Raw genomic sequence first — 54894 nt, 5'->3', positions numbered from 1 at the left:
CCCGCGGAGCGGGTCCCATATCGCTGCGCGATATGAAAGCGAACCCCCGCGCTGCGCGCGGGGGTTGGGCTCACGCTTCGCGTGAGCGTCAGCTTCCTTGCTTCGCAAGGAAGCTGACGCTCCGTTCGCTGCGCTCTCGGAGCTGCGGGGGCTGCGCCCCCGCAGGGGGCCTTCGCTGCGCTTCGGCCCTAGTGGCGCTGTGCGCCACTAGGGCCGGCCCCGCGGTGCGGGGCCGGCGCGGCGGGCCTGCGGCCCGAGAGCGCAGCAGGCGAGGGTGGGTGCTGGCCCCTCCGGCTTCCTTCTTTTGATGCCGAGTCAGCGTCTGCGGGACCAGGTGCTGCCGATTCCCGCAACGTGCAGGGCAAGGGCAGTCAGACCCAGGAGCATGACGTTGACTGACGAGAACGTGTGGTTGGTGCTGATGACAGCTGCGTTGATCAGGAACGATGCGAAGAACAGCACTGCTGCGACTATGCCGAGCATGGTGGGGCTCCTTTCGAAGGCTGAAGCCCGTATGCCCCGCTCTCGCAGGCGTAGGCGGCTCCGTTGGAATCTCGTAGCGCGCCCGCCAGGAGCTGGCCGACAGTACCGATGCGTTGACTGGTCCCCTCAGGCGTGGGCGTGACGGGTGCGTGCCTGCTTGTTTGGGGCGGCGTGGTGTGCGGGCTGGTCTGTTGCGGGTGTGGGGAGGTGTCGCAGTGACAGGCTGGCGGTGGTGAAGAGTGCGGTGAAGACGGTCAGGAGGAGGACGGAGACCCACATCTGTCGACTTCCGGGTGTCTGCCATCCGGTCCAGGCGGCGGATGCTGCCCACAGTAGGGCGCCTATGGCGTAGAGGGAGCGGACGCGGTGCAGTTGTCGTACGGCCCGCAGGAGCGTGATGTGATCAGTCTTCGGTGCCATGAGGGGGCGGGTACCCCGAATGTGTCGTGACCATCAAGGTCTGAGCCGGCTTGTGGGGAGAGTCTGCAGGGGGCGAGGGGTTCGGTGGGGGGGGTGGCGTGTCTGCATCTTGATGTGATGCAGCATGTAGCATTGGCGTAATGGGCTGATACCCGGGAGAGGCGGTGTGTGTGGTTGTCTACGAGTATCTTCCGCATGAGCTTGTCCGTCTCGGAGTGGCTGCGAAAGCCGCTGGGCTCGATCGCAGTCGAGTCGGTGCTGAAGTGCGGCTGACTCTCGAGCGGGTGGGGAGGGCGCGGGTGGCTGCGCCTGAACCGCATAGTTTGAGTGAGCTGTGTATCGCGCTGTGGCGGTGTCGTCAGTGGGAGCCGATCGCGAGTGTGACGGGCGACGGGCAGATGCCGGTGTACGTGCCGTCTCGTGACTCGCGTGTTGTCCGCTATGAACATCAGCGGGTACAGCGGCTTGTGAGGGATGTCGCGGAGGCCGAGCGGTCAGGAGCTGACGTGGTGGCGATCGCGCGGTATCGGGTCTACCGGATCGACGCTCAATCCGTTTCCGGTTCCTCTGCCGGCCTGCCGGTCCTCAGGCTCCATCTGATGTCTCCATCTCCTGAGCGGGCCGTCGAGCAGGCTTGGGCGGTCCACGGAAGAGACGGTGGCCTCTACCAGCGTGGTGGATACCGGATTATTTCTGTGGAGCAAGCACTTCCTGGACCCGGAGAACTCTTTTGATTCAGCTCCGAGAACATCAAGTGGAACAGAAAAAGAGATTCCGGAACTGGGTCGGATTCCCTGCAAGGTCTTCCGTGCCTCCGGAGGGGGTACGGGGCACGATCGTGTCAGCGACCGGGTCGGGGAAGACGATCACCGCGGCCGCGTGTGCGCTGGAGTCGTTCGCGGACGGACGGGTCCTTGTCACCGTGCCGACTCTGGACCTGCTCGTGCAGACCGCGCAGGCATGGCGGATGGTGGGGCATCGGGCGCCGATGGTCGCGGTGTGCTCGCTGGACAACGACGCGGTCCTCGACTCGCTGGGAGTGCGGACCACCACCAACCCGATCCAGCTCGCCCTGTGGGCGGGGACAGGGCCCGTGGTCGTGTTCGCCACGTACGCCTCTCTCGTGGACCGTGAGGATCCGGAGGACCTGTTCGGTCAGGGGCGTGTCCGCGGGCCGCTGGAGGCCGCTCTGGCGGGTGGAGAGCGGCTGTACGGGCAGCGAATGAGCGGCTTCGACCTCGCCATCGTGGACGAGGCCCACTCGACTGCCGGTGATCTTGGTCGTTCCTGGGCGGCGGTCCATGACAACCAGCGGATCCCCGCCGGCTTCCGGCTCTACCTGACCGCGACCCCGCGCATCCTCGCCGCTCCCCGTCCTCAGAAGGGCGCGGAGGGCCAGGAGACGGAGATCGCGTCCATGGCCGACGATCCGAACGGGACGTACGGTGCGTGGCTCGCGGAGCTCAGTCTGTCGGAAGCTATCGAGCGGGAGATCCTGGCCGGGTTCGAGATCGATGTGCTGGAGATCCGCGATCCCTCCCCCGTGATCGGGGAGTCAGAGGCGGCCCGGCGCGGGCGGCGCCTGGCTCTGTTGCAGACGGCGCTCCTGGAGCACGCTGCGGCATACAACCTGCGGACCGTCATGACGTTCCACCAGAAGGTTGAGGAGGCGGCCGCGTTCGCGGAGAGGCTGCCGGAGACCGCGGCGGAACTGTATGTCAGCGGTGTCCGTGATGAGGATCTGGCCGCTGCGGACAAGCTGCCGGGGTCTTCCATCGGTGCGGGGTTCTATGAGCTTGAGGCAGGCCGTCACGTCCCGTCGGACCGGGTGTGGTCGGCGTGGCTGTGTGGCGACCACCTCGTGTCTGAGCGGCGTGAGGTGTTGCGGCAGTTCGCGAACGGTGTCGACGTGGCCGGGCGGCGGGTGCACCGGGCGTTCCTGGCGAGTTGTCGTGTGCTCGGGGAGGGCGTGGACATCACCGGCGAGCGCGGTGTCGATGCGGTCTGTTTCGCGGACACCCGTGGCTCGCAGGTGGAGATCGTGCAGAACATCGGCCGGGCGCTGCGACTCAACAAGGACGGCAGCACGAAGGTCGCGCGGATCATCGTGCCGGTGTTCCTGGAGCCCGGCGAGGACCCTGCCGACATGGTCGCCTCCGCGAGCTTCAGGCCGCTCGTGGCGGTGCTCCAGGGGCTGCGCAGTCATGATGAGCGGCTGGTCGAGCAGCTCGCCTCCCGCGCGCTCACCAGTGGCAGGCGCACCGTCCATGTGCAGCGGGATGAGGACGGGCGGATCGTCGGGGCCGGCGGCGGGAGCGAGGGTGAAGACCATGAGTGTGACGGCGCTGGCACAGGTGCTGTTGCCGAGTCGGCCCTGCTGCACTTCTCCGGCCCGCGGGACGCGGCGACCATCGCGGCGTTCCTGCGGACCCGGGTCTACCGGCCGGAGTCCCTGGTGTGGCTGGAGGGCTATCAGGCTCTGGTGCGCTGGCGGAAGGTGAACGGGATCACCGGCGTCCACGCCGTCCCGTACGACGTGGAGGTCGAGGTCGGGGTCACGAAGGACTTCCCGCTGGGGCGGTGGGTGCATCAGCAGAGGAAGGCGCTGCGGGCGGGTGAGCTGGAGGAGCGACGCAAGACGCTGCTCGACCTGCCGGAGGCCGGGATGGTGTGGGAGCCGGGCGAGGAAGCGTGGGAGGCGAAGCTGGCCGCGCTGCGGTCGTTCCGGCGGGTGACGGGGCACCTCGCGCCACGGCAGGACGCGGTGTGGGGCGAGAGCGAAGTCGAGGGCCTGGTGCCCATCGGGCAGTACATGGCCAACCTCCGCCGCAAAGGCGGCCTCGGGAAGGATCCGGAGCGGGCGCAGGGGCGCGCGGAGCAGTTGGCGGCGATCGATGCGGACTGGGACTGTGTGTGGTCGTTGAACTGGCAACGCCATTATCGGGTCCTTGCCGACTTGGTCGATGCCGACGGTCTCCTGCCGGTGATTGCGCCGGGTGTCGTCTTCGAGGGGGACGACCTGGGTACGTGGCTCCAGCGGCAGAAGAGTTCAGGTAGTTGGGCGCGGCTCCTTCCCGGGCAGCGGGAGCGGCTGACTGGGTTGGGTGTCCAGCCCGACCCGGTGTCGGCTCCCACTCTGGCCGCCGGTCGTGCGGCGAAGGGGCCGGAGAAGGCGCAACACGCGTTCCAGCGTGGCCTGGTGGCACTCAGGCAGTGGGTCGAACGTGAGGGTGTCCATCGGCCGGTGCCGCGCGGCCATGTTGAAGAGGTCGTAGTGGAAGGCGCGGCTGGGCCGGTGGTCGTGAGGTTGGGCGTGTGGGTTTCGAACACCAGAACCCGGTGGGGGAAGCTCTCGGATGCGCAGCGTGCCGACCTTGCCGAACTCGGTGTCGAATGGGCCAAGGTGTAGCCGGACGGGCCAGGGGGACCATCCCCGCACCCGCCGAAGACACGGGGTGGGACAGGCTGCGGTGTTCGTCGGCCGGGGACCATCCCTGTGCGGGTGGGGAGCAGCTGTGCGCGTTGGTCTGGGCGGCCGGCTGCGGGAAGTCGTCCCCGCGCATCTCGATGAAGGCGGCCACGACCACGGTCTTCAACGCTGTCACCCTGCTGTCACCGGGAAGCGGCTCGTCGGCATCGGGGTCGACGGAAACGATGACCAGGGCGGGGAGCTCGGCTTCGCTGGTGATGGCGTCCGACGCTTGGCGGCGGAATCGCAGAACGCGGGCCGGACGCGGTGCGGGCCGTACGGTGCGGGCATCGGATGACGGCGGGACGCTGGGCGGCGGCCGGGTGCTGGGCGGCGAGCCGGGTGGGGTGGGCGAGGGGGGCCTTCGGTCGGGGTATGGTGGTCCTACCGACGCGGGGTGGAGCAGCTCGGTAGCTCGCTGGGCTCATAACCCAGAGGTCGCAGGTTCAAATCCTGTCCCCGCTACGAAGCGCAGGGGCCCGGTCTCATGAGACCGGGCCCCTGTTATGTGCTGGTACGGGCGTCGTGTCGCACCGAGCCCGCATCGCGGTCTCTATCAAGTGGATCGGCCGGTCATTCGGCTGTCTCGTGTACGGAATCCAGTCCGGCCTGTTCGTCCTTGCCCCAGCACAGCGAACCTGCTGTCGCGCTGTGGTCGAAGTGGGCGAGGCCGGCGGTGCCGGGGGTAGCCGCCCGGCCGCTTCAGCTGGCGCCGCAGGATCTCGGTCGCTTCCCGCACCCGCTGCACCGCGTCGGCGGACGGGCCCGGGTCCACCGGACCGGCGGGCCCGGACGCCGTCGCCGGGGCGCCGCGCTGACCGTCGGCCACGGGTGCCCCACCAGCGGGGCTCTCGGAAATCGGTGCCCTGAAAGGGGTGTTCCGGGGTACCCGCGCAACGAAGCGAACGGCATCGGAGATACGGAGCTGCGCGCGGGCGCCCCTCGCCGCGTGCGCGCCGTACTGAAGAGAACGAATCACAGGAGGTGATCTCCATGTCGGCCACGCGGCCGCAGCAGGACGCGGTCCGGCCGTCGCCGGAACCGGAGCCGGTGGGCGAGCTGGTGCAGCGCGCCTCGCAGCAGCTCACCGAGCTGGTGCGCAGCGAAATGCGCCTGGCCCAGGCGGAGATGAAGGAGAAGGGCAGGCGGTACGGCAAGGGCGGCGGCCTGTTCGGCGGCGCCGGCGTCGTCGGATTCCTGACGTTGGAGGCGCTGGTCGCCACCGCGATCGCCGCGCTCGCGCTGGTCCTCTCGGTGTGGGCGTCAGCTCTGGTCGTGACCGCGGTGCTCGGCGCGACCGCCGCCTTGATGGCGGCCACCGGAAAGAAGGAGATCACCCGGGCCGCGCCGCCCGCGCCCCGGGAGACGATCGAGAACGTGAAGGCCGACGTGGCCGAGATCAAGGAGAGTGCGCAGCGATGACCCAGCCGCCCCACGACGAACCGACCGCGAACTCCCCCGAAGAGCTGCGCGAGCAGGTCGAACACACCCGGCAGGAACTGGGCCGGACCGTGGAGGCCCTCGCGGCCAAGGCCGATGTCAAGGCCCGCGCCCAGGAGAAGGCCACCGAGGTCAGGCAGCAGGCCGGAGCCAAGGCGGCCGTCGCCAGGGATCAGGCAGCCGCGAAGGCGGCCGAGGCGAAGGTCCAGGCGAGCGCGAAGGCCGCGGTGGTCAAGGAACAGGCGACGGTCAAGGCCGCGGAGGTGAAGGAGCAGGCCGTGGTCAAAGCCGGGGAACTCAAGGTCAAGGCTGCCGAGGTCGCCGCCCGCGTGGAGGAGCGGCTTCCCCAGCCGGTGAAGGAGAAGGCCGCCCTCGCTGCCGGGGAGACGGCCCGGCTCTGGCAGGAGAAGGCACCTGAGCCGATACGGACGACAGCGGCGCAGGGGGCCCGGTTCACCCGTGACCGGCGCGGTCTGCTTCTCGGCCTCACCGGCGTGGCGGCCCTGACGTGGCTCGTCGTCCGCCGCCGCAGGGCGTGACCCGCCGCGCCCGGTCCCGCTGTCGAAGACCTTGCGGGACCACCTCACGCGCCCGCCCGGCGCCTCGCCGGGCGGGCGCGGGCATGTCCGCGGGCTTCAGGTCTGCGCGGGCCTCAGGTCCGCCTCTGCGCGCGGGGGGAGGCGGGCGTAGGGGCGTTGGGCCGGCGGGGGGCGACTCGTGCGTCGGTGGTCGTACGTCGTCGGGGTGCGGACCATCTCCGTAGGCGCGGGGGCGACCGGGTGTCGCCCTTGAGGGTGGGCACCGCGGGAGGGGTTGCGGTGCCTCACCGGGGTGTCGTTCTCAGCTGACGCGGATCGACTCGATGACAACGTCGTCGACGGGCCGGTCTCCTGTCCCGACGGTCGTGGTGGCGATGGAGTCCACGACTTTGCGCGAGTCTTCGTCGGCGACTTCGCCGAAGATCGTGTGCTTGAAGTTCAGCCAGGTCGTCGGGGCGACGGTGATGAAGAACTGCGAGCCGTTCGTGCTGGGGCCGCTGTTCGCCATGGCCAGCAGGTAGGGGCGGTCGAACTGCAGTTCCGGGTGGAACTCGTCCGCGAACTTGTAGCCGGGGCCGCCCCGGCCGGTGCCGGTGGGGTCTCCCCCTTGGAGCATGAAGCCGTCGATGACGCGGTGAAACACCGATCCGTCGTAGAAGGGGCCCGAGGTCTCGCCCTTGGCGTTCTTCTCGGTGTACTCGCGTGACCCGTCGGAGAGCCCCACGAAGTTCGCGACCGTCTTGGGCGCGTGGTTGGGGAAGAGATTCACGCGGATCTCTCCATGGGACGTCTGGATGCTGGCGATCGGGTTGCCCGTCTGCTCGGCCACTTGCAGTCCTTAGCTCGTTACTTTCTGTGCCCGCTCAGTGTGCCGCGCGATTGATCCGTCCGGCCAGTCCGTTCGACTCCCGCGTGGCAAATGCCGTACACGGACGCGTCCTCGGCGTTCAAGGCCGTCCCGTGTGCGGTGGTTTCCCTCTTCCCAGTGCTGGTCGGTGATTCGCCCTGCACCGCTTGTACACCGGCCGCTGTGCCTCCTGCTCAGCGGCACAGCGCCGCTCTCCCTCCTCGCGAAAGAGGACGTCGCCGACAGGGCGCCCGGCACGGCCGCGGACGAGGTCCACGGCGTGTTTGTCCGCGTCCTCGGTTCGGCGGTCGGTCTCCTGCAGCAGCCCGGTGCATCGGCCGCCGGGTCCGCACCGCGAGATCCGCCCGCTGCACGCAGCCGTTGTCGAGCCGGTGGCCGATGCCTGATCGAGGGTGCTCTCGCCGCTGAGTCATAGGTGTTCTCGTAACTCACCATCAAAGCAACGGGCCCTGCCCGCGCTCGTACGATCCGGTGGCTGGAGCAGCGGACTCCCGGCCCTCCCGTCTCTGGCAGGGAGACGGGTATCTCCTAGCTCACAGGCGGGCTCGGTGGCTCATGGCGCATGGGAAGCATCGGTGGCGCGTTCTGTGGCGGCCGCCGCCTCGGCGAGTGTACGGACGACCAGCAGGGCTGTTTCCGTGTCTCGGATCCCGGTCGACTCCGCCTGCTCCACGACCATCTGCGCCGCTGCGTGAGCCGTGGTGAGCGCCAGCGAGTACTCCTTCAGGAGCAGGTCCCTGCCGATGATCTCGATGAAGGTGCCGAGGTGGGGTACGGCGTCGTACAAGTTCCTGCCATCAGCCCATACGGCTTCCTGGGTCCTCCGTCATGACAGAGATCATCTCAGGATCGCGTGGCCGGCCGTACGGCCTGGGGCGTCGGTCGGCTGGGGTGAGGGCTTGGTCGAAGAGGGTGTGGTGGTGGGGGGGCCGTTGTTGTGTTGTCGGACCATGCGGTCTGTTTTCGTGGTGCCTTTGAGATGGGTGGCGGGTGGAGCGTCTTGTGTTCTGAAGGTGCTATGGGTGGTATCTACCGTAAACTCTGTTTTAGTTCCTGCGTGGTACCCAACGCACCGAAATGCAACTGCCATTTGATCCCCAACGCCATGACGGGGGACACTACCCGGCGGATGCGTGTTCCCGGCCGAGCCGGACTCGTCTCTTCGGCTTCCCGTGCAGGTTCGCTCGAAGTCAATTACCCAACGATTACTGAGCAGTTGACCTCAGGTTTTCGTGGTAATGTCCTTGTTCTGAGGGATAGAGCAACCTGAAAGGGAAATCGTGAACACGGAGAAGATAGCCGCCCGCCGCCTCTCTCTGGAAGAGGTGACGGAGCTCGACACGAAGGACAGGATCTTCGTTTCCGCCGACACGGAAGAACTCAAGCTTCCCGGCTGCTATGTCCCTGCCTTTCTGACCAAGTCCGGTGAGAATTTCGAGGGTGGCTCGATCACGGCGCGGACCGTATTCCAGGAAGAGGTGTCCTGCCTTCCTGACGACGAGAACGAAGCCGGAATCTACCTGGCCGACGAGAACGGCTCGGTGACCATCGAGGTCCTCCAGTCCGCCGGTGTCGTGCTGGACCTGGCGCTGTTCGTCCCCAGCGGGGACAAGGGGGCCCTCTCGGCCCTTTACGCCGCGGCCCGGCAGGCGTTCGGCGCCGATGTCGTGCAGATCTGGCGCCAGGGCCTCAAGGAGGTTCCCGACGTCAAGGTCGACATCTTCGAGGAGCAGGTTCCCCGGGGGCGCAAGGGGGGCGACAGCCCCAAGCGTGACCGTCGCGCGATCGACACCTACCCCACCCGTGCGGACTTCATCGAGTTCACCTCGGGGTGGAAGCCGGTCATCGAGGTTCACAAGCCGGCTGTTGACGACACGCCGACCATCTGAGGCGACGTCATCTCTCGTTCTCGGCGCCTGAGAGAAGGCCGGGAGTGCGTGCGTCGCACCTGGTCGAGCTCTGCATGGTCCGGGGAGCGGTCGGGAATTGCCCGCGGGCGTCGAAGCGGTGTTCCGCTCGATGGCCTCGCGGGGCGGCCCGTCTGATCGAAGCCGAAGTCCTGAAAGTTGTTCTGCGACAGCTTTCAGGGCTTCGGCTTTTCTCGCGGCCGGTCGTCTGCCGGCAGTCCGGGCGTACGGCCCGGCCGCTCGTCCCAGGTGTAGGGCAACGTGCCGGAGCGCCGGGTGGCCCGTGGTGCCGGCCGCCGCTCATTCCTCGGCGACGCGGATGATCGTCTTGCCCGGGGTGCGCTTGTCCGGTGAGAAGGCGGAGGCCGCGTCGGCGAGTGGCCGGACGGCGCCGATGACCGGCTTCAGGCGGCCGTCCCTCAGGCGCTGGGCGAGGTCGGCCAGGCGGATGCGGTCGGGTTCGACGACGAAGAAGACGGCGCGGCCGTCGCGGGGGCGGACGGTGACCGGTTCGGCGATGGTGACCAGGGTGCCGCCGGGACGTACCAGCGCGGCGGAGCGTGCGAGGATCTCGCCACCGATCACGTCGAGGACGACGTCCACCTCGCCGGCGTCCTCCGGTTTCCCGGCCTGGAGGTCGACGAACGCGTGCGCGCCCAGGCCCAGTACGGTGGCGCGGTCGCCGGAGCGGCCGGTGCCGATGACGCGGGCGCCTGCCTCGCGGGCCAGCTGCACGGCGAGGGAGCCGACACCGCCCGCGGCACCGTGGATGAGCACGCTCTGGCCGGTGAGGAGGCGGGCGTGGTCGAACAGGGCCTGGTAGGCGGTGAGCCCCGAGATCGGCAGCGCGGCGGCCGTGATGTGGTCGACGTCGGCCGGGAGCGGGGCGAGGTTGCGGGCCTCCACCGCCGTGTACTGGGCGAGTGAGCCGTCGCGGGTCCAGTCGGTCAGTCCGAACACGCGCTGGCCGACCGTCAGGCCCGTGGTGCCGTAGCCGAGTTCCGTGACCACGCCGGACAGCTCGTGGCCCGGCACGCTCGGGGTCCGGTCGTGGCCGGCCCGGTCGGTCCAGGTGCCGGGCCAGGCCAGCTCGCCCGGGGTGAATCCGGCGGCGTGGACCTTCACGATCACGTCGTTCTCGGCGGCGTGCGGGTGAGGCAGCTCGGAGAGGGTCAGACCGCTGACACCGGCATCGCGGTCCCGGACGGTGATGGCTTGCATGAGAGGTTCCACTTCTGGGCGGGGAAGGCGGTGGCGGCGGTGGCTGCCCTGCCGGGCCGGGTCTGCCGCTGCCGGGCGTCGGGTGTCCGACGGAAGAGAGGTGACCGGGCCGGTCGCGTTCCAAGCCTACGAACGGTGAAGCCTCAGCCTCTGGGCCAATCGCGACTGGTGCCGGTGGGCCATTGCCCGCACTCCGGCTGTCCACTCCGGGCGGCCTGGGCCGGCGGGGCAGCCCGGGCAGCGTAGAGCCGGCCGGGGCTCGTAGAGCCGACCCGGGCGGCGGGTTCAGCGGAAGTCGTCGGTGTGGTCGGCGGCCCACTGGGCGTAGGTGTGTGCCGGGGTGCCGGTGATCTTCTCGGTGATGGCGGAGGTCGCGGCCGCGACGCCGTCGGCGGCGGCCCACTGGCTCACGATCGCGTCGGCCACGACCGGGTGCATGGTGGCGGCGATCTCCGCGCGGGCCTGCTCCTCGGAGACGTGCTCGACGCGGATGCGGCGGCCGACGGCCTCGCCGATGTGCTCGACCTGGCGTCGCAGGGTCAGGGACTCGGCCCCGTGGACGGTGTAGGCCTGGTGCGCGTGGCCCGGTTCGGTCAGGGCGGTCACCGCCAGTGCCGCGAGGTCCTTCTCGTGCACCGGTGCCGACTGGGCGAGCGGGTAGGGCAGGCGGACGGTGTCGTGGTCGCGGATCGATCCGGCCCACCAGGTGCGGGTGTTGGCCGCGAACGTCCCCGGTCTGAGGAACGTCCAGTCCATGCCGGAGCGTTGGAGGGCCTGCTCGATCGTGCGGTTCAGGCGGGTGACCGGGTGGTGGGCGTCGGGGTCCAGGACGACCGACACCGACGAGAGCAGGACCACGTGCCGGATCCCCGCGGCGACGGCCGCCGCGGCGACCTTCTCGATGTCGTAGGGCCGGTGGGGGTCGAGCATGCCGTACAGGAACATCCGGTCGGCGCCGTCGAGCGCCGCGGGCAGCGTCTCGGGGCGGTCCAGGTCGGCGACGACCGTTTCGCACCCGGGGGCCGGGTCCGCGGCGGGGGTCCTGTTGACCGCTCTGACCTGTTCGCCGGCGGCCAGCAGGCCATCGGCCACGTGACGAGCGACGTTGCCGCGAGCGCCTAGGACGACTGCCACCATGAGGGAACCTCCTGCTTGTCGTGGACGTGAGTTGCCGCGTGGGCGCGGGTGGTGCGGGGGGGTACGAAGGGTGCGGGGGGCCGCTGTCGGTGCGAGTGCCGGCGGCGGGTGCGCCCGGGGCGCAGGGTGCCGGGCGTCGGGCGCAGGGCGCAGGGCGTCGGGCGCCGGGCGCAGGGCGCAGGGCGTCGGTCAGGGCCGGATGTTCTCCAGGTCTGCGAGGAGGCCGGGGTGCTCCGGCTCCCAGCCGAGTGCCTGCCGGGTGCGGGTGCTGGACGAGGGCTGGTCGGTGGTGAAGATCGGGCCGAGCGGGCCGTAGGTCTCCTCCGGCACCGGCCCGACCGGCAGGCCCAGCCGTCGGCCGATGACGGCCGCGATGTCCCGTACCCGGTCGCCCTCGTCGGCCACGGCGTGCCAGGCGGTTCCGGCTTCGGCCTTCTCCAGGGCGAGGCGGAAGAGGACAGCCGCGTCGAGTGCGTGGACGGCGGGCCAGCGCTGTGTGCCGTCGCCGGGGTAGCCGGAGGTCCCGCTCCGGCGCGCGATGCCGGTCAGCAGGCCGGCGAAGCCGCCCGTGCCGTCGTGGTGCACCGTGCGCGGCAGGCGTACGGACGTTGCCCGGACCCCGTGTGAGGCCAGGCCCAGGATCGCTGTGACGGTGCGGCCGCGGCCGCCGACCGGTCCGTCGGTCGGTACCGGGTCGGTCTCGGTGGAGGGGCGGCCCGGTGTCCAGGGCGTGCCGGAGACGGTGACCAGGGGGCGGTCGCTGCCGAGGAGTTCCTCGCCGAGGGCGGTGAGGGCGGCGGTCTCCTCGGCGACGTTGCGGGCGAGGGCCTCGGGGCTGCTGAAGTCGTTGCCGAAGGCCAGGTGGATCACCCCGTCGGCCCGGGCGGCGCCGGAGCGCAGTACGTCCAGGTCGGCGAGGCTTCCGCGCAGCGGCTCGGCGCCGGCTGCCCCGGCGGTCTGTGCGGAGGCGTCGGAGCGGGCCAGTGCGAGGACGGTGTGGCCCTTGCCGATGAGTTCGGCGACGACGGCGGAGCCGATCAGGCCGGTGCCGCCGGTGACGAAGACGCGCATGGAACCCTCCCAGAAGTGATGGGACTCTTGTCCCGTCACAGTAGCAGGGTGATGGGACAGGAGTCCCATCACTTATGCTGGCCCCATGGGTCGATGGGAACCAGGTGCGCGTGAACGCCTCGTCGTGGCCGCGGTGGACCTGTTCACGGAGCAGGGGTACGACGCGACGACGGTCGCGCAGATCGCCGAGCGTGCGGGGGTCACCAAGAGCACCTTCTTCCGGCACTTCCCCGACAAGCGCGAGCTGCTGGTCGCCGGGCAGGAGACGCTGAGCCGGCTGCTGGCCGAGGGGATCGCCGACGCGCCCGGTGACGCCGGCCCGCTCCAGGCGGTCGCCGCCGGTCTCGAGCGCGCCTCGACCGCGATGGGCCCCGGGAGCCGCGAGCTCGCCCCCCGCCTGAAGGCGGCCGTCGCCGCCAGCACCGAGCTCCAGGAGCGTGACGCCCTCAAGACCGTGAGTCTCGCGGCCGCGATGACGACCGCTCTGCTCGCCCGCGGCGTACCCGGTCCGACCGCGGCTCTCGCGGGCGAGCTGGGCGTCCTCGCGTTCAAGCGGGGGTACGCCGCATGGGCCGAGGACGAGCGTGGAGCCGGGAACGGGCTCGCCGGGTACATCCTGGCGGCCCTGGACGAACTGCGTGCGGCGAGCGCCTCGTTGGGCTGACGGGTGGCCTCCGGTGCCGGTGCGGAGGAGGGGCGGCCGCAGCGGCGCGTCCGGGGCTGTCACCGTCGCCGTCGCGCCGCCCGCCGCGGCCGTGCCGCCTCGGTTTGCCGAGTCGGTTTGCCGAGTCGGCAAAGGTGTTCGCGCCGCGCGGTGGCCGCGCCGCATGATCGGTGGGTCACCGCGGCCGCCCGTGAACCGAGGAGAAGCGATGCACCAGCCCGAGCCGTCCGCCGGCCTGCGCCACCGCACCATCGAGGCACCCGCCGGGCGTCTGCACCTGGTCGAGCAGGGCACCGGACCGCTGGTGCTGCTCGTCCACGGCTTCCCCGAGAGCTGGTACTCCTGGCGCCGTCAGCTCCCGGCCCTCGCGGCGGCGGGGTACCGGGCCGTGGCGCTCGATGTGCGCGGCTACGGCCGCTCCTCCAAGCCGGCCGCGACGGACGCCTACCGGATGCTCGACCTGGTGGAGGACAACGTCGCCCTGGTGCGCGCCCTGGGTGAGGAGCGGGCGGTGGTCGTCGGGCACGACTGGGGCTCCGGCATCGCGGCGGTCTCCGCCCTGCTCCGCCCCGAGGTCTTCCGCGCCGTCGCACTGCTGAGCGTCCCCTACGCGCCGCCCGGCGGCCCCCGCCCCAGCGACGTCTTCGCGCGGATGGGCGGCGACCAGGAGTTCTACGTCTCGTACTTCCAGGAGCCCGGCCGGGCCGAAGCGGAGATGGAGCCCGACCTGCGGGGCTGGCTCGCGGGCTTCTACGCGGCCATGTCCGCCGACACCATGCCCGGCCGGGGCGAGCCCGACCCGCACTTCGTGGCCCGCGCCGGCGGCCGGCTGCGCGACCGCTTCCCCGGCGGCAGGCTGCCCGCCTGGCTGACCGAGGACGACCTCGACGTGTACGCCGGGGAGTTCGAGCGCACCGGGATGACCGGGGCCCTCAACCGCTACCGCAACATGGACCGCGACTGGGAGGACCTCGCCCCGTACGGCGGAGCCCCGATCGAGCAGCCGTCCCTGTTCATCGGCGGCGCCCTGGACGCTTCCACGACCTGGATGGCCGACGCGATCGACGCCTACCCGGTCACCCTCCCCGCCCTGCACTCCGCCCACATCCTGGACGGCTGCGGGCACTGGGTCCAGCAGGAGCGTCCCGAGGAGGTCAACCGCCTGCTGATCGCGTGGCTCGCCTCTCTCCAGGACTGAGGCGCGGGGTCGCCCGCTCCTCCCGGCGGCGGGAGGAGCAGGCCCGGCGGTGGTGGTGACGCGCCGGGAAGCGGAACCCGGCTCGGCCGAGGGCGGGGTTCGGTTCAGTGGGGAGTCAGCGGTGGTGGGGAGGATCGGCGGCAGGACGCATCACCGACGCTGGCCATCACATCGAAGAGAGGCCTCTCTTGGACACCGCCACTGACCGCGACCGCATGCAGAGCAACCAGGAAGGCTGGAACCGGCGAGCCCTGGCACACATCGACTCGTCCTACTACGATCTGGACACCTTCCGGGCCGGGAAGAGCAGTCTGCGCTCGCTGGAGCTGGAGGCGCTCGGTGACGTATCCGGCAAGGACTTCCTGCACCTGCAGTGCCACATCGGGCTGAACGCGATCTCCTGGGCCCGGCGCGGCGCCAACGTCACCGCGGTGGACTTCGCCGACCAGGCTCTCGAGATCGGCCGGGACCTGGCCAGGGGCCTGAACGTGGACATCGACTTCGTCCACTCCAACATCTACGACCTGCCCGAGGTGCTGAAGAGCTCCTTCGACATCGTCTACACCGACTACGGGGTGCTCAACCTCCTGCCGGACCTGGCCGGCTGGGCGAAGATCATCGCGCACTTCCTCAAGCCCGGCGGTGTCTTCCACATCGTGGAGATCCACCCGATCCTCGGCGCGTTCGCCGAGGTCGACGGTGAACTGCGGCTGCGCTCGGAGCTGTTCGAGAAGGGGGTGCGGGAGTACGAGGTCAACCTCACCTACGGGGACGCGTACGAGGAGGCCAAGGAGATCGATCCGTACCAGCAGTTCGCCTGGCCGTGGAACCTGTCCACCGTGTTCACGGCGCTGCTGCAGGCGGGTCTGCAGATCGAGACGTTCACCGAGGTGCCGGTGGACTGCCGGCAGCGTCTGTCCTCCATGGTCCGTGACCCGCAGGACGAGGGGTTCTGGCGTCTGCCCGGCGACCCGATCCCGCTGACGTGGACCCTCTCGGCGCGCAAGCCGCTGTAGCCGCCCCGGTGGTGGTGCGGGCCGGTCACGAGCCGTGACCGGCCCGCACGGCTATCCGACGCCGACGGCCTCGGCCACCAGTTGTTCCGCCCGCACGCCGCGCAGGAGGGCCAGTTCCAGCGAGTTGATCTGTTCGCCCGCTTCGATGCCCAGTTCGTCGACGAGCAGGCGGCGGGCCCCGCGGCACGCGGACAGGGCCTGGGCGGTGCGTTCGCAGCAGTACAGGGCGAGGATGCGACGGCGCTGGAAGCCCTGGTGGAGCGGGTCGGCGGCGACGAGTCCGGCCAGTTCCGCCAGGGCTTCGGCGTGTCTGCCCATGGCCAGGTCGAGGTCGAGGCGGCGTTCGAGGATCATCTGCCGGCGTTCCTGCAGCCGTGCGGATTCCGAGAGGGCGAACACGCCGTCCAGGCCGTCCAGGGGCGCTCCGTGCCACAGGTCGAGCGCGGCGCACAGGATGAGGTGGGCCTCGGCCAGGCGGCCGGCCGCCGAGGCGCGTTCGCTCCTGGCCACGGCCTGCTCGAACGCGTGGACGTCGATGCCGGCGGGCGGGGCGTTGAGCACGTATCCGTCGTGCCTGGTCTCCAGGCATTCCTGTCCGCCGGTGATCTCCGCCAGGGCCCGGCGCAGGGCGCAGATGTGGACGTGGACCTGGTTGCGGGCGCCGGCGGGCGCGTCCGTGGGCCACAGGACGCTGACGATGCGTGAGAAGGGGACAGGCCTGTTGGGTTCTAACGCGAGTAATGCCAGCAGGAGGCGCTGCTTGCGCCGGGGCAGGGGGATCGGTACATCTCCGGCAAGGATGCCAACCTGACCGAGAATGCGGACATAATTACCCGAAAGAATGCCGACACCGTGGGGGGCCATGTTCTGAAAGCATACATGCGGTTGGCATATTTTTACTTTAAAGGGAACGGAATTTGAGGTGCGTGCGGGCGGTATTCCAAATCCCGCAAACTTATCGGGCGTTCACCTCTTCCCGGAATGGTCCGTTCCGTATCGCTCCGCAGAACTCGGCGCCCTGGTCACGGTAGTAGAAGTGGCCCCCGGGCAGGGTCCGGTACCCGAAACCGGCGGTCGTCCAGGCCCGCCAGCCCGCGAGATGGCCGTCGCTCACCCATGGGTCGTCCGCCCCGCCGAGCGCGAGAAGCGGAACCGAAAGAGGGCCATGCCGGGGCCGGTAGCGGGCGAGCATCAGGTAGTCGGCCCGCATGACCGGAATCACCATGTCGGCGAATTCGTCCGCGCCGGCCGGTGCTCCCGCCGCGGCCGCGCCCTCGGCCATCTCGGCGAGCCATTCCCCGCGTCCCATCGCGAGCACCTTCTCCGCGTCCAGGCGCTGGCGGTCCGGAGGGCGGGCGGCCGAGACGGCCACCCACGCCGGCGGCCGGCCCATCTCCGTGAGCAGCGCGGCGATCTCGTAGCACAGCACACCGCCCATGCTGTGGCCGGCCAGGACCAGCGGGCCGTCGCCGGCGTGCCGGACGATGTCCCGGGCGGCCTCCTGCGCCAGCCCGGACAGGCCGGAGGCGTGCGGCTCGCCGATGCGGGGCCCGCGACCCGGGTACTGGATCACCAGCGCGGTGTCGCCCGGCCGCAGCAGCCGGGGCGGCAGATCGGCGAGCGAGTACGCGCTGCCGCCGGCGAACGGGGCGAGCACGAACGTCACGCCCCCCTCCTCACCGGCGCCGCCGAACCGCCACAGCAGCGGGGTGAGCGGCCTGCGGCCCGCCATCAGCGCTCCACCGCCCGCACCGCGACCGTCCGCCCGCCGCCGTCCTGCCACGTGCGGTCCTCGGCCTCGGCGGCGAACTCGAGCGCGACGCCGTTGCGCCCGGTGGGGGTCAGGACGAGCTCGACCGCAGCGCAGCCGCGGCGCCCCGCGATCTCCACGATCTCGCCGAGGACGAGCGGCTCGACACCGCGGCCCATCACCGGGCACGACACCGAGAACACCTCGACCCGGCAGACCCCGGCGGAGAACTCCAGCGCGGCCACCGCCCCCAGCCCGTAGTCGCCGAACCGGTCGCGGACGTCGGCCGTGAGCAGCAGCCGGCCGTCGCCGGCGAAGCGGGCGGGGTCGAACCCGTCGGGCACGGGGCCGAGCACGAAGTCCTTGGCCCGCGCGAGCAGTTCGACCGCCTTGGGGTGGACGGCCTCCACGGCCTCCCCCGGCTCGCCGAACGTGACCGAGACGTCCAGGCCGGCCACGAAGTCCGCCAGCGACAGCGTCCCCGCGGACTCCCCCGGCGGCACCGGCGGGGCCGCGCCGTCCGGGCCGGGCCGCCCGCCCAGCGGCCGGTCGAAGACGCCGGCCTCCTGCAGCTGCGCCGGCCAGGACTCGGGGGCCGGGCCGAGGAGCACCGCCTCCAGTCCGTCCACTCCCCCGGCCTCGCCCGCCAGCAGGGGGTCCGCGGTCAGCAGCAGGCTCGGTCCGAGATCCGCGGCCACCGCGCGCAGCGGCCCGGTGTCCGCCGGCGCCGGCCAGGCGCCGGCGAGGTACGGCGCCAGCGGCGCCCAGTCGCCGGCCAGTGCCTCCAGGAACGGCTCCCGGTGCTCCGGCGCGGCCACGGCGAGGCGCATTCCGGCCTCCCCCAGCCGCAGCAGCGGGTCGCGCAGGACCTCCGCGTACGCCGGGGTCACGAGGTCGCCGCCGAGGACCATGGCGCGGGGGACGCCGCCGAAGCGGGTCCGCAGCAGCCGGGCGATGCCCAGCCCGAGCCGCCAGAACACCTCCTCGGTGTAGGGGATGCGGGCGAACGCGTAGAGGGCCGGGTGGTGGGCGCGCAGTGCCCCGACGTCGCGCACGGCCTCCTCCGCGTCGGCGACCAGCACATGGGGGTGGCCCGCGAGGCGGTCCCGCAGCCGCTGTCTGGCGGCCGTGGCGGCCGCGGCGATGCCGTCGGGGCGGCCGGCGTCGGCGGCTCCGCCCCTGAGGTGGGGCAGGGCGGGGAGCACGAACACCAGGCACGTGCCCCTGCGGTCGGCCGCCGCCCGCGCGGCGTCCGCGAGCCGCAGCAGTTCGGCCTCCTCCTCGCCGTCCGGCATCTCCTCCCAGCGCGGGGCGACGACCAGCACGTCGGGGTCGAGCCGGGCCGTCTGCCCGCGGTCGTCGAGGCACTCGGGCATGATCTGGTTGTACGGGCCGACGACGATCTCGGGGACCAGGTCCGCGTCGGCGAGCGGCACCTGCAGGTACGGCTCGACCGGGTCGATCGTGTAGGTGGCGAGCAGCCCCACGGTCAGGACGGGCGGGGCCGCCGGCAGGCCGCGGCGGCGGGTCCGTACGGCGGCGGCCGCGGCGGCCGGGGTGTCCCGTTCAGCGGCCGTCTGCATCCGGGCCCGCCTCCCCGTCGCGGGCGCCGAGCGCGGCGGGCGACTCCAGTGCCTGCTTGACCGCCTTCAGGAACTCCACCGCGGTGCTGCCGTTGACGAACCGGTGGTCGTAGGCGAGCCCGACGACGGCGACCGAGCGCGGGGTGACGGTGCCGTCGTCGGCGAACACGGCCTCGCGGCGGACGCCGGCCAGCGACACCGCGCACGTCTGGCCGGGGAAGACGATGGGCTGGGCGAGCAGGACGTCCTCGTCGCCGTTCAGGGACAGCAGGATGTTGGCGCCGTCCAGGTCGTCCGTGTGGAAGGCCTCCCGCATGGCCTTGATGCGGTAGTCCATGAGCAGGCCGGAGATGTCGGCGAGGGTCCGTGCGCCCGCGTCCTTGACGACCGGCGCGGACAGGCCCCGCCCGACGTCGACGGTGACGCCGACGTGTGCCGCCTCGGGCAGCAGCAGCGTGTTCTCGTCGGTGGGGGTGCCGTAGCAGAGGGGGAACCGCCCGTGCAGGCCGCCGAGTACGGCCACGAGCAGTTCGGGGAGTCCGATGAGCGCTCCCGTGCGCTCCGACAGTTCCCTGGCGGCGGCGAGGGCCGGGTCGACGGCGACGACGACGGCGGTGAAGGCGGCCGGGATCTCGCGGTGGGAGCGGGAGACCGCGGCGGCCACCGCGCGCTGCACCCGGTTCGGGGTGTGCGTGGTCGCCGTGCCGGCCTGCGGGGCCTCGCTCAGCAGCCGGCGTACGTCGGACTCGCGGACGACCTTGAGGCCGAGCCGGGCCAGGGCGGCCGGTTCGACGCCGTGCTGTGCGGCGAGCAGCCGCGCGGGTTCGGTGAGCGTGGGCAGCCGTTCGGCGGGCTCGTCCGGGGCCGTGGGCGCGCCGGTGCGGCCGGCCAGGAACTCCTGCCGGTCCGCCTCGGTCGCGAAGAGGCGGGCGATGACGTCTCCCTGGGCGCAGTCGGCCGGGGCGGCGGCCAGCCGCTGCAGGATGCCGTCGTGCTCGCAGCACAGTTCGTCGGCGGCCTTGGAGGTCTCGATCACGGCGACGGGGTCGCCCTCCTTGAGCTGCTGGCCGTCCTCCGCGAGCCATTCGACGAGCACGTACGCGGTGTCGTTGCTGTTGAACTTCGGCACCTCGATGTCGGTCACACCGGGCTCCTTTCCCCCCGCAGGTCCGCGAGTACGGCGTCGCGGATGGTGTCGGCCTGGACCAGTACCTGGCGTTCCAGATGGACGGCGGCCGGGATGACGCTGTCGGCCGAGTGGACGAGCCGGACGGGCCGGTCGAGCCGCCCCCACAGCCGCTCGTGCAGGACGTGCGCGACCTCCGCGCCCCAGGTGCCGCCCGCGGTGCTCTCTTCGACGACGCAGACGTAGGAGGCGCGCCGGGCCGCGTTCACCAGCGGCTCGGTCTCCACCGGGTAGAGCCGGGAGGGGACGACGAGCCGGCAGCTGATCTCGTGGCGCAGCAGCAGGTCGCGCATGGCGCTCAGGGCGCGCTCCGCCATGCCGCCGGGTGCGATGAGGAGGCAGTCCGTGTCGCCGTCGGCGTCGGCGTACACCTGGGCGGGGGCGGTGTCGCGGGCGCCGAGGAAGTCGTAGTCGAACAGGTCGTCCACCCGGCCGTCGGCGGCCGTCCGGCGGGTGTAGAGGACCTTGTCCTCGATGAACACGCAGGGTTCGCGCAGTGCCAGCATGCGTTCCAGGACGGTCCGGTTGTCGTGGAACGGGGACAGCTCGAACAGGGACAGTCCCGGGATCCCGATGAAGTGCTTGAGCAGGCTCTGGCTGTGGGTGGGGCCGTAGCCGCGGCCGCCGCCGGACGGGCAGCGCACGATCAGGCGCATGGGGTGCGGCCGTCCGTACATGGACACGGACTTGCTGGCGAAGTTGAGGATCTGGTCGAAGGCGAGGGCGGCGAAGTCGCCGAACATGATCTCGACGATCGCCGCGTCGCCGGTCATGGCGAGTCCGGCGGCGACGCCGACGATGCCGTTCTCGCTGATCGGGGTGGTGATGACCCGGTCCGGGTGGGCGTCGGACAGTCCGCGGGTCACCTTGAAGGCTCCGCCGTAGGGGTCGGCGATGTCCTCGCCGAGCACGTAGAGCCGGGAGTCGGCGCGCAGGTGTTCGTGCAGCGCGCTGTTGAGGTTCTCCACCACGCGTACCGGTCGCGGGTTCACGCGGCGCTCCAGACCGACGAGGGCCTCGCGGCCACGTCGTCCACGAGCCGGGCGATCTGTGCCGCGGCGGCCGCGTCGGCCTGTGCGAACCGTTCGCCGAGCGCTTCGCGGTAGCGGGTGTGCCAGTCGGCCGCGCGGACGCGGCGCAGTTCCGTTTCGGTGCGGGTGTCGTCGCCCTTGCTGTGCGGGCCGAGCCGGTGTGTGACGAACTCCAGGACCAGCGGGGCGCCGTCGCGGACCCGTTCGAGGCGGGGTGCGGCGGCGGCGCGTATCTCGGCGGGGCTGGTGCTCTCGACGCGCAGGTGGGCGATGCCGAACGCGGCGGCGCGGGCCTGGATCGTGCCGGCCATCTGGGCTCCGGTGGGGGTCGACTGGGCGATGCCGTTGTTCTCGACGACGACGAGGAGCGGCAGGCGCCACAGGGCCGCGAGGTTGAGGGCCTCGTAGACGGAGCCCTCGCCCCAGGTGCCGTCGCCGACGTAGGCGAGGGCGAGTGCTCCCGGCTCGTGCCGCTTGAGGTGGAGGGCGGTGCCGGCGGCGACCGGGAGGCTCTCCCCCTGTACGCCGGTGGACAGGTAGCGGTCGCGCAGGACGTGCTGGCTGCCGCCGACGCCGTTGCAGACGGCGCCTTCGCGGCCCATGATCTCCGCGAGCAGGCCGGCGGGGTCGCCGGACCGGGCGATGTAGTGGCCGTGGCCGCGGTGGTTGCTGAAGACGTAGTCGCGCTCGTCGAGCAGGGGGTCGAGTGCGACGGGGACGTACTCCTGTCCCAGGCAGGTGTGTGTCGTGCCGTGCAGCTCGCCCCGCGCGAACAGGTCGAGGAGGGCGAGCTCGAAGTGGCGGATCAGCAGCATCGTCGCCAGATCGGCGTCCGCCGGTGTCCGGAGGCGGGCGCCGTCGGGCGGCGTTGCGACGGCTGTCGTCGCCAGGTCGTCGGTCATGTACTCGTTCTCTCCCGGTGTCTGCGGTGGGCGAGCCGGACGCGTGCGGTCAGGCGAGCACGTTCTTGGCCCGCAGCGTGTCCCGGATCGCGGCGACGGAGGTCAGGTCGCGGATCTCGGCCTGCGACAGCGCTATGCCGAAGGTGTGTTCCAGGGCGATGACGAGCTGGACGTGCTTGAGGCTCGTCCAGGCGCCGGACCTGCCCGGTCCGGCCTCGTCGTCGATCTCCGCGGGGTCGGTCTCCAGGACCTCGGCGATGAGCCGGACCAGCGGGGTGGCGTCGGGCGCTGGGTCGCGGACGGACCGTGGGCGCATGTCCGTCCACACCTCCTCGATGTAGGCGAGGCACTCCTCCTTGCCGGCCGTCTTGCCGGCGTCGTGCCAGCCGGGGGGGTTCTCCTTGTGGTCCGGCCAGACGGAGTGCTGGCCCTCGTCGTTGACGACCACCCGGTAGGCGGGGGCGGCCGAGCCGGTGTCGGTCATGGGGGTCTCCTTCCAGGTGGTGGTTCAGGCGGTGGTTGAGGCGGTGGTTCAGGTGGCGTGCGCGGTGGACGTCTGCGCGGGGGGTACGGTCTCGCCGCCGCCGTCCGGCAGGAGGGCCTCGGCGTTGCGGATGGTGGGGGTGAGGAAGCCGATGACGGCGAGGACGACGGCGGCCAGGCCGGACACGATGAACAGGACGGCGATGCCGCTTCCCGGTCCGGTGCCGGTGACGGGGCCGAAGACGGAGGCGAGCCAGCCGTGGGAGCGCATGGCCGGTTCGAAGACCTGGTCGGCGAGGACGCCGGCCGAGAGGTAGGCGAGGGGGCTGGCGATGTTCTCGGTCATCTGGACCGCGGCGAAGATGCGTCCCTGGAGGTGGGGCGGGGTCTTCTCCTGCCAGATGCTCTGGTTGTAGCCGTCGATGAAGGGGAGGGCTCCCCAGCCGAGGAACAGGGCGATCGACCAGATCCAGATGCCGTCGAAGCCGAAGAAGATCCGTCCCGGTACGGCCAGGACGAGGATCGCGACGAGCATGCGGAAGATCTTCTTGTCGGTGGGTTTGAGCATGGCCAGCCAGATGCCCGCGCCGGTGCCGCCGATCGCTCCGACGGCCTGGACGACGCCGAGGGCGCTGGCGGAGTCGTCGGTGCGGGCGAGGACCAGTGGCGGGAAGAGGACCCAGCCGAACGCGGACAGGAAGCTGATCGAGAGCATGATGGTCAGGAGTCCGACCAGGGGTGGCCGGCGGGCGATGTAGGAGAAGGCCGTGCCGATCTCGCGCCGGAATCCGGCCGCGGGTTCCGTGGTGTGGTCGCGGGCGGGGGTGGGCGGCAGGACGACGGCGAACACCGCGGCGACCGCCAGGGCGCACGAGGCCGCGTCGACGGCGAGGACCGGGGCGATCCCGATCGCCGCGACCAGGGGTGCGGCCAGGGCGGGGGCGACGACGTAGGGGGCGGCCCGCAGCATCGTCATCATCGCGTTGGCCCGGGTGTAGCCGCCCTTCTCGATCATCAGGGTGATCGTGGCGCCGTAGGCGGGGGCCTGGAAGGCGAGGAACGCTCCGGTCAGGAAGTTCACCGCGTACAGCTGCCACAGCTGTGGGTCCCCGAACAGGTAGACGAGGAGCAGCAGCAGGGTCACGACTCCCGCGCCGACGTCGGAGGCGATGATCGTGACGCGGCGGTTCCACCGGTCGATCAGTGCCCCGGCGAAGGGGGAGAAGAGAACGGTCGCACCGAAGGCGACGAACGAGAGCAGCGTCACGTTCAGGGCCGAGTGCGTGTCTTCGTAGACACGGACGCCGATGGCGAAGTTGGTCATCCGGGTACCGACGGACGACAGGATCTGGCCGGCCCACATCACAGTGAACCCGGTGAAACCAGAGGCGCGTTTCACTGGTGAATCATGCCTTTCCCTCTGTGGGTTGTTCTTCGGTCGTGCCGGCGGCGGGCCGGCGGTGACGATCGGCCTGTGCGGCGATCGTCGGCCGGGCGGTGAACTGCCCGGGGGTGATGGGGAGACCGGCCCGGCGGGCCTGGTGGGCGGCCTGGATGGCGAGCATCGAGTCGCCGCCGAGGGCGAAGAAGTCGTCGTGCACGCCGATCCGGGCGACGTCCAGGTGCAGCAGGCCGGCCCAGATGCGGGCCAGTGTCCGTTCCCGTTCGTCGCGGGGGGCTCGGCCCGTCTGTTCCTTCAGGGTCAGCGGCGCGGCCGGTGCCCGGTCGGGGGCCGTCATCGGCGGGTCCAGTTCCCACCGCTCCTGCACGCCGGCCCAGGGGTCGTCCCCTTCGGGGAGGAGCAGCGTGTACTCGGCTGTTCCCGTCCCGTCCATGGCGGTGAGCGTAGCCAGCGCCGTGTCCACGTCACCATTGATCATTCGGACAGCTTGGCCGTCGCCGATCCGGTCCGGTGCGGGGGTGCCGGGCGGTACGCAGACGGCGAGGCGCCGGCCGCGGGCGTGCTGGAGTGCGGCCAGCCGGAGCAGGTCGGCCCGCGTCCAGCCGGCCGCCGTGGTGACCACCCACCGCACCGGGGGGACGCGGAAGGCCTGGTGCAGCCGTCGTACGGCCGTCTCGGCGGCCGGCTGCGGTGAGGGGCCGGTCAGTACCTCGGTCGCCGGGACGGCGGCGAGTTCCACGTGGAGGCGGGCGTCGAGGCGGGCTTCCAGCCGGGGCGGGAGCAGGCCCTGCGAGGGGCGGGTCAGTACCACCAGCGGGCGGCTCGATCCGGACCGGTGGGTCCTGACCGCGGCCACGAGGTCGCTCACCGCGTCGTCCAGGCGGCGCACGAGGGTGCCCAGCCGTCCGGGCGGCGGTGATCCGGCCAGGTCGGCCCAGCGCAGCACGACCACGTCGATGCCGTCGGGGCCGGCGCAGAAGGGGCCGGCGGGGTCGAGGAGGGTGGCGAAGACGCGGGGGGTGACGGTGAGGCCGGGCGGGGAGTCGAACCGGGTCAGCAGCCGCTGGGTCTCCTGGCGGATCGGTCCGGCCGGGCGGGTCGTGGCGATGGCGAGCCTGGGCACGGTGGTGGGCGGGCCGGTGCGGGCGGGTTCCGGCAGGGGTGGTCCGGGGACGGCGCCGTCGGGTGCGTCGCTCATCCGGGAGAGGACCGACTCGAAGCGGGAGAGGAGGTCGTCCACCACGTCGCCGTCGAGTCGGGCGGTGTCGTACTCGACGTCCGCCTCCAGTGCTCCGTCCCGCCTTCGGCGCAGGTGGAGGAAGAGTTCGAACGCGGTGGGCGTCGCGGGTACGTCGTGCGTCTCCACGGTGATCCGCGGCAGGTCGAGGCCGAGGGAGGGTTCGTCGACCACGTTGAGGGCGTGCTGGAAGACGGGGTGGTGCGAGGGGGTGCGTGGGGGGCGGACCTCCTCGACGATGCGGGCGAAGGGCACGCCGCGGTGCCGTTGCGCGCTCAGCACGGTCTCGTGGACGCGGCGCAGCAGGGCCCGTGCGGTCGGGGCGCCCGACAGGTCCAGGCGCAGGGGCAGCAGGTTGGCGAAGCGGCCGATCAGGCCCTGCAGTTCGGGGCGGTCCCGGCCGCCCGAGGGCACGCCGAGCACGATGTCTCCCCGCCGGCTCTCCTCGCCCAGCACCAGCGCGTAGGCGGTGAGCAGGACGACGAACGTGCTGACGCCGCACAGGCGGGCGAGTTCCTCGGCGCGGGCGCCCAGGTCGCCGCGCAGCGGCCGGGTGGAGGTGCCGGCGGCCCGGGCCGGGACTGCGTCGTGGGGGTCGTGGGGGTCGTGGGGGTCGTGGGGGTCGTGGGCGCGGGCCAGTTCGAGCCGTGGCGGGGCGTCGCGCAGGCGGTCGGCCCAGTAGGCGGAGTCGGCGCGGGCGGTCTCGCCGGCCAGCCGGTCGTTCTCCCACACCGCGTAGTCGGTCATCTGGACGGGCAGCGGGGGCAGCGGCTCGGCCAGGCCGAGCCGGGCCCGGTAGGCGGCGGAGAGGTCGGTGAGGAGGAGGTGCCAGGATCCGTCGTCGCAGGCGATGTGGTGCATGCCGATCAGCAGGTGGTGGCGCTCGGGGCCGTCCTTGAGGAGCCGTACCCGCAGCAGCGGTCCCGTCCGCAGGTCGTAGGGGTGTGCGGCGTGCGCGCGGATCGCGGCGGCCGGTTCGTCCGGGCGGCCGGTGAGGTCGTCGGTGCGGGCGGTGGGCCACCAGCAGTCGAGCCGGTCGTGGACGGTGAGGACGGGGCGGTCCTGTTCGGTGCCGAAGGTGGTGCGCAGGCCCTCGTGCCGCCCGACGACGTCGTCCACGGCCGCGCGCAGCGCCGCCTCGTCGAGCGGTCCGGTCAGGGTCGCCGCGAAGGTGACCGCCGCGGAGGTGGTGCCGAGCTGGGCGAGCGCCCACATCCGCCGCTGGGTCGGGGTCGGCTCGACGGGCCGGTCGCGGGGTGCCGGGACGACCGCCGGGTGGCCGCCGGGCTGCGGCGCGGCCTCGTCCTGGGAGGAGCGGGCCCGGTCGATGGCGCGGGCCTGCGTCGTGATCACGGGGTCGGCGTAGAACTCGTGGAAGGGCACGGTCACGCCGAACTCCCGCTGCACCTGGGCCAGTACGCGGGTGGCCAGCAGTGAGTGCCCGCCGAGGGCGAAGAAGTTGCTGTGGGTGCCGACGGCGTCGGTGTCGAGCTGGTCGGCCCACAGGGCCGCCAGCCGCTTCTCGGTCTCCGTGCGCGGTGGCACGTACTGCTCCGGGTCCGCTTCCGCGGCGGGCTCCGCGGGGCGTCTCACCGAGGTGAGGATCTGCGCGGCGGTGGCGAGCCGGGCCGCGGTGTGGGCGGCGCGTCCGGGCCCGGGCGGCGCGGTGCGCCAGGCGGCGTGCAGCCGCCGGACGGCGAGCGTCGCGAGCGCGGCGAAGAACTCCTCGGTGTAGGGGACGTGTCCGAACGCGTCGGCGGCGGGGTCGGCGGTCTCGGTGACGCCGAGCCCGGCGGCGAACTCCTCGGGCCAGGTCACTTCGACGCCGGGCACGGTGGCCAGGCCCCGGGCGAGGCGTTCGTCGGCCGCGTCGGAGCCGGTGCCCTCGCGGGACGGGCAGACCATGATCAGCAGGGGTGTGGCGGTGCGGGAGCGGAAGGAGGCGACGGCGGTGAGCAGTTCGTCGGCGACCTGGGTGAGGTGGTCCTGCGGGGGGATGTCGTGCCGGTGGCGGGACCAGTCCTCCCAGCGCAGCAGGACGATCTGGCCGTCGCCGGCGTCGCCGCCGAGGAGTTGCTGGAGGAGCTGGCCGTAGGGGGCGAAGCGGGTGTGGAACGGCACGCGGGAGTACCCGGACCAGAACCGCATGGTCTCGCCCATGGGTTCGGCCGTGAACGAGGCGGCGACGTGGACGGTGCGGCGGCGCACCGGGACCAGTTCGGCGATCGGCCTGTCCGGGGTCCGGGCGAGCGCGGTCAGTACGGTGGCCAGGTCGTCGGCGATGTGCCGGGCGGTCTCGGCCAGGTAGAGGTCGGTGCTGTATCCGAGGTGGCCGGTCAGTCCGCCGGCCGTGCGGCGCAGGGTGAGGAACATGTCGAAGTCGGTGGTGCCGGTCTCGACGCGTTCGGGTGTGAAGGTGACGCCGGCCGCCTCGCGGGGTGCGGCCGAGCCGATCTCGCTGACGCTGAGCATGATCTGGAACAGCGGGTTGTAGGCGGGGCGCCGGGTGGGGGCGAGTTCGCGCACGAGTTGGGAGAAGGGGACGTCCTGGTGTGCCGCGGCGGCGGCGGCCGATCGCTGGACGCGGCGCATCAGTTCGTCGCCGGAGGGGTTGCCGGAGAGGTCGACCCGGGTCACGAGCGTGTCGGCGAAGCAGCCGACGAGCGGTTCGAGTTCGGTGCGGCTCCGTCGTGCGACCGGGGTGCCGAAGAGGATGTCGTCCTGTCCGGTGGCCTGTTGGAGCAGGGCCGCGAAGGCCGCGTTGACGACGTTGTTGAGGGTGACTCCGGCCCGCCGGGCCACCGTCGCGAGGCGGTCGGTGACGTCGGCGGCGAGGGCGAACGGGGTGTGGGCGCCCCGTCCGCTCGGCAGGGCGGGGCGGGGGTGGTCCTCGGGGACGGTCGAGAGGGCCGGGGCGCCGGCCAGCCGCTCGCGCCAGTAGGCGAACTGCGGGGCGAGGCGTCCGTCGGTGGCGGCCTCCCGTTCGGCCGCGGCGTGGTCGGCGAACCGCAGCCGGAGTGCGGGGAGTCCGGCGTCCTTGCCGTTGCGGCGGGCGTAGCAGGCGACGAGGTCGCCGAGGAGGACCTCGGTGGACCAGCCGTCGGTGACGATGTGGTGGGCGCAGACCAGCAGCAGGTGCTCGTCGGGGCGCAGGCGGAACAGGGTGAGGGCCAGCGGAGGGGCGGCGGCGAGGTCGAACACCGGCCGGGTCCGTTCGGCGATCAGCCGTGCGAGGGCCGGGGAGTGCGCTGCGGCCGGCTCTCCCGTCGCCGCTTCCACGGCGATCACGGGCAGGGGTGGCAGGAACGTGTCGAGGACGCTCTGGCGGGGTCCGTCGGGTGTCCTGCGGAAGACGGTGCGCAGCGCGGACTGGCGGGTGACGACGTCCCCGACGGCCGCGTGCAGGACGGAGGGGTCCAGCGGGCCGGTGAGCCGGACCGCGAACGTGACGGGTACCGACCGGCCGGGTGAGAGCTGGTCGGCCAGCCACAGCCGTTCCTGTGCGGGTGACAGGGGCAGTGCTTGTGTGCCGCCGGTCCCGGGGGCGGGCGCGGCGTCCGCCGGCGCGGGGGCTGCGGATGCAGGGGCGGCCGGCGCGGGGGCGGCCGTCGCGGGGGTGGTGGCGCCCTGCTGGGCGAGTCGGGCTTGGAGCAGTCTGCGCTGCTGCGGGGTGAGCCCGTCGAGCAGTTCGCCGAGGTCCTTGGTCATCGCAGCGTCCGTCCTTCGAGGTCCGCGACGCCGTCGGCGACAGCCGCGAGCATGAGATCGGCCATGCGGCCGGCGAGCCCGTCGCGGGCGAGGTCCGGCCGCACCCGGACCATCAGCTCCCGTCGCTCCGAGAGCGGCCGCCGCGCGACGGTGACGGTCATGGGGAAGTCGTTGCGGTCCGAGTACCAGAACTCCAGCGGCCGGACGTGCCGGAGGCCGGCGAGGGGGTCGTAGGCGTGGAAGTCGGCGTAGTTGAACAGGACGTCGAACGGCGCGGAGCCGAGGGCGCCCCGCAGGGCGGCCAGCGGGAACCTCCGGTAGGGGGTGATGCCGCGTTCCGCGGCCCAGGCCGCGGCGACCACCTCGCCGAAGCCCGCCGCGTGCGTGGTGTCCACGCGCAGCGGCACGCTGTTGACGAACATGCCGATCATCCGGTCCGCGCCGTCCTTCTCGGCGCGGCCGTTGACGGTCAGACCGGTCACGACGTCGCCGGAGCCGGTCAGTTCGGCCAGGGCCCGCAGGTGCGCGGCGAGGAAGACGCTCTTGACCGGCACGGCCAGTCGCGCGGCGGCCGCCCGGGCGCGTTGCAGCATGGCGGGGTCGAGGGCGCGCCGGACGTCGACGTCGGGGCCGGCCGGCGGGGTCCGCACGGACGGCTCCTCCCCCACGGGTGCCGCCGGGGCGGCCGGTGCGGGCCGGTGTCCCTTCAGCATCGTCTTGAAGAACTCGGCGGCGCCGGGATCGGTCGCGGTCCGCTGTTCGAGGGCCACGAAGTCGCGGTAGCCGCCGGTCGGCGACGGCTGCGCGGTGCCCGCGTCCGTCCCGGACGAGCGGAGGTCGTAGGCCCGTACGACCTCGGTGAGGAAGACGGCGAGGCTCCATCCGTCCATCACCGCGTGGTGGACGGACAGGGCCAGCGTCCATGAGCCGTCGCCGTGGTCCAGCGCGTGGCACCGGGCCAGCGGAGGCCGGCTCAGGTCGAACCACGCGTGCCAGTTCGGCGTCCACCACTCGCGCACGGCCGCCGCGTGATCGCCCGCCGGCCCGACCGGTGCCTGGACCACGGTCAGCGGGACGGGTGCCTCCTGGTGCACCCGCAGGAGCGGCCCGTCGTCGTGCAGCAGGTCGAACGAGGCGCGCAGCAGGTCGTGCCGGGCCGAGACGTCGTCCAGTGCGTCGCCGAGTGCCGCGGGGTCGAGCGGCCCGGCGAGGCGGACGGTGCTCAGGTCGTGGTAGAGGGTGGGGTCGTCGCGGATCTCGTACTCGTAGATGATCCCGGTCTGCAGCGTCGCGGCGGGGTAGGTGTCGGTCAGGCCGTCCTCCGGGCCGCCGGCCGGGTGGCCCGCCGATGGGTCGGCGGGGCGGCCGGACGGCTCCTCGTCCGCGCCGGCCGCGCCGGTCTCGGGGCGGGCGGGGTCGCCCGCGCCGAGGACGGTGCCCACCAGTGCGGCGATCGTCGGATGGGTGAAGAGGTCCGCGACCGTCATCGGCAGCCCGGCGGCCCGTGAAGCGGCCACGACCTGGACGGCGTGCATGGAGTCGCCGCCGAGCACGAAGAAGTCGGCGTCCTCGCCGACCTGTTCGACGCCGAGCACGTCGGCCCAGATGGCGGACAGGGTGGCGGTGGCGGAGGCGTCCGTCCGCACGGGCGCCTGCCGCCCGGTGTCCGGGGCGGGGAGCGCGTCCCGGTCGAGTTTGCCGTTCACGGTGAGCGGCAGCCTGTCCAGGACGACCAGCGCGGCGGGCACCATGTGCGCGGGCAGCCGCCCGGCGAGGCGCCGGCGCAGCGCGGCGGCGTCCGGCCGGGTGCCGGGCGCGGGGACGACGTAGCCGACGAGCCGTTGTGTCCCGTCCCGGTCGGCGTGCACCACGACGGCGGCCGAGCGGACCTCCGGCTCGGCGAGCAGGGTCGCCTCGATCTCGCCGGGTTCGATCCGGAAGCCGCGCAGTTGCACCTGCTGGTCGGCGCGGCCGCAGAACACGAGTTCGCCGTCGGGGCGGAGCACCGCGAGGTCGCCGGTGCGGTACATGCGGGCGCCGGTGCCGGTGAAGGGGTCGGGCAGGAACCGCTGCGCGGTGAGCGCGGGGCGGCCCAGGTAGCCGCGGGAGACGCCGGCGCCGCTGACGTACAGCTCGCCCTGGACTCCGACCGGGACGGGCTGGAGGTCGGCGTCGAGGAGGGCCAGTCCGAGGTCGGCGAGCGGGCGGCCGATGGGGCTGGCGGCCGCCTCGGCGTCCGCGGCGGTCAGGGGCCGGGAGGTCACGTGGACGGTCGTCTCGGTGATTCCGTACATGTTGACGAGGCGGGGGGTGTGCTCGCCGTAGTGGGCCAGCCAGTCGCGCAGTGCGGCGGGTTCGAGTGCTTCGCCGCCGAAGACGACCAGGCGCAGGTCCGTCGGCGGGTGGCCGCGGTCGGCGGCGGCCGCGGCGAGTTGCCGGAAGGCCGACGGGGTCTGGCTGAGGACGGTGACGCGCTCGTTCCTGAGCAGGTCCCAGAAGGCTTCGGGGTCCCTGCTCAGGGCGTAGGGGACGACGACGGCGCGGCCGCCGTGCAGCAGGGCTCCCCACAGTTCCCACACGGAGAAGTCGAAGGCGAAGGAGTGGAACACCGACCAGGTGTCGTGGGGGCCGAAGGCGAGGTCCGCGGCGGTGGCGGTGAAGAGCCGGGACACGTTGGCGTGCGTCACCATGACGCCCTTGGGGCGTCCGGTGGAGCCGGAGGTGTAGATGACGTAGGCGGTGTTGTGGGGGCCGGCGCCGCCGTCGGGCGGGGTGTCCGGCGCGGTGGTGTCGTGGGCGTCGGTGACGTCGACGAAGTCCGCTCCCGGTATCAGGTCCGTGTGGCGGCGGTGTCCGACGACGGTGCGGCAGCCGGAGTCCTCGACGGTGAGCGCGAGGCGGTCCGGGGGGTAGCCGGGGTCGAGCGGCAGGTAGCCGGCGCCCGACTTGAGCACGGCGAGGATCGCGACGGCGGTGTCGGTCCCGCGGTCCAGGCAGATGCCGACCAGGGTCTCCGGCCGTGCGCCGCGGGCGCGCAGGCGGTGGGCCAGCCGGTTGGACGCCAGGTCCAGCTCGCGGTAGGTGAGGCGGGTCCGGTCGTCGCTGACGGCGACCCGGTCGGGGGTGCGGGCGGCCTGGGCGGAGAAGAGTTCGTGCAGGCAGGCGTCGGGGCCGGGCGGGCCGGCGGGGAGGATCACCGCGTGTTCGGCGTCGGTGGCGGGCCGCAGGGTGCCCAGTGGGGCGCCGGGGTCGGCGAGGGCCGCGTCCAGGAGGCGGGTGTACCAGTCCAGGAGGCGCTGGGCGGTGTCGCGTTCGAAGAGGTCGGCGCTGTATTCGGCGGTGACGCGGATGCCCTGGGGCAGTTCGTCGATCTCGAGGGTGAGGTCGAATTTCGCGGTGCCGTTGTCGAGGGCGACGGGTTCGGCGTCGAGTCCCGGCAGTGCGGCCTGCGGCCGCAGGGGTCCCTGGTAGGCGAGGGCCACCTGGGCGATCGGCTGCCGGGACAGGTCGCGGTCGGGTGCGATCCGGGCGACGACGGCGTCGAGGGGGACGTACTGGTGCTCGTGGGCGTCCATCGTGAGGTCTCTGGCCTCGCGGAGGAAGGAGCGGAAGGTCCGCCGGGCGTCGGGGCGCAGGCGCAGCGGCACGGTGTTGGTGAAGAAGCCGGCCAGGTCCTCGGTCTCCAGGGCCGGCCGGCCGGCCGTGGGCGTGGCTATCACCATGTCGTCGCCGGCGCCGGCGAAGCGCAGCAGTGCGCCGAACGCGGCGAGGTGGACGGCGAACGGGGTGGCGTTCTCGGCGGCGGCCAGGGCGGCGACGGCGGCTGCCCGGTCCGCGGGCAGTGTCGTGGTGACCCGGCCGCCGGTGTGGGTCTGGACGGGTGGCCGGGGCCGGTCCGCGGGCAGGTCGATGCGGGTGGGGGCGCCGCTGAGTGTCTCGCTCCAGTAGGCGAGGCCGGACTCCAGTGCGCCGGAGCGGGTGAGGGTGTGGTGCCAGTGTGCGAAGTCGGCGTACCGCAGGGCGGGCGCGGGGAGGTCGGGGCCGGTTCCGGTCTCCCGGGCGTAGAGCAGGGCGAGATCGCGGTCGAGGACGTTCTGCGACCATCCGTCGGTGACGAGGTGGTGCATGACCGTCACGAGCAGGTGGTCGTCCGGTGCGCACGCGTAGAGGGTGGCCCGCACGAGCGGGGTGCCGCGGGTGAGGTCGAAGGGGCGTGCGCTCTCGGCCGCGGCCTGGGCGAGCACCTCTTCGGGTGGGCGTCCGGTGGCGTCGACGAGGTGCAGTGCGGTGCGGTCCGGGGTGGCCCGGGACACGGTCAGGTCGCCGTCGGTGAGGGTGAAGGCGGAGCGCAGTGCGTCGTGGCGGTCGGCGAGGGCGGCGAGGGCGCGGTCGAGGGCGGCCGTGTCGAGGGGGCCGTGCAGCCGCAGTGCGGAGGGCACGTTGTAGGCGGGGGCGGCGGCGGGGTTGAGGTGGGACAGGAACCAGAGCCGGCGCTGTCCGGGTGCGGGGACGGGGGGTGTGTCCGTGGGGGTGATTTCGGGGAGGGAGGTGGGTGCGGGGTCTCCGGCGCGGACGAGGCGGGCGACATCGGCGAGTGACTCGGCCGCGTGGAATGCGCGCAGGGTCGGGCGGGCTCCGAGGTCGGCGGCGATCCTCGTGAGGACGCGGGCGGCCTGCAGGGAGCTGCCGCCCAGCCGGGTGAAGCCGTCGGCCCGGCCGACGGGGCGGACGCCGAGGACGTCCTCCCAGATGGCGGCCAGGGTGCGTTCGAGGTCGTCCGCGGGTTCTTCGTAGGGGGTGCTGTCGGGGCGGGGGCTGAGTTCCAGGGTGCGCAGCACGGCGCGGTCGACCTTGCCGCCGTGTGTCTGCATGGGCAGTGCCGCGAGCGGTACGAACAGGGAGGGGACCATGGTCGGCGGCAGCGCGGTGGCGGCTTCGCGGCGGAGCCGGGCGGCGGAGAGGCCGGTGCCGCAGACGAAGGCGACGAGCCGGGCGTCGGCGCCGTCGCCGCGGGCGGTGACGGCGCACTGGCGGACGCCGGGGAGGGCGGAGATCACCCGTTCCACCTCGGCGGGTTCGATCCGGACGCCGCGGATCTTGACCTGGTCGTCGGTCCGGCCGGCGAACTCGAGCTGGCCGTCGGGCAGTACGCGTGCGAGGTCGCCGGTGCGGTAGAGGCGGGCGCCGGGCTGTTCGGCGAAGGGGTGCGGGACGAAGAGGTCGGCGGTCAGCGCGGGCTGGCCCAGGTAGCCGCGGCTCACGGTCGGGCCGCCCAGGTAGAGCTCTCCCACGGTTCCGGGTGCGACCGGCCAGAGGTCGGTGTCGAGGACGTGGGCCTGGACGCCGGGGAGCGGGTGGCCGATGGGCGGCGGCCGGTCGGGGAGCCGGCGGTCGCTGGTGGTGGCGATCAGGGTGGTCTCGGTGGGGCCGTAGGCGACGTGGAGGTCGCGTCCCCGTCCCCAGCGTTCGGCGACGTCGGTGGGGACGGCTTCGCCGCCGACCACCAGGGTGCGCAGGTCGGGCAGTTCGGTGTCCGGGAGTACGGCGAGGACCGAGGGCGGCAGGAACGCGGTGGTGATCCGCTGCTGTTCGAGCAGGCGGGCCAGTCCGGGGCCGACCAGGTCGGCGTCCGGTGGCAGGAGGACCACCGTGCCTCCGTTGGCCAGTGGTCCGAAGATCTCTCCGATGGTCGCGTCGAAGGTGATCCCGGCGAACTGCAGGGTGCGGGTGCGCGGGCCGAGGCGGACGCGGCTGCCGATCCCGGCGAGGAAGGCGGTCACGCACCGGTGTTCGACCATGACGCCCTTGGGGCGTCCGGTCGATCCGGAGGTGTACATGATGTAGGCCAGGTCGGCGGGGCGTACGGGCGTGGGGTGGGGGGTGCCGGCGGGCGGGTGGCCGGTGTGGTCGTCGACCAGTACCGCCGGGCAGGCGTCGGCGGGCAGCCGGCCGGCGAGGTCGGTGCGGGTGACGACGAGGGCGGCGCCGGCGTCGTCGAGCATGACGCCGAGCCGGCGGGGCGGGTGGGCCGTCTCCAGTCCGATGTAGGCGGCGCCGGACTTGAGCACCGCGAGCAGGGCGACGACGAGTTCGGGAGAGCGGTCGAGGAGGATGCCGACGCCGGCGCCCCGGCGGGCGCCGTGCGCGCGCAGCCGTGCGGCGAGGCGGCGGGCCGCCTCGTCGAGTTCGGCGTAGGTGAGGACGGTGCCTTCCTGGACGACCGCGGCCGCCTCCGGGGTCGCCGCGGCCTGGCGTTCGAACAGGCCGTGCAGGGTGTCCATGCCGTTCGGGTGGTCATGGGCGCTGGTCATGGCTGGCGGGTCCACCTCCCTGCGGCCCGGCAGCGGACCGCGGTGCCCAGCCTGGTCGGCGGCTCTGGCGCGGCGCTGACGGCCCGCTGGTGCGGCGTTGACGCGTTCACGCTCCGTCGGTGCCGGCTGCGGGCAGCCGTCTCACGGTTCCGGGTTCGGGGGTCAGTTCGGCCGCGACGAGGCGGACCAGGGTGGGCATCCGGTAGCGGCCGTCCCGTTGTGCCAGCAGGAGGTGGACGTCGGCGAGGGTGTGGAGGGCGGCGCGTACCCGGGCGGGGGTGAGTCCGGTGCGTGCGGCGATCATGGGGGCGGCGGCGCCGGTGGAGTCGACCTGGGGCCAGTCGCCGAGTGTGCGGAACATCGTTCTGGCGTCCGCGGGCAGCAGCCGGTCGTAGGCCGCGCGGATGCGGGCGCGCAGGGTCAGTCCGCCGAAGGCGAGTTCGTCGAGGCGCCGTTGTTCGTCGGAGAGCTGGCCGGCCATGCTCTTGAGGGAGAGTTCGGGCCGGGCGGCCAGTCGTGCCGCCACGATGCGAATGGCGAGCGGCAGGTTCTCGCAGAGGTGGACGACGGTGCGTGCGGCCATGAGTTCCGCGTCGATCCGTTCGGGTCCGGCGGTGCGGCGCAGCAGGTCCAGGGCTTCCTCGTCGTCCGGGACGCGCAGGGTGAGGTGCGTGGAGCCGTCGATCATGGTGAGGGCGCGTCTGCCGGTGACCAGTGCGGCGGAGTTGCCGGCTCCGGGCAGCAGCGGGCTGACGTGGCCGAGGCCGGCCGCGCCGTCGACGACGACCAGCACGCGGCGGGTGGCCAGGGCGGAGCGGAACAGGGCGGCCGATTCCTCGATGCCGCGGGGTACCGCGGTGACGCCCAGCATGGGGAGCCAGCGGCGGAGGATCTCGGCCGGTCCCGTCGTGGTGTCCTCGTCCTCGTGCAGGTTGGCGTAGAACTGGCCGTCGGGGAAGCGGGGGGCGAGCCGGTGTGCCGCGTGCACGGCGAGGGTCGTCTTGCCGGCTCCGGCCGAGCCGCTGATCATTCCGACCCGTCCTGTCCATTCTTCGGCGAACCAGCCGCAGACTTCGGCCAGTTCGGTGCGGCGGCCGACGAACGTGGAGGTGTCGCGGGGCAGTTCGGCGGCCAGTCGTGCCGGTTCCTGGCCGGTGCCGGGGCGGGTCCGTGCGGTGGCGGCCCCCACGAACCAGAAGCCGTCGGCGTCTCCCGTCCTGCCGACGGCGCGCGCGGACAGGATGTCCCTTTGCAGCTGGCGTAGTTGGGGTCCCGGTTCGATGCCGAGGTCTTCGCGCAGGCGGGCCCGCAGGCGTCCGTACGCGGCGAGTGCGTCGGCTCTGCGGCCGGTGCCGCAGAGTGCCACCATCAGCAGTGCCCAGAGGCGTTCGCGGTAGGGGTGGGAGGCGACCAGGGTCTCCAGCCGCTGCACCATGGTGGCCTGCCGTCCGAGTGCGAGTGCGGCCTCGGCGGCGTCCTCGGCGACCGCGATGCGCTGGTCCTCCAGGCGCTGGATGTCGGCCTGGAGGGCGGTGGCGGACACGTCGGCGAAGGCGGGGCCCCGCCACTGGTCGAGGGCTGCCTGGAGGGCGGTGAATCCTTCGTCGAGGCGTCCGGCCTTGATGGCCGCGCGGCCGCGGGCCGTGAGTTCCTCGAAGCGGTGCAGGTCGAGTGCGCCGTCGGGCACCCTCAGGCGGTAGCCGCCCGCTTCGGTCACCAGTGCGGTGTCCGGGCCGAACCTGAGGATCTGGCGGAGCCGGTAGACGTAGGCCTGGAGGGTGTTCTTGGCTTTGGCGGGGGGTGCGTCGCCCCAGACCTGGTCCTCCAGTTCGTGGACGGGGACGGTCTGGCCGGCCCGCAGGAGCAGGACGGCGAGGACGGTCCGCTGTTTGTCGGCGGCGATGTCGATCAGCTGGTCGCCGTCCCATACCTGGAGGCAACCGAGGATCCGGAAGTGCATCATGCTCCCTCGTGTCCGTGCGACGGTCCCCCGCCGTCGGATCGGGCCCCGGGGTCAGGAGACGCGGACGTGCCGGGAGTGGTCGGTGACGAAGGCGGCGAGGCGTTCGATGCCCTCGACGGCCTGCTGCCGTGTGAGGTAGCTCCACGCCAGCCGGATGACGTGCTCGCCGCCGGCGCCCGGGTGGAAGTAGCGCATGGGGGTCCAGATGACGCCGTACTGTTCGGCGGAGACGGCGAGTGCGGCGTCGTCGGCGGCGAACGGGACGGTCACGGCGAGGAAGAAGCCGCCCGCGGGGTGGTTCCAGGAGACTCCGTGCGCCGCCCGTTCCCGCTCGGGGAAGAGCCGGCCCAGTGTGTCGAGGACCGCGGCCAGGTTGGCGTCGTAGGCGGAGGCGGCCGCCGCGTTCCGCTCCCGCAGGGCGAAGTCCGACTCCAGGAGCAGGCCGCCCACCACCGCCTGGCTCAGGCTCGGGGTGTTGACGGTGAGCATGCTCTTGAGTTTGGTGATCTCGTCGGCGAGGCGGGTGCGCTTGCCGTCGCCGTCCTCGACCTCCTGGTCGGCGACCAGGTAGCCGAGCCGGGCGCCGGGGAAGGCGGACTTGGCGAAGGATCCGATGTGGACGACGCATCGTGCCGGGTCGAGGGCCTTGAGCGGTGGCAGCGGCTCGGCGGAGCCGACCGTGCGGTAGGGGCTGTCCTCCATGATGAGGACGCCGTGCCGGGCGGCGGCGGCCAGCAGGTCGTGGCGTGCCTGCAGGGGCATGGTGGTGCCGGAGGGGTTGGAGTAGTCGGGCACGACGTAGCAGGCGCGTGGTCTGTCCCCCCGTGCCTCGATCTGCGCCACCGCCCGTTCGAGGGCCGCCGCGGTCAGTCCGTCGGACTCCTCCGGGATCTCGGCCAGGGCGATGTCGAGCATGCGGGCCGCGCCGGTGATGCCGACGTAGCAGGGGCTGGCGACCAGCAGCACGTCCCGCGGGGAGGCGAACAGGGTGCGCAGCGTGAGGAACATGGCTTCCTGCGCCCCGACCGTGACGACGATGTCGGCGGGGTCCGCGCTGATGCCGTCGTCGGCGAGGGTCCGGGCCACCAGGTCCCTGATCTCCCCGGCGGTCGGGCCGTACTGGAACAGTGTGGTGCGGATCTGCTCCTCGGTGCGGCCGAGGCCCGCCAGGTGGTCGATGTAGTGGCGCAGCCACCGGAACAGCTGCCCGGTGTCGAAGAAGTCCTCCAGCGGCCTGCCCGGTGCGAAGGAGACCGCGTCGGGGTGGCGCATGGTGATCTCGTTGAGGAAGTTCATCGTGTCCATCACCGGTTCGGACACGCTCGCGTGCAGTCCCGCCTTGGACAGCACTCCGCCGCCCGCGTCGGCCGGGACCGCCGGAGCCGCCGGAGCCGCCGGGGCCGGGACGGCCGGGGCGGGGGCGGGCGGGCGCGCCGGGGTGGAGGTGGTGGGCGGCGTGGTGTCGAACAGCAGCGTGGCGTCCAGGTCGGCGGGGGTGCGCCGGCCCGTCTGCAGCAGTACGTCGGCGAATTCCTCGGAGAGGATGCCGAGGACGTCCGCGGCGCCTTCCTCGCCGGCCGCGGCCAGCCCGTGGAGCACGGGCCGGCCGACCAGTACGGCGTCCGCGCCGTGGGCGACGGCGGCCGCGATGTCGCGGCCGGCCCGCACCCCGCCGTCCAGGAGGACGGGGCAGCGGCCGCCGACGGCGTGGGCGACGGCCGGCAGCGCGTGGAGCGTGGCGGGGGCCGCGTCCAGCTGGCGGCCGCCGTGGTTGGAGACGATGATGCCGTCGGCTCCGGCGCCGACCGCCCGGGCCGCGTCGGCGGGCGTGAGGATTCCCTTGAGGAGCAGGGGCAGTGGGCTGGCCGAGCGCAGCCGGTCGACGACCGACCAGTCCAGCGCCGGGTCGAGGTCGGAGCGGGCGTGGACGTCGGCCGAGGAGTAGGTGTCGGAGGCCGGCAGGTTCACCGGCCGTACGTGGCCGGGCAGGCGGAAGGTGTTGCGGGTGTCGCGGTGGCGGCGGCCCAGCCGGGGCACGTCCACGGTGAGGACCAGTCCTTCGAAGCCCGCGGCGGTGGCGCGCTCCACCAGTTCGCGGGTCAGCCCGCGGTCGCGGAAGCAGTACAGCTGCAGCCACAGCGGGCCGGTGGCGGCGGCCGCCAGTTCCTCGAAGGTGCGGCCGGCGAACGTGCTGACCACGGTCGGGACGCCGAGGCGGCCGGCGGCCCGTACGGTGGCGAGCTCGCCCTCGGGGTGGACCATGGTGTGGTGGGCCATGGGGGCGACGGCGGCGGGCATCGCCCAGGTCCGGCCGAACAGGCGTACCGAGAGGTCGGGGGTGCCCGCCCCGGACAGCACCCGCGGTGCGAGCCGTACCGCCTCGAAGGCCGCCGTGTTGGCGGTGACCGCGCGTTCGTCGCCGGCGCCTCCGCAGATGAAGTCCCAGATTCCCGGGTCGAGTGCGGCGCGGGCGGCCTCGGCGTAGTCGCCGAGCGTCACCGCGGGCGTGCGGCCGGGCCTCGGCTCAGCCCGCATCGGTGGCTCCCTCGCGGTTCTGCTCGCGCTCGACCGCCTCGTAGAGTCCCTTGATGTTGCCGCTGCCGAAGGTGCGTGCCCCGCGCCGTTCGATCAGCTCCAGGAACAGTGTCCTGCGGGCGTAGGGGGACCGGGTGAATATCTGCAGCAGCAGGCCCCATTCGTCGCGGTCGGCGAGGATGCCCCTGGCCCGCAGGTCGGGGAGTTCGGCGCCGAGTTCCCCGACCCGGTCCTCGACCAGGTCGTAGTAGGCGGCGGGCGTCTTGAGGAACTCGACGCCCTGGCCGCCGAGGCGCCGTACGCCTTCCCTGATGTCGCCGGTCCCGAAGGCCACGTGCTGGACTCCGGCTCCGCCGTGGGACTGCAGGAACGCGTCGATCTGGCCGGGGTCGTGCGTGGCGTCGGGTTCCAGGATGGTGAGCGTGATGCCGCTGGCCGGGTCGCTCACCACCTTGGACTGCATGGCCTGCTGCCCCACCTCGATGAACTCGGAGAAGATCTCCTCGAAGCCGAACATCTGCTGGTAGCGGCTCACCGTCTTGTCCAGCTCGCCGACCGGGACGCACACGGCGAAGTGGTCGATGTCGCGGAGCAGTTCGCCGTCCGGGGGTGTGGGGTGCCCTTCGCCGACGGGGATCAGGTCGGGGTGGGGAAGCGGCGCACCCTCTTCGATTAGCGTGTGCATGACATCCCCGAAGCCGCGTACCGCGGCGCTCAGGACGGTGCCGCCCGCTCCGGTGCGGGACGCCGGCTCCATGACCGGTTCGGCGCCGTTGGCCACCGCGGTGCGGAAGGTCTGCGCGACGTCGGGCACGGCGATCGCGATGTCGGCCACGCCGTCGCCGTGCGCGGCCACGTAGCGGGCGACCGGGTCGGCGGCGTCGGTGGCCGAGGTGAGCATCAGGCGGATGTGGCCCTGGGCCAGCAGCACCGTGTGGGTGGACCGGCCCGAAGGCGACTCCGCGACCGGCCGGAAACCGAAGGCGCCCGCGTAGTAGTAGGCCGCCTGGCAGGCGTCGCCCACGTAAAGGTGGACATGACTGAGCCGTGCGTGCTCCATGACTGCCCCCATTGCCCAGGGGTCCCCCGTGGACCCCGGTCAACATCATCCTCACACCGGTGTCTTTACGGCACCCTGAACACTTCGCTGAACAGAAGCGGAGCCGTCAGTTCCCTTCGCGCAGCTGCTGTTCCACCTCCTCGGGCGACAGCTCCGCGATGTCCGCGATGAGCCGGGCCATCAGTTCCGGGTCCGCCGCCGCGGCCCCGGCGTCCGGCTCCTGGCGTTCCTCGACGAGCGCGACGAGTTCCCGGGGGGTGGGTGCCGTGTACAGGGCGTCGCCCGGAAGTCCGACGCCGGTGGCGTCGGCCACCTTGGCGATGATGCGGCTCGCCAGCAGCGAGTGGCCGCCGAATTCGAAGAAGTCGTCGTCGGGGCCGATGTCGTCGGTGCCGAGCAGGTCCCTCCAGATCCTGAGGACGGTCCCGGACAGGGACCCGGCCGGCTCGTCCGCCGCGGCCGGGGTGTTCGTGGGGGGCGGTGCGTCCGTGGCGGCGGGGGTCTGCCGGTCCGTGGCGGCGGGGGTCTGGGGTGCCGCGGCCGCGAAGGCGGGGCCGGATCCGGACGCCGGCTCCACCCAGTGCCGCCGGCGCCGGAAGGGGTAGGTGGGCAGCGGCACCCGTGACCAGCCGTCCGGGTGCCACCGGTTCCAGTCCACGGGCGCTCCCGCCTCCCACAGCCGGCCGGCCGTGCGGGCCAGATAGGCGCCGCCGTCCGCGTCGCGCTCCGGGTCGGGCAGGCCGCCGAGCAGGACGTGGTCGTCGCCGGTCCGGCCGACCAGGGAGCGCAGGGTGCTGCCCGGCCCGACTTCGAGGAGGACCGACGCCGGGCCGCTCAGCAGCCGTTCCACTCCTTGGTGGAAGCGGACCGGGGCCAGCATGTGGCGGATCCAGTACTCCGGGTCCACGGCCTCCTCGGCACGGATCCAGTCGCCGGTGAGGTTGGAGACGAACGGGATCCGCGGCGGGCGGAGCACGGCCCGGCGCAGCCGCGACGCGAACGGGCCGGCCACCGCTTCCATCATCGGGGAGTGGAAGGCGTGGGAGGTGCGCAGCCGCCTGCAGGTGGCCCCGTCCTCCCGCAGCCGCTTCTCCAGCGTCTCCACGGACGCCTCGGGACCGGACACGACGCACAGGGCCGGGCCGTTGACGGCCGCGACCGCGGTGTCGGCGTCGAGGGCCGGCAGCACCTCGTCCACCGGCAGGCCGACGGTGAGCATGGCGCCGGGCGGCCGGTCCTGCATGAGCCGGGCCCGCGCGGCGATCAGATCGAGCGCGTCGTCGAAGTCGAGGCATCCCGCGACGGTCGCCGCGACGTACTCGCCGAGGCTGTGCCCGATCATCGCCCTGGGGGTGAGCCCGAGCTCCATCCACAGGCGGGCGAGGGCGTGTTCGACGGCGAAGAGCGCCGGCTGCGTGTAGGCGGTGTGCGCCAGCGTCCGCGCGTTCTCCTCCCGGTCCCCCGCGTACAGCAGGTTGCGCAGGCCGAAGTCCAGGCGCTCGTCGGCGGCGTCGATCCAGGAGCGGAAGGTGCCTTCCGTCTCGTACAGTTCCCGTCCCATGCCCACCCGCTGGCTGCCCTGGCCGGGGAACATGAAGACGACGCCGCGGTCGCGTGTGTCGGCGGCCGGCGCGCGCACGGCGGCCAGGGCGTCGACGGCCGAGGAGAGGTCCGTGCAGGTGACGGCGGCTCTGCGGCGCTGGGGTGTGCGGCCGCTGTGCAGGGTGCCGGCGACGTCGGTCAGCGCGGTCCGCGGGTGGGCCGCGAGGTGTTCCCGGAGCCGGGTGGCCAGTTCGAGCAGCGGCTCGTCCTCGCGGGCGGACAGGAGCAGCACCTCGTGGCCGCGGCCCGCGGGAGAGGGGGGCGGCGGGGGCGGTGGCTCCTCCAGGACCATGTGGGCGTTCGTGCCGCCGATGCCGAAGGAGCTGACCGCGGCCCGCCGCGGCCCGTCGTGCTCCGGCCACGGCGTCGCCTCGGTGAGCAGCCGGAACCGGCCGGAGTCGAGGTCGATCTCCGGGTTCGGCCGGGTGAAGTGGCGGCTGGGCGGCAGGACGCGGTGCTTCAGCGCCAGCGCCGTCTTGATGAGGCCGGCCACGCCGGCCGCGGAGGAGAGGTGGCCGATCTGTGCCTTCAGGGTCCCGAGCGCGCAGGGGGCGCCGTCGCGGCCGAGGGCCTCGGTGAGCGCCTCGAACTCGATCGGGTCCCCCAGGGACGTGCCCGTCCCGTGGGTCTCCACGTAGGTGATGGTGCGGGGGTCCACGCCCGCGACGCGGTGCGCCGCGCGGACGACGGCGACCTGTCCGTCCACCCCCGGGGCGGTGAAACTGAGGCGCCGCGCGCCGTCGTTGTTCACCGCCGACCCCAGGATGACGGCGTGGATCGTGTCGCGGTCGGCGACGGCGTCCGCCAGCGGCTTCAGCACGACCGCCCCCACGCCGTTGCCGAAGACCGTGCCGTCGGCGCCGGCGTCGAAGGGCAGGCAGTGGCCGCCCGCGGAGAACACCGACCCGGCGCTGTAGAGGTATCCCTCGTGCTGGGGCACGTGGATCGAGACGCCGCCGGCCAGGGCCATCTCGCACTCGCCGGCGAGCAGCGCCTGGCAGGCCATGTGCACGGCGACCATGGAGGAGGAGCAGGAGGACTGCACGCTCACGCTCGGCCCGCGCAGGTCGAGGTGGTACGAGACCCGGGCGGCCAGCAGGTCCTTCTCGGTGGCCAGCAGCAGTTCCTGCGGGCTGGTGTCCGCCAGCGCGCCGGGGGTCCGCAGCAGGTTGCCGAGCAGGTAGGCGTTCTGGCTGGCGCCGGCGTAGACGCCCACCGGCGCGCCCGCTCCGGCGCGGGGGGCGTAGCCCGCGTCCTCCATCGCGGCCCAGGCGCACTCGAGGAAGACCCGCTGCTGCGGGTCGAGGAGGGCGGCGTCGCGGGGGGTGTACCCGAACAGGCCGTTGTCGAAGTGCTCGACGCCGTCGAGGACGCCGTGGACGTGGCGGTAGTCCGGGTGGCGGGCCTGGTCGGGTGCCACGCCGGCGGCGATGGAGTCCTCGGCGGTGAACGAGGTGATCCGCTCGCCGCCGTCGAGCACGTTGTCCCAGAACCGTCCGACGGTGTCCGCGCCGGGGAAGCGTCCCGCCATGCCGACGACGGCGATCTCGAGGCCGGTCGGCTCCGGCTGCCCGGTCATCGCTCGTCCCCGCCCATCGCGGCGCGCCGCCGGGCGCGGGCGGCCGTGGTCAGCCTGCTGCGGGCCCGGCCCGGGTCCGGCTCGGACGCGGGTTCCGCGGCCGTCTGCAGATGGCGCGTCAGCAGGCGCACGGTGGGATTGCGGAAGAGCATGACCATCGATATCTCCCGGTCGAGCGACTTGACCAGCCGAGCTCTGAGCCGCATCAGCAGCAGCGAGGTGCCGCCGATGTCGAAGAAGCTGTCGTCGACGCCGACGTTCTCCAGGCCGAGGGTCTCGGCCCAGATCGCGGCGATCTCCTCCTCCAGGCCGGCCCGCGGCGCCCCTCTGGGGGCGGTCCGCTCGACGGCCGGGGCGGGCAGGGCGGCGCGGTCGATCTTGCCGTTCGGGGTCAGCGGCATGGCGTCGAGCACCACGACGACCGCGGGCACCATGTGTTCGGGCAGCCGGTCCGCGGCGAAGGCGCGTACCTGCGCCGCGGTGACGCCGGGTCCGGTCACATAGCCCGCCAGCCGCAGTTCGCCGGCGCCGCCGTAGGGCAGGACGGCGCTCTGGCCGACGCCCGGGTGGCGGGCGAGGACGGCCGCGACCTCGCCGGGCTCGACGCGGTATCCCATGACCTTGACCTGGTCGTCGGCGCGCCCGGCGAACTCCAGGTCTCCGGTGGGCAGCCGCCGGACCAGGTCGCCGGTCGCGTACATGCGGGCCCCGGGCGGGCCCGCCGGGCAGGGGGTGAAGGCGGCGGCGGTCGCGGCGGGCGAGCCGAGATAGCCGCGGGCCAGGTTCGCGCCCTCGATGTGCAGTTCACCGGTGACGCCGTCGGGGACGGGCTCCCGGTCCGGTCCGAGGACGTGCACGCGGACCCCGCGCAGCGGGCGGCCGAGGGGGACCGTCGCGGTCTCCGGCAGGTCCTGCGGCACCCGGTGGGCGAGCATCGAGACGGTGGTCTCGGTCGGCCCGTAGTGGTTCTCGACGGCCAGGTCCGCGCGGGCGGTCCGGATCCGGCGGACCAGGCCCGGCGGCAGCGGCTCGCCCGCGCAGATCAGCAGGCGCCGCGGCAGCACCCGGCCGGCCGCGGCGCCGTCCGCGCCGGCCAGGGCCGCGAGGTGACTGGGCACCAGTTTCATCGCGTCGACCGGGTGCTGTGCGAAGTACGCCGCGAAGGCGTCCGAGTCGATCGCCTGTTCACGGGTGAGCACGTGCAGGCAGCCGCCGGTGGTCAGCGCGGCGAACACGTTGGTGCTGCCCAGGTCGGCGGAGAACGTGGACACCAGCGCCCAGGACCAGCCCGGCTCGATCCGCTCGTACAGCCCGTCCAGGTAGTGGGTGTACTGGCGGTGCTCGACGGCGACGGCCTTCGGCTCTCCGGTCGAGCCCGAGGTGAACAGCACGTAGCACAGGGCCGAGGCGGGGACCGGGGGCCGCTGCGGGCCCTGCTCGCCCTGCTCGCCGGGGCTCTCCCCCGGCACGACGACGGGAAGCCCGTGGCCGCCGGCCCGCTCCGCCAGTTCCGGCGTCGTGACCAGGGCCGCCGCGCCCGCGGCGGCCAGCAGGGCGGCGACGCGGGTGGCGGGAAGCTCGGGGTCGAGCGGCAGGTAGGCGCCGCCCGCCCGGAGTATGCCGAGCATCCCCACGATCATCGCCGCCGAGCGGGGGACCAGCAGGCCCACGGGACGGTCCACTCCCACGCCGAGTGCGGCGAGCCGGACGGCCACGTCCTCCGCCCGCCGTTCCAGTTCGCCGTAGGTGAGCGTGGCGTCGGGTCCGGCGACCGCGGTCCTCGACGGGTCCTCACGGGTCCGTGCAGCGATCCGTTCGTGCAGCGTGGTTCCCTGAGTGGCTCCCATGGGTGAGATCGTCGTGCGGCCCGCTGACGCAACGCTGAACCGGCGATGACGCGCGGCGGCGGGGTCCGTGCCGCGCATCGGCCGCAGCGTGACCGGGGTGCCGGTGACGGGCCGTCGGCCATGGCCCTGACCGGCCGGCCCGGGCGGGCCCCGGACCGGACACGGCCCAGGAGCCGCCCAGGACCCTGTGGGAGGGGGTCAGTGGATCGTCAGAGGGCGGTCAGGGTGGGGTGGGCATGATGGATGCAGCAACACCGGGACGGTCCTCGAGGGCCGCGTGGTGCTGTTGGAGAGGTACCCGAAGCGGCCCAACGGGGACGTGAGGTGCTTCCTCACTTCGGGCTCTGCCCGCGCAGGTTCGAATCCTGCCCTCTCCGCTCCATGCCGCAGTCCGCGCGCCCTGTGTCCCCCGGGACACAGGGCGCCCGCAGTGGGCGTCCGGGCTGCCGCGGACCGATGTGACCCGCACCACCACGTTCGTGCACGGCATGTCGCCTTCGACTCGCGCAGGAGCACTCATGGTCGCCGCGCCCTCTCCCCCGCAACAGGGGCAACTGGAACGCACTCTCACCACTCCGAAGATCGTCTTCATGATCATCGCCGCGGCGGCTCCGCTGGCCGCCATGGTCTCCACCGTGCCGCTGTCCTTCTCGATCGGGACCGCGGCCAGCGTGCCGGCGCTGTTCGTCTTCGCGGGCCTGACGCTGCTGTGCTTCACCTCGGGCTACGCGGCCATCAGCAGCCGGATCAGCCACGCGGGCGGCTTCTACACCTACATCGCCCGCGGTCTCGGCCGGCCCGCCGCCGTCGGGGGCGGGCTCATCGCCGTCATCGCCTACAACACCGTCACCATCGGGGTGCTCGGGGCCTTCGCGTACTTCGCCCAGTCGGTGGCAGCGGCCCACGGGCTGGACTGGCCCTGGGAGGTGTGGGCCGCGATCGGGCTGGTGCTGGTGGGGGTTCTCGGCTACCGCCATGTGGAGCTCAGCGCCCGGGTGCTGTCCGTCTTCATGATCTGCGAGATCACCGTCCTGTTCGCACTCGACGTGGCCGTGCTGGTGCGCCAGGGAACCTCCGCGCTCCCCGCGGCGTCCTTCTCCGCCCACAACGTCTTCAGCCCCGGCCTCGGGGTGTCGGTGATGTTCGCCTTCGCCTCGTTCATCGGCTTCGAATCGGCCGCCCTGTACAGCGAGGAGGCGCGCAACCCCCGGCGGAGCGTCCCGCTGGCCACCGTCATCGCGGTGATCCTCGTCGCCTCGTTCTACGGATTCACCAGCTGGATCGCGGTGGGCGCGGTCGGCCCCGGGCACGTGCGCGGCGTGGCCACCCGGCACCTGGACGACATGTTCTTCATGCTCAGCGACAACTACCTCGACTCCGCCATGACCACCGTCATGCAGGTCCTGCTGTGCGTCAGCGTGCTCGGGGCGTGGCTCGCGCTGCACAACGCGGCCAACCGGTACATGTTCGTGCTGGGCCGCGACCGTGTGCTGCCGGGCTGGCTGGACGCGGTGCACCCCCGGCACAAGGCGATCCACCGGGCCAGTCTCGTGCAGATCGTGTTCAGCGCCCTGGTCGTGGCGGCCTTCGCCGTCGCCCACCTGGACCCGTATCTGAACATGGCCACCAGCATGCTCGGGATCGGCACGCTCGGTGTCATCGTGCTCCAGGCTCTCGCGTCCCTGGCCGTCCTCGGCTACTACCGCAAGCGGCCCGGCCACTGGTGGAGCACCCGGGTGGCCCCGGTCCTCGGCGTCGCGGGACTGCTCACCGCGACCTTCCTCGTCGTACGCAACTTCTCGGTGCTCACCGGCACTTCCGAGCCCGCGGTGGTGGCGCTGCCGTGGCTCCTGCTGATCGCGGCGATCGGCGGCGTGCTGTACGCGTACTGGATCCGCTCCGCCCATCCGCGGCGCTACGCCGCCCTGGCACACACCGAGAACGCCGGGGACGACGGCGCGCCGGCGGCGCCCGGGGCGGAGCGGCCCGGCGTCCGCCCGTACACGCCGGCCGACTGACTGACGGCCCGGCCGTACGGCGCGGGTCGACCCGTGCGGCCGGGCCGTACGGCCGCCTCGTACGGGTCGCCCCGTGCGGCCGCCTCGTACGGCCGGGCTGTGCGGCCGCCTCGTGCGGGTGGGCAGGAAGGACTCCGCCGCCGGGGGCTGCCCCGGCGGCGGCTCCGGCGACGGGGCCGGCGGCGCGGCGGAGGGATCCGCCCGGTGGGGGGCGGTGACTGCGGGCCGGGTGTCTCAGCCCGGGGCGGACAGCGTCTCGCGGATGACGGCCAGTCCGCCGCACATGGCCCGCGCGAACGGCTGGGCGAGTTCGTCCGGCAGTACGTCGTGGATCCACACCAGCCGTGTCCGGGTGTCGCCCTCGGCGACGACCTGGAAGGACGCGTTGTCGTGCACGGGCCGCACGGTGTCGCCGATGACCGCCCAGACGATCCGGCGCGCGGCGTGGTCGAGGGCGATGAGCCGCTCACGGGCCACCAGGCCGTCGGCGAAGGTCACCACCCGGACGTCGTCGGCGACGAGCCGCGTCCCGACGACATAGCCCGGCGCTATGCGCGGCGGTCCCCCGGCGAAGTCACCGATCACCGCCCAGACGTCCTCGGGCCGGGCCTCGATCACGGTCTCCTTGACGACCGAGGCCATGACTACGCGGCTCCGGTGTGGAGCCGGCCACGGCCGGCGGGCGGCCGGCGCACGGGAAGTCCGGCGCCTCCGCCTTCGGTTCGCGAACGCCCCGCACGTGGAGCCGTCACGAGCAGCCGCCTCTCTCGCCGTCCGCCGGCGCCGGGAGCCGCGCACCTCACCGGGGCGCGGGAGAGCCGGACCGTCCGGCTCACGTACGGGCGCCGGACCGTCCGGCTCGCGTACGGGCTGCTCAACGCGCTGCCGCGCGCGATGACACCCGGCGGAGGATCACTCCCGTCTTTCGGAGTAATTCCCCTGCGGGGGAACCCCGGTGCCGGGGCGCCGGGCGGCACCCGGGGCGCCGGACGGACCCCGCGGGGCGTCCCGCGGCCGGTCAGGTGTGCAGAGCGGCCTGCCCGACGAGAGCGGCCTCCGCCAGCAGTGCCGGGTCGTGTTCGAGGATCGCGCTCTCGTACCAGCGGAGCATGGGTGAGGGGTCGACGCCGAGCTCCTCGTTGAGGCGGTGCCGGAACTGGCGGTAGGTGTTCAGGGCGTCGATGTGACGGCCCGAGCGGTACAGCGCCAGCATGAGGAGACCGCAGAACTGTTCCTGGACGGGGTTCAGGGAAAGCGTCTCGGTCAGCTCCGGGATGATCCGGGCATGCCTGCCACACCGGAGCTCAATGCCGTAGAGCAGCTCTAACGCGGATAACCTGGCCTCTTCGTACTTGGACGCCGCGGTTTGACACAAAGGCCCACCGATGACTCCGCCGAAGGCCCGTCCCCGCCAGAGGGTTATGGCGCGGCGCAGGTCGTTGGCACATCGCCGGGGGTCGGCTCCGGCGCCGGTGCGGATGGCCTCGACGCTGTCGAGGAATACCTGGGCGTCCAGTTCACCCGATTTCAGCCTGAACTGATAGCCGGAGACGGTGGCGGTGATGCGGGGTACCGCATCCGGTTCCAGGCGGGTCAGCATGCGCCGGAGCCGGCTTATCTGGGCCTGGAGGGCGTTGTTCATCTTTTCCGGAGGAGTGGTCCCCCACAGTTCCTCGGCCAGGGATTCCACGGTGACCGCCTGACCTGACGCGGCCATGAACGAGGCGAACAGAAGCTGCTGTATGGCGCCCTTGGGGCGCACCACGCGGTCGTTTCCTCTGATTTCCGACGGGCCGAGCATGAAGAAATACATAATTCCTCCCTAGATCGTCTGCGGCCGGCTGATCCCCACCTGTTCCACGCGGGCGTTCTGACGTCCGCGCACGCCGGAGAGAAAAAGCCGATCAGCTGCCCTTCGCGGTGCTCCGTCTATCCGGTCGCACTCGTCAGGATGCGGCCGGGCGCGCAGAACCGGAGACGACTCCCCTGGTGTACAGAAGTCATCGCGGTGCGCGGCCGGCCGAGGCCCGGCGGGAAAGTCCTGCGATTTTTCTTCGCCGCGCCGGGCGGAAGGCCGGCGCTCTGCTGATCGGGTCCTGCCGCCTGCGCACAGGCAGACGCGGACCTCACTCTTCCGTCAAGGACCGAATCGGCCACAGGCCTACTGCGGTGGAGCGGGAAGAGCGGGGTCCGCGCACGTCCGGCGGGCCTTCCGGTGGGACGGAGAGTTCCTCCACCGGCCCCGTGTCCAGCACTTCACGCATGCTCCCCCGTCCCCTGACAGGCCGATGCCCGGCCCTGCGGTGCGCAGGCGGTCTGCCGGGCCTCGTACCTCAAAGTTCGCTGCCTGCACAAAGAAAACCACTCTGTCGGTTTCCTGTACAGAGGCAAGCGAACCTCCGTGCGAAGGCTTTATCAACCCCGTCTCCGCGCGTCCGCCGCATTGTTTATAGGACATTGCAGGTGGCGCGGCCGGTTCTGGCCGACCGCGTGGGCGCGGGTGGCTGTCCGCGGGGTGAGGGCTCACGCGCACGGCCGCCGGACGGCCCTCCGCGGGCCCGGTGAGGGCCGTGCGGGGCGGCCGGCGCGGCCCTGGGCGGCGGCGGGCCGGCGGGGGCGCGCATGCCCCCTCCACCTGCTCCTGGGCGGGTGGAGGGGGGACGGGCGGCCGCGGGCGCGGTCCGGGTCCGTGCGCCGTCGGCGGACCGGCTGTTCCGGGCATCGACCAGGCGTTTCAGACCGGCTGGTTTTCCCTCTTGCGGGTGGTCCGGGCGGGGCGTCGGCGGGGTGCCGGCGGGCGGGAGCGGGAGGGGCCGGCGGGCGGCGGGCGGGGCGTCGGGCGGGTGGGTCAGCCCTGCACGGCCGCGGTCTTCACCTGTCCGCCCGCGGTGTCGAAGGCGACCGCCGCGCCCGTCGAGGCGAGCCGGGGCAGCATCAGATCCCAGAAACGTGTCGTCGCGTGCCGTGAGCACCAGGACCCGTCGGTATTTCCTTCCGCGCGCCCGAGCACCTCGAATCCGATAATCGCCGCGGTGATGGTCGAAGCGGCGTCCTCCAGCACCACGTCCGAGGCGAGGCCTCCTTGTTCCCTGGAGCGTCGCAGAACGGACTCGACCCAGTTGCACCATTCTTGCCTGAGGTCGATCTCCCCTTCCCATGTGGCGTCACTGCCGAGGCGGAATCCGGCGCGGAGCACGGAATTCTCGGCGACTCGCTGGGCCAGGCGGTGCGAGGTGTCGACAAGAAGCTGCAGAGGGAGCGGGTGGTCGTGCAACTGACGGCGTTCTACGATTTCCCGTAACAGCTGATATGCCGTCCGTTCGACCTCCTCCCCCAGCATTCTCTTGTTCTTGAAGTGGAAATGCAGTGCTCCATAGCTGACGCCCGCCCTGGAGCTGATCTCCATGAGTGACGCAAGGGCGAACCCCCTGTGATTGAACACGTCAGCAGCAGAGTTGATCAGATCCCGTCTCGTCCGTACAGCGCGTTCCTGCTGGGTCATCGGCATGCTCCGCGGGTGATGGGCTGCTGGTCGACGGGTACAATTTACCGGCTAGTTGCGATCAGAGCTATCGCACGTATCAAGCTCGTCGGAACCCGTCGGGCCGCGTTTAGCGGTGACCGTCTATTCGGGGCGGCTCCTCGTCGGGAGAGACAAAAGCACCTCCGGTGCGTGCGGCGGGGGTCTGTCGTCGTCCCGTCGCACGCACCGGAGGTGCGCTGTGCCGTTGTGCCGTTGTGCTGGTGTGCTGGTGTGTGTGGGTCAGCGCCTGGGTGTCTCCAGCAGGGCGGCTCCGCCGTAGAAGGAGGTCACGCCGCCGTCGATGACGACGGACGAGCCGGTCATGAACCGGGAGGCGTCACTGGCCAGGTAGACGGCCAGGCCGACGAGTTCGTCGGGGGTGGCGAACCGGCCGGCCGGCACGACTTGGAGGAGGCGCTCGGCCGCCCGCGGGTCGGCGGCGATGCCGTCGGTGAGGTCGGTGTGCACCCAGCCGGCCGAGATCGCGTTCACCCGGACCCCGGATGCCGCCCATTCCGCGGCGAGGGAGCGGGTGAGTGCGATCACCGCGGCTTTCGACACCGCGTAGGGCGAGTAGTGGGGCAGGCCGGCCTCTCCGCCGAGCGAGGCGACGTTGATGACGGAGCCGCGTCCGCGCCGGACCATGTCGCAGCCGACGGAGCGGCAGACGTGGAGGACGGACTCGAAGTTGAGCCGCATCTCCCGCTGCCACTGGGCGAGTTCCAGGTCGTGGAAGGATCCGGCGCAGGTGATGCCGCCCGCGTTGTTCACCACGATGTCCAGGGGGCCCAGTTCGGCGCTCGCCTGCTCCACGCAGGCCCGGATGCGGTCGGGGTCCTCGACGTCGCAGACCAGGTTCACGGCGCGCCGGCCCAGTTTCTCGACCTCGGTCCTCACCTCCTCCAGCGTCTCGGCGCTGCGGGCCAGGAGGGCGACGTCGGCGCCGGCCTCGGCGTAGCCGAGGGCGATGGCCCGCCCGATGCCGCGTGAGGCGCCGGTGATGAGGGCTGTTCTTCCGGCGAGGCTGAACAGCGGGTTGACGCCCTCGCTCACTTCAGGAACTCCTCGATGCGTGTCACCGCCTGTTTGAACTGCTCCAGCTGCGGCAGGTGCCCGCTGTCGTCGATGAGGGCGGTGGCGCTGTCCGGGATGAGGCCCGCGAACTCGTCGGCGTAGACGGCGGGGGCGAGGCGGTCCTCGCGGCCCCACACGATCAGGGTGCGCGCGGCCACGCGGTGCAGGCGCTCCCGCAGTCCGCGGTCGGGGATCGGCCACAGGAACTTGGCGGTGCTGCCGAGGGACCAGACCATGCCCGCGGCCGCTTCCACCGCCGCTTCGGGGTCCTCGGGGAACGTCAGGGCGGCCTGGGCGACGTCGCCGGCGGGGTCGTGGAAGAGCAGGCCGGGCAGCTGCGCCTGGGAGGCGGCGGCCAGGGTGGCGACCGGGGCGTCGTCGCGCCACAGTCCGAGCGGCGCGATCAGCACCAGTTTGGCGGGGAGCGCCGGGAAGTGTGCCGCGAGTTCCGCGGCGAGCATGCCGCCGAAGTCGTGGCCCACGACGACCGGTCGGCTCAGGCCGAGAGACCGGCACACCTCCTCGAAGACCAGGACCATGTCGGGCAGGTCGTCGATGACGTGCGCGGCGTCGGGCTCGCCGGCGCTGGTGCCGGGGAACTCGGGGGCGTAGACGGTGTACTGCTCGGCGAGGCGGGCCAGGAAGGGGTCCCAGACCAGTCCGGTGGAGCCGTGCAGGTAGAGCAGCGGGGCGCCCTGGCCCGCCACCTTGACCCGCAGGCGCAGCCGGCCGTTCCAGACGTCCACGGTCTCCTCGCGGACCGCGGGCTGTGCGCGTTCGGTGCTCATGCGATCTGCGCCCTCTCTGCCGCGGACGGGGTGTTCTGCTCGGGTGCGGCCAGGGGCACGCCGCCCAGCCGTTCGGGCCACCAGTGGTGGACGTGTCCCTTGTCCTGCCACAGGGTGCGCAGGTGGGGCAGGACCTCGGCGGCGAACAGGTGGATGTTCTTCTGCACCAGGTCCTTCGGCATGGATCCGAAGCCGAGCATGGCGTGCAGGTTCCCGATGCCGTAGGTGGTGCAGTACTCGACGAGCTGGTCGCGCACGGTGGCGGGGCTGCCGATGATGACGGTGCCGGCGTCGGCGAGTTCCCGGAAGCGGGCGGTGCGCATCGTTGCGTACATGCCGAAGTCGCCGGGGTCCTTCAGCAGGGCCTTGACGCCGTGGATGTTGACGCCGCCGGGCAGTCCGAGCATCTCGGGCGGGATGGCGCCGAGTCCCTTGCGGTAGGCGTATTCGACGTGGCGGCCGTATTCCTTCTCGGCGGCCGCGTCGGTCTCGCTGACGGCGATCGTCTGGAGGAATCCCATGCGGTAGGGGTTGCGTTCGAGGCCGAGCCGGTCCGATAGTTCCCAGAAGCGGTCGAATATGCGTTTGCCGGTGAGTTTGGCGCCGGCGAAGCCGAAGTAGTTGAACCCGAATCCGCGTTCCAGGGTGAGCTGCATCGTGCGGGGGTTGCCGATTCCGGTGATCCATACCGGGGGCTGTTCCTGCAGCGGCCTGGGCCAGATGTTCACCTGGGGGAACTGGCCGTAGCGGCCGTTCCAGGCGAAGGGGTCGCGGTCGCGCCAGGCGCGCAGGACGAGTTCGAGGTTCTCCTCGAACCGGCCGCGTACCTGCATCGGCGGTATTCCGTTGTTGAGGCTGGCGTCGTAGCTGAGTCCCACCGGAAAGCCCGCGATGAGCCGGCCGCCGCTGATGACGTCGACCATGGCGTATTCTTCGGCGACCCGGACGGGTTCGCGTGTCTTGCCGAGCGAACGTCCCATGGGGAAGATCGCGGTGTCGATCTTCTCGGTTTCCGTGGCGTAGGCGAGGGCGCTGGCCACGAGGTTCGGGTTCGGCGACAGGTCGTAGGAACTCTGGCCGTGTTCGGTCATCGAGATGCCGTCGAAACCGGCCCGGGCGCCTGTCATCAGTTCGTCGATGTGGTCGACGACCGAGGAGTACACGCCCGCCCTGTCCGTCAGGCCGTAGGGGGTGGTGCACGCCGAATCGTGGTGCTCTTCGAAGTCCGCAGGCAGCGACCGGTAGGGCGCCTGCTCGAACAGAGTGACCTTCATCTACCCTCCATGGACCGGATGTGCGCGCCGCGGGCGCCGCCTCACAGCTGCGTGACGATGAGCAGCGATTCGCCGCCGACGCTCCTCGTCGAGTGCCCCTTTCCGGTGATGTCCTCCACGAGGACGCTGCCGCCCGGCAGGAAGCGGCGTGCCTCACCGTCGCTGACCTGGACCTCCAGCTCGCCCTTCAGCAGGGTCATCAGCTGCTTGCGGGGGGCGGGGTGGAAGTCGCCGAAGTAGCCGTCGGGCAGGAGCAGGTGGACGCTCGCCCTGGCTTCCGTGGCGGCCGAGAGGAACATGGAAGGGGCCGGCGGCGCGAAGTTCACCTCGGCGAGGTCGAGCTTCTCCTCGACGAAATGCGTCTCGCCTTCCGTATCGGTGTACATGCGCGTGACGCCGATCGTGCGGGTCTCGGTACCCGACATCGCATTCTCCTTCCGGGAGGGCGGTTCTGATTCCACATAGCAGTGGTGGGGGGGGGGGGCCCCCCCCCCCCCCCCCCCCGCGGGGGGGGGGGGGGGGCCCCCCCGGGGCCGGGGGCCGCCCCCCCCCGCGGGGGCCCCCGGGGGGGCCGCCGGCCGCCCCAACCCCCCGGGGGGGGCCGG

General features: G+C 72.5%; 35 protein-coding genes, 2 tRNA genes and 2 pseudogenes. 10 read left to right on the top strand and 29 right to left on the bottom strand.

Features of this window, described 5'->3' with window-relative positions:
* Nucleotides 1-315: 315 nt before the first annotated feature.
* Nucleotides 316-483, bottom strand: a complete 168-nt coding sequence (locus tag ACIPRD_RS32245) for a hypothetical protein (RefSeq protein WP_356409605.1) — start codon at nt 481-483, stop codon at nt 316-318.
* A gap of 1150 nt (nt 484-1633) precedes the next feature.
* Here ACIPRD_RS32245 and ACIPRD_RS32240 point away from each other — a divergent pair.
* The 4 genes from ACIPRD_RS32240 to ACIPRD_RS32225 all read left to right on the top strand — a co-directional run bounded on the left by ACIPRD_RS32240 (nt 1634) and on the right by ACIPRD_RS32225 (nt 6351).
* The gene (locus tag ACIPRD_RS32240; RefSeq protein WP_401568246.1) at nt 1634-4312 is read left to right on the top strand and encodes a Helicase associated domain protein; all 2679 of its coding nucleotides are present in this window, start codon (nt 1634-1636) and stop codon (nt 4310-4312) included.
* Between the two features lie 451 nt (nt 4313-4763).
* Nucleotides 4764-4837: transfer RNA gene (locus ACIPRD_RS32235), tRNA-Met, on the top strand.
* 528 nt (nt 4838-5365) lie between these two features.
* Nucleotides 5366-5794, top strand: a complete 429-nt coding sequence (locus ACIPRD_RS32230; protein WP_401568243.1) for a phage holin family protein — start codon at nt 5366-5368, stop codon at nt 5792-5794.
* Complete coding sequence (locus ACIPRD_RS32225; RefSeq protein WP_401568240.1) at nt 5791-6351, top strand: DUF3618 domain-containing protein; 561 nt, start codon at nt 5791-5793, stop codon at nt 6349-6351. Before ACIPRD_RS32230 ends, ACIPRD_RS32225 begins: the two co-directional genes overlap by 4 nt.
* Nucleotides 6352-6652: 301 nt before the next feature.
* Here the strand turns inward: ACIPRD_RS32225 and ACIPRD_RS32220 are convergent, their stop codons facing one another.
* Together ACIPRD_RS32220 and ACIPRD_RS32215 are read right to left on the bottom strand one after the other, a co-directional pair.
* Entirely contained in the window at nt 6653-7180 is a 528-nt protein-coding gene (locus ACIPRD_RS32220; RefSeq protein WP_401568237.1) for a peptidylprolyl isomerase, read from the bottom strand.
* A gap of 592 nt (nt 7181-7772) precedes the next feature.
* Nucleotides 7773-8006: a hypothetical protein gene (locus ACIPRD_RS32215; RefSeq protein WP_401568235.1), complete on the bottom strand. Its 234-nt coding sequence runs from the start codon at nt 8004-8006 to the stop codon at nt 7773-7775.
* Between the two features lie 493 nt (nt 8007-8499).
* Here ACIPRD_RS32215 and ACIPRD_RS32210 point away from each other — a divergent pair, with 493 nt between their 5' ends.
* Complete coding sequence (locus tag ACIPRD_RS32210; RefSeq protein ID WP_356409629.1) at nt 8500-9108, top strand: hypothetical protein; 609 nt, start codon at nt 8500-8502, stop codon at nt 9106-9108.
* A gap of 318 nt (nt 9109-9426) precedes the next feature.
* On the opposite strand, the gene ACIPRD_RS32205 is transcribed toward ACIPRD_RS32210, so the two are convergent.
* The 3 genes from ACIPRD_RS32205 to ACIPRD_RS32195 all read right to left on the bottom strand — a co-directional run bounded on the left by ACIPRD_RS32205 (nt 9427) and on the right by ACIPRD_RS32195 (nt 12555).
* Nucleotides 9427-10347: an NADP-dependent oxidoreductase gene (locus ACIPRD_RS32205; protein WP_356409632.1), complete on the bottom strand. Its 921-nt coding sequence runs from the start codon at nt 10345-10347 to the stop codon at nt 9427-9429.
* 285 nt (nt 10348-10632) lie between these two features.
* Complete coding sequence (locus ACIPRD_RS32200; protein ID WP_356409635.1) at nt 10633-11484, bottom strand: NAD(P)H-binding protein; 852 nt, start codon at nt 11482-11484, stop codon at nt 10633-10635.
* Between the two features lie 189 nt (nt 11485-11673).
* Nucleotides 11674-12555: an SDR family oxidoreductase gene (locus ACIPRD_RS32195; protein ID WP_401568248.1), complete on the bottom strand. Its 882-nt coding sequence runs from the start codon at nt 12553-12555 to the stop codon at nt 11674-11676.
* A gap of 85 nt (nt 12556-12640) precedes the next feature.
* Here ACIPRD_RS32195 and ACIPRD_RS32190 point away from each other — a divergent pair, with 85 nt between their 5' ends.
* The 3 genes from ACIPRD_RS32190 (at nt 12641) to ACIPRD_RS32180 (ending at nt 15433) form a co-directional block, all read left to right on the top strand.
* On the top strand, nt 12641-13219 hold the full coding sequence (locus ACIPRD_RS32190) for a helix-turn-helix domain-containing protein (RefSeq protein ID WP_356409638.1): 579 nt from the start codon (nt 12641-12643) through the stop codon (nt 13217-13219).
* Between the two features lie 208 nt (nt 13220-13427).
* Entirely contained in the window at nt 13428-14417 is a 990-nt protein-coding gene (locus ACIPRD_RS32185) for an alpha/beta fold hydrolase (RefSeq protein ID WP_401568229.1), read from the top strand.
* A 188-nt stretch (nt 14418-14605) separates the two neighbouring features.
* Nucleotides 14606-15433 (top strand): methyltransferase domain-containing protein, encoded by an 828-nt coding sequence (locus ACIPRD_RS32180; RefSeq protein WP_356409643.1) that lies wholly within the window; start codon nt 14606-14608, stop codon nt 15431-15433.
* Between the two features lie 51 nt (nt 15434-15484).
* Here ACIPRD_RS32180 and ACIPRD_RS32175 read toward each other — a convergent pair whose 3' ends face one another.
* From ACIPRD_RS32175 to ACIPRD_RS32100, 16 genes and pseudogenes are all read right to left on the bottom strand, one after another.
* On the bottom strand, nt 15485-16297 hold the full coding sequence (locus ACIPRD_RS32175; protein ID WP_356409646.1) for an AfsR/SARP family transcriptional regulator: 813 nt from the start codon (nt 16295-16297) through the stop codon (nt 15485-15487).
* Nucleotides 16298-16388: 91 nt separating this feature from the next.
* Nucleotides 16389-17165 carry a thioesterase II family protein gene (locus ACIPRD_RS32170; protein ID WP_401568226.1) on the bottom strand — a complete coding sequence of 259 codons (777 nt, stop codon included), beginning with the start codon at nt 17163-17165 and terminating at the stop codon, nt 16389-16391.
* Nucleotides 17165-18766, bottom strand: a complete 1602-nt coding sequence (locus ACIPRD_RS32165; protein WP_401568224.1) for a hypothetical protein — start codon at nt 18764-18766, stop codon at nt 17165-17167. Before ACIPRD_RS32165 ends, ACIPRD_RS32170 begins: the two co-directional genes overlap by 1 nt.
* Nucleotides 18750-19910, bottom strand: coding sequence for a 2-oxo acid dehydrogenase subunit E2 (locus ACIPRD_RS32160; protein WP_401568221.1), 1161 nt, complete (start codon nt 19908-19910; stop codon nt 18750-18752). Before ACIPRD_RS32160 ends, ACIPRD_RS32165 begins: the two co-directional genes overlap by 17 nt.
* A complete protein-coding gene (locus ACIPRD_RS32155) occupies nt 19907-20944 on the bottom strand; it encodes a transketolase C-terminal domain-containing protein (protein ID WP_356409658.1) in 1038 nt (345 codons plus the stop codon). Before ACIPRD_RS32155 ends, ACIPRD_RS32160 begins: the two co-directional genes overlap by 4 nt.
* On the bottom strand, nt 20941-21885 hold the full coding sequence (locus ACIPRD_RS32150; RefSeq protein WP_356409661.1) for a thiamine pyrophosphate-dependent dehydrogenase E1 component subunit alpha: 945 nt from the start codon (nt 21883-21885) through the stop codon (nt 20941-20943). The genes ACIPRD_RS32155 and ACIPRD_RS32150 overlap by 4 nt, the downstream gene beginning before the upstream one ends.
* 49 nt (nt 21886-21934) lie before the next feature.
* A pseudogene (locus ACIPRD_RS32145) lies at nt 21935-22144 on the bottom strand (acyl carrier protein); the annotation flags it as partial.
* Nucleotides 22145-22162: 18 nt separating this feature from the next.
* A pseudogene (locus ACIPRD_RS32140) lies at nt 22163-22369 on the bottom strand (MbtH family protein); the annotation flags it as partial.
* A gap of 48 nt (nt 22370-22417) precedes the next feature.
* On the bottom strand, nt 22418-23767 hold the full coding sequence (locus tag ACIPRD_RS32135; protein ID WP_356409663.1) for an MFS transporter: 1350 nt from the start codon (nt 23765-23767) through the stop codon (nt 22418-22420).
* Between the two features lie 7 nt (nt 23768-23774).
* Nucleotides 23775-28715 (bottom strand): condensation domain-containing protein, encoded by a 4941-nt coding sequence (locus ACIPRD_RS32130; RefSeq protein ID WP_401568218.1) that lies wholly within the window; start codon nt 28713-28715, stop codon nt 23775-23777.
* Nucleotides 28712-35026: an amino acid adenylation domain-containing protein gene (locus ACIPRD_RS32125; RefSeq protein ID WP_401568215.1), complete on the bottom strand. Its 6315-nt coding sequence runs from the start codon at nt 35024-35026 to the stop codon at nt 28712-28714. Before ACIPRD_RS32125 ends, ACIPRD_RS32130 begins: the two co-directional genes overlap by 4 nt.
* Nucleotides 35027-35132: 106 nt before the next feature.
* Nucleotides 35133-36989, bottom strand: a complete 1857-nt coding sequence (locus tag ACIPRD_RS32120) for a BTAD domain-containing putative transcriptional regulator (RefSeq protein WP_401568214.1) — start codon at nt 36987-36989, stop codon at nt 35133-35135.
* A gap of 51 nt (nt 36990-37040) precedes the next feature.
* Nucleotides 37041-39524 carry an aminotransferase class I/II-fold pyridoxal phosphate-dependent enzyme gene (locus tag ACIPRD_RS32115; protein ID WP_401568211.1) on the bottom strand — a complete coding sequence of 828 codons (2484 nt, stop codon included), beginning with the start codon at nt 39522-39524 and terminating at the stop codon, nt 37041-37043.
* On the bottom strand, nt 39514-40584 hold the full coding sequence (hppD, locus tag ACIPRD_RS32110; RefSeq protein ID WP_401568208.1) for a 4-hydroxyphenylpyruvate dioxygenase: 1071 nt from the start codon (nt 40582-40584) through the stop codon (nt 39514-39516). The genes ACIPRD_RS32115 and hppD overlap by 11 nt, the downstream gene beginning before the upstream one ends.
* Nucleotides 40585-40690: 106 nt before the next feature.
* Nucleotides 40691-43765, bottom strand: coding sequence for a type I polyketide synthase (locus ACIPRD_RS32105; RefSeq protein ID WP_401568206.1), 3075 nt, complete (start codon nt 43763-43765; stop codon nt 40691-40693).
* Nucleotides 43762-45612, bottom strand: a complete 1851-nt coding sequence (locus tag ACIPRD_RS32100) for an amino acid adenylation domain-containing protein (RefSeq protein WP_401568203.1) — start codon at nt 45610-45612, stop codon at nt 43762-43764. The genes ACIPRD_RS32105 and ACIPRD_RS32100 overlap by 4 nt, the downstream gene beginning before the upstream one ends.
* 288 nt (nt 45613-45900) lie before the next feature.
* On the opposite strand from ACIPRD_RS32100, the gene ACIPRD_RS32095 reads away from it, so the two are divergent.
* Nucleotides 45901-45989 (top strand) — tRNA-OTHER (locus tag ACIPRD_RS32095).
* Between the two features lie 141 nt (nt 45990-46130).
* A complete protein-coding gene (locus ACIPRD_RS32090) occupies nt 46131-47630 on the top strand; it encodes an APC family permease (protein ID WP_401568200.1) in 1500 nt (499 codons plus the stop codon).
* Nucleotides 47631-47864: 234 nt separating this feature from the next.
* On the opposite strand, the gene ACIPRD_RS32085 is transcribed toward ACIPRD_RS32090, so the two are convergent.
* The 7 genes from ACIPRD_RS32085 to ACIPRD_RS32055 form a co-directional block, all read right to left on the bottom strand.
* Nucleotides 47865-48272: an SRPBCC family protein gene (locus tag ACIPRD_RS32085; protein WP_356409689.1), complete on the bottom strand. Its 408-nt coding sequence runs from the start codon at nt 48270-48272 to the stop codon at nt 47865-47867.
* 376 nt (nt 48273-48648) lie between these two features.
* On the bottom strand, nt 48649-49443 hold the full coding sequence (locus tag ACIPRD_RS32080) for an AfsR/SARP family transcriptional regulator (RefSeq protein WP_356409692.1): 795 nt from the start codon (nt 49441-49443) through the stop codon (nt 48649-48651).
* A gap of 1035 nt (nt 49444-50478) precedes the next feature.
* Nucleotides 50479-51132: a ScbR family autoregulator-binding transcription factor gene (locus tag ACIPRD_RS32075; protein WP_356409695.1), complete on the bottom strand. Its 654-nt coding sequence runs from the start codon at nt 51130-51132 to the stop codon at nt 50479-50481.
* 261 nt (nt 51133-51393) lie between these two features.
* A complete protein-coding gene (locus ACIPRD_RS32070) occupies nt 51394-52206 on the bottom strand; it encodes an SDR family oxidoreductase (RefSeq protein WP_356409698.1) in 813 nt (270 codons plus the stop codon).
* On the bottom strand, nt 52203-53015 hold the full coding sequence (locus ACIPRD_RS32065; protein ID WP_356409701.1) for an alpha/beta fold hydrolase: 813 nt from the start codon (nt 53013-53015) through the stop codon (nt 52203-52205). Before ACIPRD_RS32065 ends, ACIPRD_RS32070 begins: the two co-directional genes overlap by 4 nt.
* Nucleotides 53012-54289, bottom strand: a complete 1278-nt coding sequence (locus ACIPRD_RS32060) for an LLM class flavin-dependent oxidoreductase (protein WP_401568196.1) — start codon at nt 54287-54289, stop codon at nt 53012-53014. The genes ACIPRD_RS32065 and ACIPRD_RS32060 overlap by 4 nt, the downstream gene beginning before the upstream one ends.
* 41 nt (nt 54290-54330) lie before the next feature.
* Nucleotides 54331-54714 (bottom strand): hypothetical protein, encoded by a 384-nt coding sequence (locus tag ACIPRD_RS32055; RefSeq protein ID WP_401568193.1) that lies wholly within the window; start codon nt 54712-54714, stop codon nt 54331-54333.
* Nucleotides 54715-54894 lie beyond the last annotated feature (180 nt).

The sequence above is a fragment of the Streptomyces sp. NPDC090108 genome (assembly GCF_044747185.1).
GTDB lineage: Bacteria > Actinomycetota > Actinomycetes > Streptomycetales > Streptomycetaceae > Streptomyces.
This window is presented reverse-complemented; position numbering and strand designations above follow the sequence as displayed.

Excerpts from the sequence above, each read along its gene's own strand:
- ACIPRD_RS32245 (WP_356409605.1), bottom strand. The coding sequence starts at position 483 with ATGCTCGGCATAGTCGCAGCAGTGCTGTTCTTCGCATCGTTCCTGATC.
- ACIPRD_RS32230 (WP_401568243.1), top strand. The coding sequence starts at position 5,366 with ATGTCGGCCACGCGGCCGCAGCAGGACGCGGTCCGGCCGTCGCCGGAA.
- ACIPRD_RS32225 (WP_401568240.1), top strand. The coding sequence starts at position 5,791 with ATGACCCAGCCGCCCCACGACGAACCGACCGCGAACTCCCCCGAAGAG.
- ACIPRD_RS32205 (WP_356409632.1), bottom strand. The coding sequence starts at position 10,347 with ATGCAAGCCATCACCGTCCGGGACCGCGATGCCGGTGTCAGCGGTCTG.
- ACIPRD_RS32200 (WP_356409635.1), bottom strand. The coding sequence starts at position 11,484 with ATGGTGGCAGTCGTCCTAGGCGCTCGCGGCAACGTCGCTCGTCACGTG.
- ACIPRD_RS32195 (WP_401568248.1), bottom strand. The coding sequence starts at position 12,555 with ATGCGCGTCTTCGTCACCGGCGGCACCGGCCTGATCGGCTCCGCCGTC.
- ACIPRD_RS32190 (WP_356409638.1), top strand. The coding sequence starts at position 12,641 with ATGGGTCGATGGGAACCAGGTGCGCGTGAACGCCTCGTCGTGGCCGCG.
- ACIPRD_RS32185 (WP_401568229.1), top strand. The coding sequence starts at position 13,428 with ATGCACCAGCCCGAGCCGTCCGCCGGCCTGCGCCACCGCACCATCGAG.
- ACIPRD_RS32175 (WP_356409646.1), bottom strand. The coding sequence starts at position 16,297 with ATGGCCCCCCACGGTGTCGGCATTCTTTCGGGTAATTATGTCCGCATT.
- ACIPRD_RS32170 (WP_401568226.1), bottom strand. The coding sequence starts at position 17,165 with ATGGCGGGCCGCAGGCCGCTCACCCCGCTGCTGTGGCGGTTCGGCGGC.
- ACIPRD_RS32165 (WP_401568224.1), bottom strand. The coding sequence starts at position 18,766 with ATGCAGACGGCCGCTGAACGGGACACCCCGGCCGCCGCGGCCGCCGCC.
- ACIPRD_RS32150 (WP_356409661.1), bottom strand. The coding sequence starts at position 21,885 with ATGACCGACGACCTGGCGACGACAGCCGTCGCAACGCCGCCCGACGGC.
- ACIPRD_RS32130 (WP_401568218.1), bottom strand. The coding sequence starts at position 28,715 with ATGACCAAGGACCTCGGCGAACTGCTCGACGGGCTCACCCCGCAGCAG.
- ACIPRD_RS32125 (WP_401568215.1), bottom strand. The coding sequence starts at position 35,026 with ATGACCAGCGCCCATGACCACCCGAACGGCATGGACACCCTGCACGGC.
- ACIPRD_RS32120 (WP_401568214.1), bottom strand. The coding sequence starts at position 36,989 with ATGATGCACTTCCGGATCCTCGGTTGCCTCCAGGTATGGGACGGCGAC.
- ACIPRD_RS32115 (WP_401568211.1), bottom strand. The coding sequence starts at position 39,524 with ATGCGGGCTGAGCCGAGGCCCGGCCGCACGCCCGCGGTGACGCTCGGC.
- hppD (WP_401568208.1), bottom strand. The coding sequence starts at position 40,584 with ATGGAGCACGCACGGCTCAGTCATGTCCACCTTTACGTGGGCGACGCC.
- ACIPRD_RS32105 (WP_401568206.1), bottom strand. The coding sequence starts at position 43,765 with ATGACCGGGCAGCCGGAGCCGACCGGCCTCGAGATCGCCGTCGTCGGC.
- ACIPRD_RS32100 (WP_401568203.1), bottom strand. The coding sequence starts at position 45,612 with ATGGGAGCCACTCAGGGAACCACGCTGCACGAACGGATCGCTGCACGG.
- ACIPRD_RS32090 (WP_401568200.1), top strand. The coding sequence starts at position 46,131 with ATGGTCGCCGCGCCCTCTCCCCCGCAACAGGGGCAACTGGAACGCACT.
- ACIPRD_RS32085 (WP_356409689.1), bottom strand. The coding sequence starts at position 48,272 with ATGGCCTCGGTCGTCAAGGAGACCGTGATCGAGGCCCGGCCCGAGGAC.
- ACIPRD_RS32080 (WP_356409692.1), bottom strand. The coding sequence starts at position 49,443 with ATGTATTTCTTCATGCTCGGCCCGTCGGAAATCAGAGGAAACGACCGC.
- ACIPRD_RS32075 (WP_356409695.1), bottom strand. The coding sequence starts at position 51,132 with ATGACCCAGCAGGAACGCGCTGTACGGACGAGACGGGATCTGATCAAC.
- ACIPRD_RS32065 (WP_356409701.1), bottom strand. The coding sequence starts at position 53,015 with ATGAGCACCGAACGCGCACAGCCCGCGGTCCGCGAGGAGACCGTGGAC.
- ACIPRD_RS32060 (WP_401568196.1), bottom strand. The coding sequence starts at position 54,289 with ATGAAGGTCACTCTGTTCGAGCAGGCGCCCTACCGGTCGCTGCCTGCG.
- ACIPRD_RS32055 (WP_401568193.1), bottom strand. The coding sequence starts at position 54,714 with ATGTCGGGTACCGAGACCCGCACGATCGGCGTCACGCGCATGTACACC.